Source organism: Demequina silvatica (assembly GCF_000971215.1).
Taxonomy (GTDB): Bacteria; Actinomycetota; Actinomycetes; order Actinomycetales; family Demequinaceae; genus Demequina; species Demequina silvatica.
This window is the reverse complement of sequence record NZ_BBMA01000002.1, coordinates 707,243-761,992: the sequence shown is the minus strand read 5'-3', so window position 1 is coordinate 761,992 and position 54,750 is coordinate 707,243. Positions and strand designations below refer to the sequence as shown.

The following is a 54,750-nucleotide window of genomic DNA, read 5'->3' as shown; positions in this document are numbered from 1 at the left end:
CGCCCACCACCTCGGTGCCGGGGCCGGCCGCGACGGGCACGGGCTCGCCGGTGACCAGGCTCGCGTCGACGGCCGCGGAGCCCTCGACCACGATGCCGTCGGTCGCGATCGCCTCGCCGGGACGGACCAGGAAGCGCATACCCACGCCCAGCTCCTCGCGCGGGATCTCGGTGGCGTCCTCGAGCGTCACCGTGGGACTCTGGCGCGCGCCGAGCGCCCGGATCGCGTCGCCCGCGCGCGCCGTCGAGCGCACCTCGAGCCACTTGCCCAACAGGATCAGGCTGACGATCACGGCGCCGGTCTCGAAGTACACGTGCGCGTGGTCGGGCCCCGCGATCAGCGTCCACATGGACCACAGCCATGCGACGGACGTGCCCAGGCTCACCAGCGTGTCCATGGTGGTGGTGCGGTGCCGGGCGCCCTTCCACGCGGACACGTGGAACGGCCACGCGGACCACCAGATCACGGGCGTCGCGAGCAGCGCCGCCCACCACTCCCAGCCGTCGAACTGCAGGGCGGGGACCATCGAGACGAGCGCCACGGGGATCGCGAGCGCGGCGGCGACGAGGAAGCGGCGGCGGTAGTCGGTGATGCGGCGCTCGTCGTTGGCGGCCTGCGCGGCCGCCTCCTCCTCGCGCGTGGAGGGACGATGCGCGGTCACGGGGCCCTCGGCGTCCCCGCCACGGGTCGCGGGCCGGGTGAGGACCTGGTAGCCCAGGCCCGTGATCGCGGCCCGCATGGCGGCCTCGAGGTCCTCACGGTCGAGGGTGCCGTCAGGCAGCACGGTCGCACGCCGGGTCGCGATATTGACGGCGGCGGAGCCGACCCCGGGCAGGATGGCGAGGCCCTTCTGGATGCCGGTGGCGCAGCCCGCGCAGGTCATGCCGCCCACCGCGAGGTCGATCGCGGGCTCGGCGGGCGTCTCGGGGGCCTCGGAGGCCGTGTCGGTGCTCATGCGGGCAGGCTAGACCTTGCCCTCGGCGGGAAGGTCAAGCGCGAGGACCTGGCAGCGGTGCGGGTCGGTGCATTCGGCCGGGTCGAGCGCCTCGGCGCGGCGCGACAGCGCGGTGAGCTCCGCCTTCGCGGCGAGCAGGCTCGCGATCTGCGCGTCGATGTCCCTGAGGTGGCGCGCGACGGTGGCGCGGGAGTGCTCGCAGGTGCTCTCGCCGCGGTCCTTCATGTCGAGGATGTCGCCCGCCTCCGCGAGCGTGAGGCCCGAGGCCTGCGCGTCGCGGACGAACCTGAGGCGGTCGAGCGCCTCGTCGCCGTACTCCCGGTAACCGTTGGTGCGGCGCTGCGGCTCGGGCAGCAGCCCGATGCTCTCGTAGTAGCGGACGGTCTTGGCGGTGACGCCCCCGAGCGAGGCGAGCTCTCCGATCTTCATCGTTACAGCGTAAAGGAAGGTTCGGACGGCGGCATAGGGGCCAAGGACCCACGCCGTGGCACCGGCGTCCGTGGCTAGGGTCGGACCATGCGCACCTCCCCTCGACGGATCGGCCTGCTCGGCGGCATCACGTGGCACTCGACCCTGGTCTACGAGACGCTGCTCCACGAGGGCGTCGCCGCGGCGCTGCCGGGCCGCACCGCCGACCTGGTGATCCGTCACTACGACTTCGGTGCGATCGCCGCGGCGCAGGAGGCGGGCGACTGGGACGGGCTCGCGGCGACCTTCGGGCGCGACGCCCGCTGGCTGGTCGAGGGCGGCGCGGAGGCGATCCTCATCTGCGCCAACACCATGCACGTGGTCGCGGACCAGGTGGAGCAGGCCGCGGGGGTCCCGGTCATCAACGTCATCGATGAGACGGCGGCGGCGATCCGCGCGGCGGGGCTGGACACGGTCGCGCTGCTGGGCACGGGCTTCACCATGCGGATGCCGTTCTACCGTGAGCGCCTCGCGGCGGGCGGCGTCGAGGCGCTGGTGCCCGACGAGCCCCGCCTCGCCGAGGTCCACTCCCTCATCTACGACAAGCTCGCGCGCGGCGTGGTCGAGGACCAGGGCCGCACGCTCATGCGCGCCGCGACCGAGGAGCTGGTGGCGCGCGGCGCCGGCGGCGTCATCGCCGGCTGCACGGAGATCCCCATGGTGATGACCGCGGAGGACGTGGACGTGCCGTACTTCGACGCGCTCGCGCTGCACGCCGAGGCGGCGGTGCGGTTCGCGCTCGAGGACTGACGGCCCACTACGCCGCGTCCGTCACCCGCGCGCGACCACCTCGCCGCCCAGCACCGTGACCGCGGTGCGGGTGGTCCAGATCTCCTCGGGATCGCCGTCGAACGGGTCGCGCGAGGCGACGCACAGGTCCGCCCGTGCGCCCACCTCGATCACGCCCGAGCCGTCGAGCCCCAGCAGCCCATGCGAGCCCGCGGTGTACGCGCGCAGCGCCTCCGCGAGCGTCAACGCCTCGCCCGGGTTGAGCGGCGGCGCGTCCGAGCCGGGCTCCCTGCGCGTCACCGCCGTGTGGATCGCCTGCCAGGGGTCCGGGGTGGACACGGGCCAGTCGGAGCCCATCGCGAGCGCGGCGCCCGCACGCAGGAAGGAACCGAACGGGTACTGCCAGGCGGCCCGCCGCTCCCCCAGGATCGGCACCGTGAGCTCCGTCATCTGCGCCTCGTTGCGCGCCCACAGGGCCTGCGCGTTGACCGTCACCCCGAGCGCCGCGAACCGCGGCACGTCCGCGGGGTCGACCACCTGGACGTGCGCGATGTGGTGGCGGCGTCGGGTCCTGTCCGCGGCAGGGATGGCCTCGATCGCGTCGAGCGCGTCCGTGACCGCGCGGTCGCCGATCGCGTGGAGGTGCAGCGCGAAGCCCTCCGCCGCGAGCGCGACGACGACGGCGGCCAGCACCTCGCGGCCGAAGTACGCGATGCCGCGCCCGTCCGCGCCGTCCCGCGCGCAGTCGCAGCCGTCCACCAGGTAGGGCTCGTGCATGGCGGCGGTGCGGTTCTCCGCCACGCCGTCGACCATGATCTTCGCCGTCGAGGTGTCGAAACCGCGCGCCGCGTTCGCGTCGCGGCGGCGCACCAGGTCCGCGACCATCGCCGGCACGGTCGCGAGGGTGACGTCGCGCGGCACCCACAGCGCGCCCGACACCCGCGCGGCGAGCCCGCCCGACCCGAGGAGGTCGCCGTACGCGTCGGAGGCGTCGCGGTGGCCGCCGTACTCGCCCACGATCGCCTCCTGCCATGCCGTCACCCCGAACCCCAGGAGGGACGATGCGGCGGCGGCCAGTCCCGCGCGCGCGGCCTCCGCGGTGATGGGAGGGAGGTACGGCTCGACCAGCGCCATGGCGCCCTCGTGGAGGGTGCCGGTGGGGGCGCCGGTCGCGTCGCGCTCGATGCGGCCGTCCTCGGGGTCGGGGGTGGCGGCGTCGATGCCCGCCGCGCGCAGCGCCGCGGTGTTGACCCACGCGCCGTGGTGGTCGGCGTTGACCAGGAACGCCGGAACGTCTCCGGTGACGGCGTCGAGCGCGGCCGCGGTCGGGGTGCCGCCCTCGTAGTCGGACATGTGCCAGCCGCCGCCGACGATCCACGGCCCGTCGTGGGCACCCGCATACGCGGATACGAGCGCGAGGCACGCCTCGGCGCCGTGCGCGCCGCTCACGTCGAGCCCGAGCATCTCGATGCCCGCCATCGCCGCGTGCACGTGCGCGTCGGCGAAGCCCGGGTGCACCAGGCCGCCGCGAGCGTCCACGACCAGGGCGCCCGCCGCATCGTCCGTCCGGGCGAGGACCTCGCCCGCGCCCACCGCCGCGATCCGGCCGTCCACGGCGAGGACAGCGTCTCCCGGAAGGAACGCGCCGTCCGACCAGAGCCGGCCGTTGCGGATCAGCAGCGCGCCCACGCTCACCACCCCGCCGCGTCGAGCACGTCCGCGGCCGACTCCTCGGGCGTGCGACCGCTGTTGTCCACCGCGGCGTCGTCGATGCCGAGCGCCTCGAGCTCGTCGGCCTGCTCGGCGGTGCGGGGCACCGCCCAGTCGAGCCACCGCTCGGAGGTCTCGCGCCGGCGCAGGCGTGCGACGCGCTCCTCGAGCGGCGCCGTCACGCGCACCACGGTGACCTCGGCGGGCCCGCCGGGCCCCGCGAGGGCGTGGGCGATCGCGTCGCGGTCCGCCGCGTCCTCGAGGATGCGCGGCATCACCAGCAGCCCGAACCCGTGCCGCCGGTGCACCGGGGCGAGCGCCGTCAGGCATTCGAGCAGGAGCGCCTGGTTGACCATGTCCCCGGGCGGGGACGGGTACGCCTCGCACAGCACGTCCGCGTCGAGGAACACCGTCCGGGCGCCGCGCAGCGCGAGCGCCGAGTGCGCGGACTCCGCCACGGACGTCTTGCCTGCACCCATCGCGCCCGTGAGGACCAGCACCCGGACGGGCAGGTCGATGCCGTAGCAGATCGAGTCGGGCTCGTCCTTGTACTCGCCGTATCCCGGGATGCGGGTATAGCCCAGGCGGCCGTACAGGGCGAGCGCCTCGGGCTGCTCGGTGCCGGTCTCGAGGACGATGCGCGTGGCGCCCGCGCGCCGGGCGATCGCCTCCGCGGCACCCATCATCACCTTGGAGTGGCCGTTGCCGCGGTGCCCGGGGCGCACGAAGAGCCGCTTGAGCTCGATCGATCCCGCGCCGGTCGGGTACGGCGACCAGCGCAGGACGGCGCTCGCGACGGGCTCGCCGTCGTCGGCGTACCCGACGAGCGAGGCGACCAGCGTGGGGAAGCGCGTCTCGAGGACCAGGTCGGGGCTGTCGTAGCGGCGCGCGAGGTCGGCCTGCTGCTCGGCCCACAGCTCGTGGGCGTCGGGGTGGTCGGCATCCACGCGGCGGACGGTGATCATGGGCTCAGGCTAGCGACCCGCCCTCCCTCCGTTCCGCACGGTCGCCGGCGCGACACGCGGGGGGTCGCGCGCGAGAATGGGCTGGAAGGCGGCGTGTCGCGGGCGCGACCGTGCGGACCGCACAGGGGGCGCCGCGCAGTATGGTTGACACGTCAACATGAGGAGGCGTGGCGTGCGCAAGGTGGGTTTCCTGTCCTTCGGATGGTGGTCGGCGGCGCCCGGCTCCAAGGTCCGCACCGCATCCGACGCGATGCTCGACACCGTGCGCCTCGCGGAGGCCGCCGAGGACGCGGGCATCGACGGCGCCTGGATCCGCGTCCACCACTTCGAGCAGTGCCTCGCGTCCCCGTTCCCGCTGCTGTCCGCGATGGGCGCGCGGACCGAGCGGATCGAGCTCGGCACCGGCGTCATCAACATGCGCTACGAGAACCCGCTGTACATGGCGGAGGCCGCCGCGACCGCGGACCTCATCGCCGGCGGGAGGCTCCAGCTGGGCGTGTCCCGCGGCAGCCCGGAACCGGCCGCTGACGGCCCGGCGACGTTCGGCTACCCGCTCGGATTCGGCGACACCCCCGCGCTCGACGCGGCGCGCCGCATCGCGCGCTTCCGGGAGGCGATCGCGGGCGAAGGGATCGCGGAGCCCGGCCCCCGCGCGCACATCCGCGAGGGCGAGCTGCTGCCCCTGCAGCCGCACTCCCCCGGGTTGTCGGACCGCATCTGGTACGGCGCGGGCGGCATCGACTCGGCACGTCGCACGGGAGAGCTGGGCATGCACCTCATGTCCTCGACGCTGGTGCTCGAGGCCACGGGCGAGCCGCTGGGAGTGGTGCAGGCGCGTCAGATCCAGGAGTTCCGCGACGCGTGGCGCGAGGCCGGCCACGCCGGCGCACCGCGCGTCTCCGTGTCGCGCAGCATCATGCCGATCGTCGACGACACGTCCCACACCTACTTCCACCCGTACCTCGAGCGCGACCGGATGGGCGGCAACCGCGACCAGATCGGCGAGATCGACAACACCGTGTCCACGTTCGGCAAGACGTACGTGGGCGACCTCGACAAGCTCGAGCGGGAGCTGCGCGAGGACCAGGCGGTGATGGAGTCGGACACGCTGCTGGTGACGGTGCCCAACCAGCTCGGCGCGGACTTCAACCACGGGACGTTCCGCGCGCTCGCCGAGCTTCGCGACCGCCTCGCGCGCGTGGCGCTGTAGCCCGCGCCACGGTCGCGCCGGCGGCCATGGACCCAGGGACGATGCGCCGGTACAGTCGCCGCATGACCGCCTCGCTCGCGCGCTCATCGATGGTGCTGGCCGTGCTGAGCACCGTCATGCTCGCGGGCGGCGCAGCGTGGTTCACGGTCGAGGCGTGGCCCGCGGCAGACGCGGGCGCCCATCTGGTCATCGGCGCTTGCCTCGCGATCGGGATGGCCTGCTCCGTGGCCGCCGTCCTGCTGGCGCGGGCCGACCGCTGGGGGTGGGCCGCCGCTGCGGCGCTCGTCGCGGTGGTCACCCCGACGGGCTTCGCCTACCTGGGCAACGCCGCGACGTTCGCGCTCGCGGTCTGCGCCGCAGCGCTCGCGGCGCGGCTGCGCGACCGCCGGAGGGTCGCGCAGCCGCTGTGACCACGGGCCTCGACGTCAATCGACGGGGTGGCCGGCGGTGAACATGCCGGTCGGGTCGTAGACAGCCTTGAGCTCGCGCAGGCGCGTGGCCGCGTCGCCGAACCCTTGCTCGCGGCTCACGTCCCCGTCGATGAACGTGAGAGCGAGCGACGGCGCGTGCCAGTCGACCATCGCCGCGACGAGCGCGTGGACCGCCGCGCGGGCGGCAGGCGCGACGTCCGGGAACGGCACCATGGCGATTCCCGCGAGCAGGTAGTCGCCCGCGAGCGATCCGACGGCTCCGGCGCCGTCGGGGCGGCGCGCGGCGGCGCCTCCCACGTGACGCACCTCCGCGAAGGACAGGCCCGTGGTCGACATCGCCGCGGCGAGCCACGCGTCCACCGCGCTTCCCGCGAACGAGCCGAGCATGGCGCCCGTCGACATCGCCGGGGTCGGCTCCGGCGGGTCCATGTGCATGTGCACCAGCTCCGCGGCGGGGATCCGCGCGAAGGTATCCATCTCGGGTGAAAGCGCGCGCAACGGCGCGATGATCCCGGCCGCGGCATCGTCCCCCTCGAGGACCACGCCGTCGATCACCACCACGCTGCGACCCGACAGGAAGGGCGGCAGCTCGGGCAGCGGCGGGAAGTGCATGATCCGCAGCGATGTCGAGACGCTCTCGGGCGCGGTGCGGGTCCATGCCGACCACGCATGCGCCACCTCGACGGCGCGCGTGGCGTCCCACAGGAGCATGCCGGCGAAGAGATCGGCGTACGGCAGCAGGTCGATCTCGATCGAGACGACGATGCCGAACGCACCCGAGCCCCCACGGACGGCCCAGAAGAGCTCCGAGTTCTCCGCGGCGCTCGCGCGAACGAGCCGTCCATCGGCGGTGACGATCTGCACCGCGCGCACGGAGTTGACGGCGAGCCCGTGGGTCCGCGCGAAGAACGACAGCCCACCGCTGAGCGAGTAGCCGACCACGCCGACGTCTCCCGCGCTGCCGTGCATCGCGGTGAGACCGTGCGGGGCGGCCTGGGCGACCACGTCGTTCCACTGCGAGCCCCCGAGGACCCGAGCGGTGCGAGCGGCGGGGTCGACGGTTGCGCCCCGCAGCCCGGAAAGGCTGAGCAGGATCGCGTCGGAGAGGTCGGAGTCCGCGAGCGCGCCGGCACCGTGACCCGTGGACTGGGGCGCGACGCGGAGGCCCACCGAGGCGGCGGCGCGAACGATGTCGACCACGTCCTCGGCCGACTCGGGCCGCGCGACGGCGAAGGGGCGCTGGTCGATCGCGCGGTTCCAAGGGAGCCTCGCCGACTCGTAGGCGGCGTCTCCCGGGAGCGCGATGCGGTCGCCGAGCAGGTCGGTCAGGCCAGCTGTCGTGGCGAGGGATTGCTGGATGGTCATGAGGGTTCCTTCGGTGTGGGTGAAGCCTGTGGACGGCGACCAGCGTGCGTCGAGGCAGGGCCTCTGCGGTATCCCGGGGTCCAGGGATTTCTCACACCCCCAGAAGTGTGGGATAGCGTGACGAATCGGACAGGCGCACACTCGTCTCATGCCGAGCCCCACGTCCGCCCAGCTCGCGCTGGGACGCGCACGCAGCGACATCGATGTCCTGTCCCGCGCCGGTCTGCCGCTTCACCACTTCCTCGACGAGGCCGTCGACGTCGTGGAACGCGCCCTCCCGATCGTCGGCGGCTGCGTCGCGACCCTCGACCCGGCGACCGCGATGGTGTCCAACAGCTGGAAGTTCTCGGACCTCGCCGGGCGCAACGAGGCCGACGTCCAGTGGGCGCAGATCGAGTATGGCGGCGGTGACCCGACCGCGATCCAGGCGATGGTGCGGCAGGGCACCGCGACGGTCGGCATGCACCACCTCACGCACGGCGCGGTCGAGTCCTCCACCCGCATGGCCGAGGTGATGCTCCCCTACTACGACTTCCATGACGAGGCGCGGACCGTGCTTCGCGACCGCCACGGCGCCTGGGGTGCCGTGGCGGTGTTCCGCGGAAGCGACGACAGGCCCTTCGCCCCTGATGAGCTCGCGTTCCTGGCCGAGATGGCGCCGGCGTTCACCCGCGGCATCCGTGTCGGGATGCTCGCCCAGGTGGGCGCCGTCCGCAGCGACTGCCCGACGGGTCCGGCCGTCATGATCGTGGACGGCCAGGATCGCCTGGTCCAGGCGAGCGCGGGCGCCGCCACTCACCTCGAGCAGCTTGCCACCTCACCCGCGGCCGGCGACCCGCTCTCGATGGTCCACGCGCTGGTCGGCGCGGCGCGGCGCCTCGCGCGAGGCGAGACGGATCAGACGCCCCGGGCGCGCGTGCGCACGAGCGAGGGCATCTGGCTGCTGCTGCACGCGTCGCCGCTGGGAGGCGCAGGCGACCGTGCCGGCGACGTGGTCATCACCATCGAGGAGGCACGCCCTCAGGAGGTGATCGACCTGGTCGCCGACGCCTTCGGCCTCACCGCGCGCGAGCGGGACGTCACGGCCCAGGTGCTCCGCGGCGCGGACACCAAGGAGATCGCCGGCGCGATCCACGTGTCGCCGTACACGGTGCAGGACCACCTCAAGTCGATCTTCGACAAGGCGGGCGTGGCGAGCAGACGCGAGCTGGTGTCGCGCGTCTACTTCGACCAGTACATGCCGGGGCGCCTCGCTGAGGGTGCGGGCTCGGTCGGCTCCGCGGCTTGAGAGGGCGCTAGGGGCGGGGATCCGACTCCGCGCGCACGAGCCTGAACCTCTCGCACACGACGGGCATGTCCGCGCGGAACCCCTGTGGGGAGTACGTGCGCCAGAACTCCTCGTGAACGGCGCGCCAGTACTCGAGCGACCGGTCGCCTTCGCCCTCCAACGCAGCATGCTCAGGGGTGACCTCGGTGAACGGCACCACGTCCACCGCGGTGGTCTCGACGAGCGCGCGTGGCCTGCCCGAGCCGTCGAGGATGATGCTCAGCGTCCCGGCCTCGGGCACCGCCTCGCCCTCGTCCGCGTAGTCGCGGAGCGAGGACGCCGTACCCGTCTTGACCCCCGCGAGCACCAGTTCGAGCAGCCCATCCGCCGTCCCCGCGGTCACGCCGAAGCACCACGCCTCGGGCTCGGGCTCAGGGAGCGCGGGCATGTCCTCGCGGCACCGCGCCCAGAACGCCGTCACCGCCGCCGCGTCCGCATCGCGGGCCTCGTCGAGCCACGCCGCGCTGCCGCTGGCGAGCTCGTCGGCATAGTGAAGGACGGTCGGCACAGGCTCGTAGAACGGGTGCAGGAGCGCGCGCCACTCCTGATAGTCGACCGAGCCACGAAAGCCGACCTCGTGGTCCTCGAGCGTCTCCCACTCGACGGTCAGCAGGTAGGTCGAGGGCTCCTCGACGCCGCGCCTCAGCGAGTGGGACAGGTAGCCGTGCTGGCGAGCGATGATGCGTTCGGCGGAGCGGAAGGCGCGCTCGAAGGCGGGCTCGTACCCCGCCCGCACCGGCAGGACGACGGACTCGGTGATCACGTGTCTCCTCCGGACGTCAGTCAGTTCCCCATGGGAGGCCAAGAACTCATGAAACCGTCGCTGAGCTCCCCATGGCGCGACACTTCGCGAGGAGGGCGACGCGGGGAACCCGCACCCTACGCGGTGGCGAGCAGTCCCTTGACGGCCGAGGTGAAGAACGCGAGCCCGTCGACGCCGTTGCGGCCCGCCTCGCGCGAGTCGGGACCGAAGCCGGCCTCGACCGCGTGCTCGGGGTGCGGCATGAGGCCCACCACGTTGCCGCGCTCGTTGGTGATGCCGGCGATGTCACGACGCGAGCCGTTCGGGTTCCAGCCGACGTACCGGAACGCGACGCGCCCCTCCGCCTCGAGGGCGTCGAGCGTGCGGTCGTCCGCGACGTACTGACCGTCCTGGTTCTTGAGCGGGATGACGATCTCCTCGCCGTCCCGGTACTCCGTGGTCCAGGCGGTGTCCGCGTTCTCGACGCGCAGCGTCTGGTCACGGCAGATGAACGCGCGGTGGTCGTTCTTGATCATCGAGCCGGGCAGCAGGTGCACCTCGGTAAGCACCTGGAAGCCGTTGCAGATGCCGAGCACGGGCATGCCGCCGCGAGCCGCGTCGACCACCTTCTCCATGATGGGAGCGAAGCGCGCGATGGCGCCGGCGCGGAGGTAGTCGCCGTAGCTGAAGCCGCCGGGCAGCACCACGGCATCGACGTCCTTGAGGTCCGCCTCGGAGTGGAACAGCGCCACGGCCTCGCCACCGGCGAGGCGGACGGCGCGAGCGGCGTCGCGGTCGTCGAGCGTGCCGGGGAAGGTGACGACGCCGACCCGCGCGGTCACGCGGACTCCTGCGCGACCGTCACCTCGACGACGTCCTCGATGACCGGGTTGCTCAGCAGCGTCTCCGCGGCCTCGCGGACCTTGGCGAGGACCTCGTCGGTCACCTCGCCGTCCACGGTGAGCTCGAAGCGCTTGCCCTGGCGGACCTGCGCGATGCCGTCGAATCCCAGGCGGGGCAGGGCGGCGCCGACGGCCTTGCCCTGGGGGTCGAGGATCTCGGGCTTGGGCATGACGTGGACGAGGATCGTGGCCATGGTGTGGATTCTACCGGCGCGCGGAGGCCCGAGTACCCTTGAGCGCCGCTCGAACGGAGACCGCCATGTCCAGCCTCATCACCGCCGTCGATCCCGACGCGATCCTGGTGCACGCGCTCAGCACGCTGCGCGTGGTCCTCGAGTACCTGGGGACGGTCGCGTTCGCGATCTCGGGCGCCGTCGCGGCGAGCCGCCGACGCATGGACCTGGTGGGCGCCGTGGTCCTGGCGAGCCTGGTCGCCGTGGGCGGGGGGACGATGCGCGACCTCCTTCTCCGCCAGCCCGTCTTCTGGATCGAGAACCCCACGCTGGTGGTGGTCGCGATCGCGACGGCGCTCGCGATCGCGCCGTTCGCACGCAACCGGGACCTGGGCGCGCTCGCCCGCCACCGGATCGTGGAGTACTCGGACGCCGCTGGCCTCGCGATCTTCGTGGTGGTCGGCACGGGCATCGCCCTCGACGCCGGCGCGAGCCCGGTCGCGGCGATGATCGTGGGCGTCGCCAACGGCGTCGGCGGCGGCATCCTGCGCGACCTGTTCTCCGCGCAGGTTCCGGAGGTGTTCTGGAACGGGCAGCTCTACGCGACCGCCGCGCTCGGCGGCGCGTTCACCCTGTGGGCCCTCTGGGCGCTCGGCGTGGCGCCGCTGGTGGTGTTCTGGGTGCCGCTGCTGGTGATCCTGGCGCTGCGCGCGCTGTCGCTCACCCGCGGCTGGGGCGTGCCCACCGTCGCCGTGGTCCAGAAGCGCGAGCTCCAGACCGAGAGCCACGCCTAGCTAGCGGTTCAGCACACCCACGAGTAGCGGATCTCCGTGGTGGTGAGCCACGTGTCGAGGTCGCCGCTGTCGGACACCCAGAATGCGAAGCCGCCCTCGAAGACGGTGAGCGTGCCCACGTCGTCCCCCGGCCCCGGTGCCGCCACCGCGGGAAGGAACATGCGCATCGTCCCGCCGCCCATCCCGCCGGACGATGCGGCGGCCGGGACATCCGGGAAGTCGCCTTCGTTGGTCGGATGGAAGGGAAACCAGGTGGTCCCCTCGTGCTCGATGGGCTCGGTGCCGCACGCCGGGTAGCCGGCGACGTTCGGGTATGTGGCCGTGGCCGGACCCGGGATGCCGAGGTCGAGCCCCTCGCCGTGGTCCTCGATCACCACCACCTCGCTGGGCGTCGCACTCGGTGATGCACCCACCGACCCCGGCGCCGCGCAACCCGCCAGCGCCAGAAGCGCGGCCGCGACCACCGTCGCGCGCGTCACGCGCAGCCCTCGATGATCCATGCCGCGTCCGCCTCGGTCGTGGTCAGCTCGATGGTCCAGCGCCCGCCGTACACGTGGAAGACGGCGGAGTCGTCATCCACCTGATCGAAGGTGCCGCGGGTCACCAGCATGTGCTCGTTGGTGAAGGTCGGTCCCGGCTGCGGTAGCCCCCACTGGGCCTCGTCCAGAACCCACGGGGTCGGGCCCGCGTAGTCGTCGCCTGCGAGCTCGGTGCCACCCTCGTACACCCCGGTCGGGTACCAGACGACCCCGTCGAACTCCTGCTGACCGACGCCGCAGTGGGTGGAGTAGAGATCCTCGCCCTCGGTCCAGGTCAGCGACTCGGACTCCGATGGCGAGGCCGCCGGCGACGCTTCGCCCGACCCCGACCCCGATCCCGGCGCCGCGCACGCGCTGAGCAGCGTGCCGAGCACCAGCGCACCCACCACGGCCACGGCCGCGACCACAGGCATCCGTCCCATGCTGGTAGGACGCATGCCGTCGGGATTTCGTTGGGTCGGCTCCTGGTGCCGCGCCGTCAGTGCTTCGCCAACCGGTCGAACGCCTCGACGTAGCGGGCGCGCGTGCGCTCCACCACGTCGGCGGGCAGCGCGGGCGGCGCCACGTCGGACCTCTTGTCCCAGCCCGACTCGGGCGAGGTCAGCCAATCCCGCACGAACTGCTTGTCGTAGCTGGGCTGCGCGTGACCGGGCTCCCACTCGTCGGCGGGCCAGAAGCGGCTCGAGTCCGGCGTGAGGACCTCGTCGCCGAGGATGATCGCGCCCGAGCCGTCGCGGCCGAACTCGAACTTGGTGTCCGCGAGGATGATGCCCTTCGCGGCGGCGATCTCGTGAGCCCGCGTGTAGAGCGCGAGGGTGAGGTCGCGCAGCGCCTCCGCGTCCTCGCGGCCGATCAGCGCGACCACCGCGTCGAAGTCGACGTTCTCGTCGTGCTCGCCCACCTCGGCCTTGGTGGCCGGGGTGAAGATCGGCTCGGGCAGGCGCGAGCCGTCGACCAGGCCGGGGGGCAGCGGGATGCCGCAGACCGTGCCGCTCTCGCGGTACTCCGCCAGGCCCGAACCCGTGAGGTAGCCGCGCGCCACGCACTCGACGGGGAACATGTCGAGCCGCTTGCAGACCATCGCACGACCCTCGACCTCGGCCGGCACGGGCGCCTCGACCGTGTGGTTCGCGACTATGTCGAGCACCTGATCGAACCACCACAGGCTCAGCCCGGTGAGGATGCCGCCCTTGCCGGGGATCTCGGTGGGGAGCACCCAGTCGTAGGCGCTGATGCGGTCGGACGCGACCACGAGCACCACGTCGCCGCGCGGGTGCGGCGTTGCGGGCTCGTACAGGTCGCGGACCTTGCCGGAGTAGACGTGGCGCCAGCCCTCGAGCTCGAGGTGCGCGGGCGGGGTCGCGTGTCCGGGCATCAGGCGCTCGCCTCCTCGGCGGCCTTGGCCGCGATGTCGCGTCGGTGATGGCTTCCCGGGAGGACGATGCGGTCGACCCCCGCGTACGCACGCTCGCGCGCCTCGGTGAGGGTCGCGCCGAGCGCCGTCACGGACAGGACGCGGCCGCCGTTGCTCAGCAGGGTGCCGTCCGCGTCGAGCGCGGTGCCCGCGTGGAGCACGTGGACCGTCTCGACCTGCTCGGCCTCGTCGATGCCGGTGATGGGGTCGCCCTTGCGGGGGTCCGCCGGGTAGTTCTCCGCCGCGACGACCACGGTGACCGCCGCATCGTCCCTCCACTCGAGGGGGTCGATCTCCGCGAGGCGGCCCTGGGCCGCCGCCATGAGGACGCCGGCGAGCGGGGTCGCGAGGCGGGCGAGGACCACCTGAGTCTCGGGATCGCCGAAGCGGGCGTTGAACTCGACGACGCGCGTGCCCTTGGAGGTGAGCGCGAGACCGCAGTACAGGACGCCGATGAAGGGGGTGCCGCGGCGGGCCATCTCGTCGACGGTGGGCTGGGCGACGTCGCGGACGACCTCGTCGACCAGGCCCTCGGGGGCCCACGGGAGCGGGCTGTAGGCGCCCATGCCGCCGGTGTTGGGGCCGGCGTCGGCGTCGTAGGCGCGCTTGAAGTCCTGGGCGGGCTGCAGCGGGACCACCGTGGTGCCGTCGCACAGGCAGAACAGGCTGACCTCGGGGCCGTCGAGGAAGTCCTCGACCACCACGACGCCGCCGCCGCCGAGGATGGCCTCGCCGTGAGCGAGGGCCTCGGCGCGGTCGCTCGTGACCACCACGCCCTTGCCGGCGGCGAGGCCGTCGTCCTTGACCACGTGCGGGGCGCCGAACGCGTCGAAGGCGTCCTCGAGCTGCGCGGTGGTGGTGCAGACGCGGGGCTCGGCGGTCGGGACGTTCGCGGCGGCCATGACCTCCTTGGCGAACGCCTTCGAACCCTCGAGCATCGCGGCCTGGCCGCTGGGGCCGAAGACGGGGATGCCCGCGGTGCGGACCGCGTCGGCGACGCCGGCGACCAGGGGCGCCTCGGGGCCGACCACCACGAGGTCCGCCTTGAGCTGGGTCGCGAGCGAGGCGACGGCGACCGGGTTGGTCGCGTCGACGCCGTGCAGCGTCGCGACATCCGCGATGCCCGGGTTGCCCGGGGCGGCGTGCAGCTGCGTGACGGCGGGGTCGAGGGAGAGGGCGCGGGCGAGGGCGTGCTCGCGCGCGCCGGTGCCGACGAGAAGGATGATCACGCGAGCGAGTCTAGGCGGTGCGCGTGCGGGGGCGAGGTCGGGGGCCGCGCATCGCGGCGGTTCCGGGCAAGGTTGAGGGCCGCGTCCGGGGATGGACGCGGCCCTCGTTGGGGGAACACCTACTCCAGGATCATCAGGTCCAGGTGGATGGCGTAGTAGTTCGCACCCGACGGGTTGTACGGCACGTAGACCTCGGCGAAGCGGTCGGCGGGGTCGAACTTGTGCTTGAACTTGCCGGGCGCCGGGTTGCTGATGCCGCTCGGGTCGGTCGTGTAGTGCGCGATCTTGAGCGCGTTGCCGCCCTGGAAGTAGGCACCGTCCCCGTAGGGCCCGTTCAGGTACACCCGGAGGAGCACCGTGTCACCGGGGCCGTCGTAGACGTAGACGTTGCCCACGTGGAAGTGCTGTCCCGCATAGATCGGGAAGGACTCCGACGGCGGCACCGTCACCGGCGTCCTGGTCAGCTGGATGAACTTCGCCCAGTTGGCGCCAGCGAAGTCGTGGGTGCCGACCCATGCGGTCTCGCCGGTCCAGACGCATTCGTAGCTGCAGGTGGAGGCCGTCGGCCCCTCGTCAGCGGATGCCGCCGTCGCGGGGACCCCGATCGCCAACGCAGCGGCGAAAAGGGTCGCGAAAATCTTCCTCATCGAAGTACCCCCCAGAGATGTCGCGTGGCCCCCCTCTGAAGCCCGCGGGGATCCTGTCCCGATTCGGACGCTATATCCCTTTTGTCATATAAGCAATCGCAACGTTGCGACTTTGTTTCGCGAAGCCGCTCGCGGGCGGGCGATTCCGTCGCCCACCGCGACCAGGTTCCACACCCGAGGCGGGGTGTGAACGGTCACGCGATGCACCTGGCGGCGCGTTCCTCGAGGAACGCGCCGCCAGGTGCAGAACTCGTGTGAGAACGGTCGGCGGACTTCCGTCCGGGACCTCAGCGCGCGTGGAGCAGGTCGTTGATCTGGATGATCTCGTCGCGGCCGGGGCCCACGCCGATGGTCGAGATCCGGCAACCCGAGAGCTCCTCGACCGCCTTGACGTAGTCCTGCGCCGCACCCGGGAGGTCGGAGAACTCCCGGGCGCCCGAGATGTCCTCGTCCCAGCCGGGGAACGTCTCGTAGACCGGCTCGGCGGCCGCGAAGGCGGCCTGGTCGAGCGGGAGGTCCTGGTGGCGGACGCCGTCGACGTCGTAGCTCACGCACACCGGGATCTCCTCGATGCCGGTGAGCACATCGAGCTTGGTGAGCACGATGTCGGTGAGGCCGTTGATGCGCGACGCGTAGCGCGTGATGACCGAGTCGTACCAGCCGCAACGGCGCGGACGCCCGGTGGTGGTGCCGAACTCGTGGCCCACGTCGCGCAGGCGATCGCCCCACTGGTCGAGCAGCTCGGTGGGCATCGGGCCCTCGCCCACGCGGGTGGTGTAGGCCTTCGCGATGCCGATGACGGAGTCGATGCGGGTGGGGCCCACGCCGGACCCGGTGCACGCGCCGCCGGCGGTCGCCGAGGACGAGGTGACGAACGGGTAGGTGCCGTGGTCCACGTCGAGCATGGTCGCCTGGCCGCCCTCGAAGAGGACGTTCTGGCCCTCGTCAAGCGCGCCGTTGAGCACCAGCGAGGTGTCGGTGACGTGCGGCGCGAGGCGGTCGCGGTACGCGAGCAGCTCGTCGGCGACCTCGTCGACGGTGATCGCGCGTCGGTTGTAGACCTTGACCAGCATGTGGTTCTTGGCGACCAGCGATCCCTCGATCTTGTCGCGCAGCACCGTCTCGTCGAACAGGTCGCCCACGCGGATGCCGAGGCGGTTGATCTTGTCGGCGTACGCCGGACCGATGCCGCGGCCGGTGGTGCCGATCTTGCGCTTGCCGAGGAAGCGCTCGGTGACGTTGTCGAGCGTGCGCGCGTACGGCGCGATGATGTGCGCCGCGTTGGACACGAGCAGGTCGGAGGTGTCGACGCCGCGCTCGTTCAGCGCATCGAGCTCCTGGAACAGCACGCGCAGGTCGATGACCACGCCGTTGCCGATCACAGGCGTGCAGCCCGGGGTGAGGATGCCCGACGGCAGCAGGTGCAGGGCGAACTTCTGGTCGCCGATCACCACCGTGTGGCCGGCGTTGTTACCGCCGTTGAACTTCACCACGTAGTCGACTCGCGACCCGAGAAGATCGGTCGCCTTCCCCTTGCCCTCGTCGCCCCACTGGGCGCCGACGATCACTGCTCCGGGCATCGTTCCCTCTCCCTCACCCCGGTGCATGCCGGGGGCTTGGATCCGCGCCCCTAGGGCCCGGACGTACGCGAGCCCCGATCAGTCGGTCCGACCGATCGGGGCTCGCGCCTGCCGAATCTCGGACTTAGATCTTGCGGCCTGCCGAACCGAGCTGCTGGCACGCCTCGACCACGCGGGCGGCCATGCCGGCCTCGGCGAGCTTGCCCCAGGCGCGCGGGTCGTAGGCCTTCTTGTTGCCCCACTCGCCGTCGACCTTGAGGACGCCGTCGTAGTTCTTCATCATGTGGTCGACCACGGGACGCGTGTACGCGTACTGCGTGTCGGTGTCGATGTTCATCTTGATGACGCCGTGCGAGACCGCGGTCGCGATCTCCTCGGCCGTCGAGCCGGAGCCACCGTGGAAGACCAGGTCGAACGGCTTCTCCTTGCCGAACTTCGCGGCCGCGGCGGCCTGGATGTCACCGAGGATCTCGGGACGCAGCTTGACGGCGCCGGGCTTGTAGGCACCGTGCACGTTGCCGAAGGTCATGGCGGTCAGGTAGCGGCCGCGCTCGCCGAGGCCGAGGCGCTCGATGGTGGCGATGCCGTCCTCGGGGGTCGAGTAGAGCTTGTCGTTGACCTCGGCCGAGTGGCCGTCCTCCTCGCCGCCGACGACGCCGATCTCGATCTCGAGGATCGTGTCCGCGGCCTGGGACAGCTCGAGCAGCTCCTCGGCGATGGCGAGGTTCTCCTCCATCGGCACGGACGAGCCGTCCCACATGTGCGAGTTGAAGATCGGGCCCTTGCCGGCCGCGATGGACTCGGCCTCGAGCTTGAGCAGCGGCTTGAGCCACTCCTCGAGGTAGACCTTGTGGCAGTGGTCGGTGTGGAGCGCGATGGTGACGCCGTACTTCTCCGCGACCACGCGGGCGTAGGCGGCGAGCGCGAGCGAACCGACGACCGCGTCCTTGATGGTCGAGCCGGAGGCGTACTGGCCACCGCCCACCGACACCTGGATGATGCCGTCGGACTCGGCCTCCGCGAAGCCCTGGATGGCGGCGGTGACGGACGACGACGACGTGATGTTGATCGCGGGGAACGCGTAGCCGCCGGCCTTGGCGGCGTCCAGCATCGCGGCGTAGGACTCGGTGGTGGCGATAGCCATGGGTAACTCCTGAGCTTGTGCGGATGGAACCGCGGTCCATTCTGTCAGATAACGCAGGCACCCGTGCGGCTAAGGTCCCGGCCGCGAGAGACCGTCCGGGCAGGTAGGGACGATGCGGCGGCCGGGTTCGCGCGGACGCCGCGGATGGCGCGGCTCACCCGCCGTGCCCGGCCGCGACGTCGCCGTGCCGCGCGATCCATGCGTGCATGGCGATCGCGGCCGCCGCACCCGCGTTGATGGAGCGTGTGGACCCGTACTGCGCGATCGCGAGCGTGTCCGTCGCGACCTCGCGCACCGCGTCGGACAGCCCGACGGACTCCTGGCCGAACACCAGCACGCACGCCCGCGGCAGCGCATAGGTCTCCAGCGGCACCGAGCCCGGCAGGTTGTCGATGCCGATGACTGGCAGGCCCTCGGCCACCGCCCAGCCGGCGAGGTCCTCGACCGTCGGGTGGTGGCGGACGTGCTGGTACCTGTCCGTCACCATCGCTCCGCGACGGTTCCAGCGGCGGTTGCCCACGATGTGCACCTCGCGCGCGAGGAACGCGTTCGCGGTCCGCACCACGGAGCCGATGTTGAGGTCGTGCTGCCAGTTCTCGATCGCCACGTGGAACGGGTGCCGGCGCGCGTCGAGGTCCGCGACGATCGCCTCGTGGCGCCAGTAGCGGTAGCGGTCGACCACGTTGCGGCGGTCGCCGTGCTCGAGCAGCTCGGGGTCGAGCCGCTCGTCGGACGGCCACGCGCCCTCCCACGGTCCGACGCCGTGCGCCGGCGCCTGGTCCGCCGCGGGCACCTCGTCGCCGAGCGCAGCGTCGTCAGGCACGCGAGGCGCCCGCCTGCCACGCAGCGAGCACCTTGATGCGCGCGGAGGTGTGCAGCACCGAGCCCGCGTACAGCCGCGCACCGATCCGCACCAGGACGGCGGCGGTGAGGAGCACCAGGATCAGCGCGACCCAGGGCTCCCACGCCGCGGCATCGCCCGTGACCAGGCGCGACGGCATGAGCAGCGGCGCGGTGAGCGGGAAGTAGGACAGGAACACCCGCGCCGGCCCCTCGTCGGTGACGAACAGCGCCGCGAAGAACGGCACCATGACCGCGAGCTGCATGTACAGCGTGGTGGACTGCAGGTCCTCGATGCGGGACGCGAGCGACCCGGCGACGGCCCACAGGCACGCGAGCATGAGGAAGCCGACCACGAAGAAGGCGAGGAACCAGCCGCTCGCGCCGAGCGCCTGCTCGACTATGTCGCCCGAGCCGGTGAGCGACGCCCCGATGAGGCCCGCCGCGAGCATGAGCGCGACCTGTCCGATCGCCATGATCGAGTTGCCCAGCACCTTGCCGGCGAGCAGCCAGCGCACGGGCACCGCGGCGACCAGGAGCTCGACCACGCGGGACTGCTTCTCCTCGACCACCGACTGCGAGATCGAGATCCCGAAGGTGAGCACCACGAAGTAGAAGAGGAAGCCGAACACCATGATGAGGACCTGCGGCGGCACCGCGTAGTCCGGCTCGGGCTCGAGCAGCGTCACCGCCGGCGCCGGCGGCGCGACCAAGGCCGCCACCTCGGCGTCCGTGAGGTCGGCCGCCGCTGCGGCCTCCTCCACCGCGAGCGTGGACGATGCGGCGGTCACCAGGGTCTCGAGGTCGCCGTCCACGCCGTCGCGGGCGGTGATGACCACGGTGCCGTCCTCGATCGACAGGGAGGCATCCACCTCAGGATCGTCGAGAGCCGCGACGGGATCGGACGCGTCGACCACGGTGATGTCGGCCTCGGGCACGCCCGGCGGGCGCTCCTCGGCGGCTCCGAGGGAGGCCGCGAGCTCCGCCACGGGGCGCGCCTCGGCGGTGGTGGCGACCCGCAGCTGCGGCGGGTCGGAGAAGAACAGCGCCGGCACGGCGATCGAGCCGATGATCACCAGCAGGAACACCGCGGTCGAGATGAGGAAGCCGCGGTCGTGCAGCTTCACGCTGATCTCTCGCCCCGCGACCAGGCGGGTCATGCCGCTCGCGGACATGCTCATCGGGCCACCTCCGCGAACAGCTCGGACAGGGACGGCATCACGCGACCGAAGTGCTCCACCGCGCCCGCACCCTGGGCGGCGCGGAGCACATCCTGCGGATCCGCGGCGCGGTCGAGCTCGACCACGGTGCCGCGATCGTCGACGGCGAGCACCTCGACGCCCGCGAGCGCGGGCGACCACCCGGGCGAGCCTCCCACCGCGACGCGGTAGCGCCGGCCCGCGCGTTGCTCGCGCAGCTCCTCGGCGGAGCCCGCGGCGACCACCTCGCCCGCGTGGATGAGCACCAGGTCGTCGCACAGCCGCTCCACCAGGTCCAGCTGGTGGCTCGAGAACAGCACGGGCACGCCGCGATCGGCGCGCTCGCGCAGCCGCGCTGCCATGGTGTCCATCGCGAGGGGGTCGAGCCCGGAAAAGGGCTCGTCGAGGATCAGCACGTCGGGGTCATGCACCAGCGCCGCAGCCACCTGGGCGCGCTGCTGGTTGCCCAGCGAGAGGGTGTGCAGCACGTCCTGGGCGCGCTCCGCGAGCCCGAGGTCCTCGAGCAGCGCGTCGACGCGCCGGACGGCGTCCTCCCGAGACAGCCCGAGCACCCGGCCCAGGTACACCAGCTGGTCGGCCACCTTCATCTGCGGGTACAGGCCGCGCTCCTCGGGCATGTACCCGATCCGGCGGCGCAGCGCGAGGTCGAGCGGCCGCCCGCCGAACGTGACCGCGCCGGTGTCGGGCCGGAGCACGCCTACGATCGCGCGCATCGTGGTGGTCTTGCCCGCGCCGTTGGCGCCGATGAAGCCGGTGAGCCGGCCCGGCCTCACCTCGAACGAGACGCGATCGAGCACGCGCCGATCGCCGAAGGAGTGAGAGAGGCCGTCGATTCTGAGGGTCGCGTCGGTCACCCGAGCGACGCTACCAAGGTCACGTCGCGGCCACGCGCATCACCTCCCGAGCTCCCGCCTGCCCGCCTGGTCGACCTTGCGGCCCAGGGAGATGTCAGCGCGGTGACCCGCCTCCGCGCCCTCGCCCCACCCCTCCCAAGAGTTGAGCACGCGCCGCCGGGCCGCGCGGAGGTTCGGGAACATCTCCTGATAGGCAAGGTCGACCTGCTGCGCGCGATCGAGCAGCACCAGCTCGGAGCCGGTCCCCTCCTCCTCGGCCTCCCGCAGCGCGCCGGCGTAGAACTCCGTGAGGCGTGTCCTCACGGTGCTCGTGAACGACCACGCGAACGCCTTCTTGCGCGACTGGGAGCCGCCGTAGGCGTCCATCTCGAGACGCATCGTCGGCAGCAGCGTCTCGACCAGCGCGGCGACCATCGTGAGGTCGGACGCGAAGCCGACCGTGGTGACGCGCCGGCCCCCGTGCACCACGGAGCGGCAGGAGAACACCCGCGCGATCGCGCACACCAGGATGATCTGGTCCTTGATGTACGGCGCGGTGAAGTCGAACAGACGCGAGGTCGGGGTCTGCGCCTCCTCGCGGGTCATGCGCACGCCGGCCTCGTCGATCGCGAGGCGCACCATGAGCTTCTCGGCACGCTCCCTCGCGAGCGCCTGCTCCTCGGGGTACGGCGAGCCGCCGTCCGCGATCGCGAGCAGCGTCCGGATGCGGTCGATGAGATGGTCGGGAGCGGTCACCCGACCAGGGTCGCACCGTCCTCAGACAGCGGAGGGGTTCTCCACAAGGTCGATCCGCAGCGCCGCGGCGGCGGCCCGGGCCGCCGCGCGTGCCTCGTCCACGGAGGAACCGCGCGCGACGGTGACCGCGACGCGACGGCTGCCCTCGACGCGGGGCTTGCCGAACAGGCGCACGTCCACGCCCGACCCGGCCAGCGCATCATCCACCCCCGAGAACACCGGGACGCCGGAGCCCGACGCGAGGACCGCGCACGAGGCGGCGGGGCCCAGCGACAGCACGCCCGGCACGGGCAGGCCGAGCACGGCGCGCGCGTGGAGCGCGAACTCGGAGAGGTCCTGCGAGGCGAGCGTGACCAGCCCGGTGTCGTGGGGACGGGGCGAGACCTCGGAGAACAGCACCTGGTCGCCGCGCACGAACAGCTCCACGCCGAACACGCCTCGCCCGCCCAGCGCCTCGGTGACGGCGCCCGCGATGCGCCGCGACTCGGCGAGCGCCGCCTCGGACATGGGCTGCGGCTGCCAGGACTCCCGGTAGTCGCCGTCGACCTGGGTGTGCCCCACCGGGTCGAGGAACGTGACGCCGCCCGCGTGGCGGACGGTGAGCTGCGTGATCTCGTAGTCGAAGTCGACGAAGCCCTCCACGATGATCCGCGAGCCCCCGGCGCGCCCGCCCTCGACGGCGTACGTCCACGCCGCGTCCACGTCAGCCGCAGACCGCACCACCGACTGGCCCTTGCCCGAGGAGGACATCACCGGCTTCACCACGCACGGCGCCCCCAGCTCCTCGACGGCGGCGGCGAGCCCGTCGCGCGTGTCGACGAACCGGTACGGCGACGTGGGCAGGCCCAGCTCCTCCGCGGCGAGGCGACGGATGCCCTCGCGGTCCATGGTGAGGATGGTGGCGCGCGCGGTGGGGATCACGGTGGCGAGCCCGGCCTCCTCGACCTCCGCGAGCACGCCCGTCGCGATCGCCTCGATCTCCGGGATCACCAGGTGCGGGCGCTCGGCGGCCAGCAGCGTCCGCAGCGCCTCTGGGTCGAGCATGTCGATCACGTGCGCGCGGTGCGCGACCTGCATCGCGGGCGCGTCGGGATAGCGGTCGACCGCGATCACCTCGACGCCGAGCCGCGTGAGCTCGATCGCGACCTCCTTGCCGAGCTCGCCGGCGCCCAGCAGGAGCGCGCGGGTGGCGGTGGGCGTGAGCGGGGTGCCGAGCGTGACGGTCATGCCGCCATCCTCGCAGCAGGCTCCCAGGACCGTGCGCCTACAGTGTCCCCGTGACCCTGACCGCGCTCGCCACCACGCTCCCGACCGCCGTGCCGATGCTCGGCCCCGACTGGCTCGACCCCGAGACCATGATCGAGGGCTTCATCACCCGATGGGGCGTGTGGGCCGTCGCGGCCGTCTGCGTGGTGGTGATCATCGAGACGGGCCTCCTGTTCCCCCTGCTCCCCGGCGACTCGCTGCTGTTCACCGTGGGCCTGTTCGTGGGCACCGGCGCGATCGACCTGCCCCTGTGGCTCACCTGCCTGGTCCTGTTCCTCGCCGCGTTCGCGGGCGACCAGCTCGGCTACGCGATCGGGCGCAAGGCCGGCCCCGCGATCTTCCGGCGCCCCGACTCGCGGTGGTTCAAGCAGGAGCACATCACCAGGACGCACGCGTTCTTCGACCGCTACGGCGGCCGCGCGCTGGTGCTCGGGCGGTTCGTGCCGTTCGTGCGCACGTACATCCCGGTCGCCGCCGGGATCGGCCGCATGCCGTACCGGCACTTCGTCACCTACAACGCGATCGGCGCGTTCGCGTGGGGCGTGTGCATCACCGTGCTCGGCTACTTCCTGGGCAACATCGCGATCATCCGCGACAACCTCGAGGCGGCCGCCATCGTGATCGTCGGCTTCTCGGTGCTGCCGATCGTGATCGAGTGGTGGAAGCACCGCCGGGAGGCGCGCGCCACGGTAGCGCAGGGGGACGATGCGGTGGTCGCCGAGGACGGCGCGGTCGCCCCGGAGACGCGTCAGGCGCCGTAGTCGGCGAGCACGAACGGCGGGATCGCGGAGGTGAACGCCTCGAGACGGTCCAGCGTCGCGTCGAGGTGGGCGAGGTCGGGACGGCCGTGCCGCACCACCGCGGCCAGGTTGCCCTCGATGACGAGCGTCGCGCCCGACCACGCGGGGCGCAGCAGCTCCTCGATCACGTGAGGCGCGAGCACGGCGTGCGCGTACGCGTCGTCACGGGTGCTCACGCGCCACCGGCGGTTGAACTCGTGCGACTCGGTGTCGACGTCGCCCCACCCGAGGCCGGTGAGCGCACGCTGGAGCACGTCGTCCGGCGCGAAGCGCAGCGGCGGCAGCGCCGCACCCAGGGGCACCCAGACCACCTGGAAGTCCTCGCGCGAGGTGTGGCGGTTGCCCTTGGAGTCGCGCGTGTGCTCGACCACCACGTAGCGGAACGCCTGGAACGGGCGCCCGTCGCGCGCACCGGTGATGATCTCGCGGGCCTGCCGCTCGTCCCCCGCGCCGAAGGGGCGCGTCGAGAGCCGCTCGGCCAGCGCATCGTCCCTGTCGGTCCAGGTCCAGCCCCGCGACGTGACCCACGCCACGGTCTGCGCGCGCCAGCGCTGCACGGCCTGCTGGTAGCGGATGGCGCCCCACGCGATCGCCGCGATGAACGCCGCGCCGAGCAGGAACGAGAGCACCGTTGAGACGGGCCCGCCGTCGCCGAAGAAGAACACGGCGTCAGAACTGGACGTTCGGGGCCTGGCGGGCCGCGTCCTCCGTCTCGAAGTACTCCTCGCGGTGGAACCCGAACATGTTCGCGATGATCACGGTCGGGAACGTCTCGATGCGCGTGTTGAGGCTGCGCACGTTCGCGTTGTAGAACCGGCGGCCGGCGGCGATGCGGTCCTCGGTGTTGGTGAGCTCCTGCTGGAGCTGCATGAAGTTCTGGTTGGCCTTGAGGTCGGGGTATGCCTCGGCCACGGCGAACAGGCGGCCGAGCGCCTGGGTGAGCATGTTCTCCTGCGCGGCCTGCTCGGCGGGCGAGGAGCCGGGAGCGGCGGCGATGGTGCGCGCCTGCGTCACGGCCTCGAGGGTGCTCGCCTCGTGCTTGGCGTAGCCCTTGACGGTCTCCACCAGGTTGGGGATGAGGTCATGGCGGCGCTGCAGCTCGACGTCGATCTGGCGCCACGCCTCCTGCACCAGGTTGCGCAGCCGTACCAGGCCGTTGTACGCCGCGACGGCCCAGAGGGCGATGATCACGACGATCACCGCGAGCGCGATGAGGAACCATTCCATGTGTCTCTCCTGACGTCTGTGGCGACTCTAGCGAGGTTCCGCGCGGCCCGACAGGCTCACGCGCGGGGTGCCTCCGGGTCGGCGTCCGGCTCCCGCGGCGTCCACTGCTGGGCCTCGTCCGCGCCGATCCCGGTGTAGCGGCGCGAGTTGAGCACGCCGGGGGTGGTCGCCCACGCGGGTCCCACGAGCGGGGCGTCCGGGTCCGCCATCGCGGCACCCTGGTCCTCGAAGCGGCGGATCACGTGCGCGGGGATGCGGCGCGCGATGCCCGTCACCACGTCGAGCCGCCTGCTGAGCGTCTCCACGCCCTCGCGGCCGGGCGACCAGGTGAGCACGGCGCCGCCGTCGATCCGGAGGGACCTGCCCTGGACGTCGTGCGCGAGGAGCCGCTCGATCATCCGGGGGTCGATCACGTCGTGGCCGTACTTGAGGTCGCGGGCGATCACGCGCCAGCGCGCGTTGAACGCGTGCGACTCGACCTCGATGTCGGTGCCGCCGAGCGCCTGAGCGACGTGATGGCCCAGGTGCTCGGGGACGATGTCGAGGCGCGGCAGCCGCACCGGCAGCTCCGCGAGCGTCACCTGGAACACCTGCGCGGAGGAGCGCTGACCGTCGGTCTGCTGCTCGACCACGTGGGTGAACGTCGCGCAGCGCACGCCGCCGTAGGTGCCGCGCAGCACGTCCTCCTGGCGGACGCTGCTCCCGCCGAGGTCGAACGGCTGTCCCGAGAACCGCATCGAGTAGGCCGCGGTGCGCGGCAGGTGCTCCCAGCCGTGCTCGAGCGCGAAGCGCGCCGCGCGGTCGCCGTGGTGGAGCTTCTCGTACGCCTCCCACGCGACCAGCCCGAGCGCGGCGACGCCCGCGACGGCGAGCACCACGAAGGCGGCGCCGCCGCCGATCACGTACGCGATGACGCCCAGGCCCGCGAGGGCGCCGGTGCCGACGCGCATCGCGGTGATCCCTCGCATGGCGGTCACCCTAGCGACGGACGCCGCCCGCGTGAAGGGTGCGGGCTCAGCCGAGCCCGAGGTCCTCGAGCCCGTAGAGGTAGAGGTAGGGCAGGCCCTCCTCCTCGATGACCTCGCGGGCGCCGGTGTTGCGGTCGACGATCACGGCGACCGCGACCACGTCCGCGCCCGCCTCGCGCAGCGCGCTCACCGCGGTGAGCACGGAGCCGCCCGTGGTGGACGTGTCCTCGACCGCGACCACCTTGCGACCCGCGACGTCGGGGCCCTCGATGCGGCGCTGCAGGCCGTGCGCCTTGTTCTCCTTGCGCACCACGAACGAGTCGAGGTCGAGCCCGCGCGAGGCCGCCGCGTGCATGAGCGCCGTCGCGACCGGGTCCGCGCCGAGCGTGAGGCCGCCCACCGCGTCGACGTCCGCCGGACCGAAGCCCGCCTCCTCGAGCGCGTCGAGCAGCACGTGGCCCACGAGCGGCGCGGCGCGGTGGTGCAGGGTGATGCGGCGCAGGTCGACGTAGTAGTCCGCCTCCTTGCCCGAGGCGAGGGTGATGCGGCCGTGCACGACGGCGAGGTCCTTGATGAGGTCGCGCAGCTGCTCGCGCGGGGTGCCGGTGGTCATGGCGCCCAGCCTATCGGGGGACGATGCGCGGGCTCAGTCGGCCTGCTGGCTGCGGCGGCCGCGCGTGAGGCGCTTGGGGACGGCGCGGAGCACGGCGCCGGCGACGGCGTAGCCGGGCGACGGGGTGACCACCGTCTGGCCGCGGCGCACCGCGGCGAGCGCGGAACGGACCACCGGCTCCGGGTCGAGCCACACGGCGTCGGGGAAATCGTGGCGCATGTGGGACAGGGCGTCCGAGTCGTGGAACCGGGTCCGTACCAGGCCGGGCAGCACCGCGGTGGCGGTCACGCCGGTGCCGCCCAGCTGGCCCGCGAGCGCCTGGGTGAACTCCACGGCCCAGCGCTTGTGCGCGGCGTAGGTGGTGTTGCCCAGGTGCGCGGCGACCGAGGCGACGTTGAGGATCGCGCCGTGACCGCGCTCCACCATCCCGGGGACGGCGGCGTGTGCGAGCCGTAGGGGCGCGGTGACGTGGATGTCGAGCAGCGCCTTCTCGTGGCGCCAGCTCGAGTCCGCGAAGCGCTCGCCTATCCCGAAGCCGGCGTTGTTCACGAGCAGGCTGACCGGGCGCTCGTCCGCCTGGAGGCGCGCCGCGACCGCGGTGCGGCCCTTCTCCGTGGTGAGGTCCGCGGGGAGGATCTCCGCGTGGCGACCGGTCGCGCCCTCGAGCAGGTGCGCGACCTCGGACAGGCGGTCGCGCGAGCGCGCCACCAGCACCACGTCGTGGCCCGCGGTGGCGAGCTGCCACGCGAACTCCTCGCCGAGCCCTGCGGAGGCTCCCGTCACCAAAGCGATGGCCATGCGACGAGGCTACCCGTGCATCGTCCCCCGGTAGTTTGGTGACCATGCGCCTCGCCACCTGGAACGTGAACTCCATCCGCGCCCGCGTCGACCGCGTGGTCGACTGGCTCGAGCGGTCCCAGACGGACGTGCTCGCGATGCAGGAGATCAAGTGCAAGCCCGAGCAGTTCCCGCGCGAGGCGTTCGAGGCCGCCGGGTACGAGCTCGCGATCCACGGCCTCAACCAGTGGAACGGCGTGGCGATCGCGTCGCGTGTGGGGCTCGCGGACGTCGAGGCGTCCTTCCCCGCTCAGCCCGGCTTCGCGAAGACGGGCGACCCGGTGGTGGAGGCGAGGGCGATCGGCGCGACCGCCGGGGGCGTGCGCGTGTGGAGCCTGTACGTGCCCAACGGACGCGGCCTCGCGGACCCGCACTACGCGTACAAGCTGGACTTCCTCGCGCGCCTGCGCGACGCCGCCGCGACGTGGGCGGACGCGCCCACCGCGCTCGTGGGCGACTTCAACGTCGCGCCGCTGCCCACCGACATCTGGTCGGAGGAGGACTCCGAGGCGGTCACCCACGTGACGCCCGAGGCACGCGCGGCCTTCCACGCGTTCGAGGACGCCGGCTACACGGAGCTGTCGCGCCGGTTCCTGCCCGAGGAGCGCACCTACACGTTCTGGGACTACAAGGCGCTGCGCTTCCCCAAGGGCGAGGGCATGCGAATCGACTTCGTCTACGCGTCGCAGCCGCTGGCGGAGCGGGTCACCGCGGCGAGCATCGTGCGCGACGAGCGCAAGGGCAAGGGCGCCTCCGACCACGTGCCCGTGGTGGTCGAGATCGCCGACTGACCCGTCCTATCCGGCCAGGGTCCCCTCGAACACCACGGGGACGCCGGACTCCGGGTCCGGCGCGAACGCCGCGCAGACCGCGCCGCGGCCACCGTCCGCCCACACGTCCTCGAGCGGGTACGTGTAGAAGATGTCGAGGGACGAGGTGCGGTAGGGCTCGCCCACGTAGTCGTCGAAGCGGTCGACGCACTCAGCCTCGACGTCCGCGACGATCGCGTCCTCGTCGAACGTCTCCGCGGTGACGTCGAACGTCGCGTACACCTCCGCCTCGTGGGGGCCGTCGCAGGCGACCACGGGGACGTCGCGCACGGAGTCGCCCACGCCCGAGATGGTGAGGCAATCGCCCACAGCGAGCGGGCGGGCGTCGCCGGCGGCGCAGGCCGTGAGCACCAGGGCGGAGGCGAGCAGCGGGATGAGGCGGAGCATGGCTGCGACCGTACCGTGCCTCGCGCGTGCGGAGCGCCCGTGGTCGGGGCTGCTCCGTGCTGCTCGGGGCCGCTCAGCCGAGCAGGCGGCCGCGGGCGGAGATCGCCGCGAGCACGGCGGGCTCGCCCTGCTCGATGAGCCACTGCAGCAGGCTCGACGGCGCGGACGGGTTCGCGGCGATCGCGGGACGGAGCTCGGGGTGCGAGTAGGCGAGCTCGGAGAGCTCGTTGGCGGTCGCGTAGGGGCTCGCGGCGAGCAGCCGCTCGGCGCCCTCCCCCGCGACGGTGAACGGAGCCGCGAACCGGGTGGGCGACGCGGCGGCGAAGGTCTGCGTCTCGACGGCGGGTGCGTGCGACTCCCGGATGATCCGGCGGACGATCACGACGATGATCGCGATCGGGACCAGCGGCAGGATCATCACCACCGGCGGGACGCGCATGTCGAGCGCGTACTCGGCCAGGAAGGCGAAGGAGATGAAGGTGACGGCGCCGACGAGGAAGATGATCCTCGAGCCGGCGCTCAGGGCCACGCGAGAGTGGAGAGAGGCGATGACGACGAGTGCGAGCATTCCCCCCGTGACGACGAGAGCCAAGGACTCGGTCGACCAGCTCACTACTCGAACCCCTCTCCACCTCCCGCGTGAACCTCGAGATGAGCCTCCCGTGATCCCCAAGCACCAGCAAGCCCCCATTTATGGGGGCACTCGCCCCGATCGCCACCGCTTCCAGGCCATTCACCCTCCGGTCGACTACGATTCGGTCTCATGGAAGGGGGGACCGCCATGACCGCCGCGAAGGAGCACCGCGTCATCGCCCTCGTCGAGGACCACGCACTCATCTCGCTCGGATTCCGCGACCTCATCGAGGGCGCGCAGGATCTCGAGCTCGCCGGGCTCGTCGAGAGCGTCGACGCGCTGCCCGGCCTGGGCCGCACGCTGGACCTGGTGGTCCTCGACCTGCGGCTCGCCGACGGATCGACGCCCGAGGCGAACATCGCCGCGGTGCACGCGATGGGCGCCCACGTGCTCATCTACACGGGCGGCGAGGACCGTCGCCTCATCCAGTCGGCCGCGCGGGCCGGTGCTCTGGGGCTCATCCGCAAGTCCTCCGAGCCGGACGTGCTGCTCGACGCGATCCGCACCGCGGCCGCGGGCCAGGAGGTCTTCGGGACCGACTGGGCGGCCGCCATCGACTCCGACGACGCGCTGGCGGACGCGAAGCTGAGCGCCCGCGAGCGCGAGATCCTGTCGCTGTACGCCTCGGGGCTCACCGCGTACTCGGTCGCGCGTCACCTGGGGGTCTCGCGCGAGACGGTGGCGGACTACGTGAGCCGGATCCGCCGCAAGTACGCGGACGCGGGCCGGCCGGCGCAGTCCCGCGTCGACCTGTACAAGCGCGCGCTCGAGGACGGGCTGCTCGAGGGACCTCAGTAGCGGTGGGCGCTCGGTGAACGGTGCGACGCGGCCCGCCCGCGAACGCATCCAGCGCACGCTGCTGCTCGCCGTCGGCATCGGCGCGATCGTGTTCGGCGCGCTGCTCGCGGGCGGCGCGAGCGGCTTCCTCGCCCAGATCGACCAGCTCTACGCGCCCCTCGGGATCCTCACCGTCGTGGTCGGCGTGGTGATCCCGGCGCTCTACACGGTGCTGTCGCGGCTGCTGCCCATCCGGCCGCTGCTGCTCATCGCGGGCGTGACGTCGCTGGTGTTCATGGCGATCCAGATCGCGTGGCCGCTGATGATGAAGGAGCCGCTGCTCGCGGACGACGGCACGCCGTGGACGCAGGGCATCAACGCGATCCACGCGACCGCCGCCGCGATCGCGTGGCCCCGGATCATGGGGTGGGTCTACCCGCTGGTGCAGGGCCCGGTGGTGGCCGTCACGCAGATGCAGGTCCGCGACGACGCGGCCCTCGAGGCCACGCTCGACGGCATGGGCGCGATCATCTACTGCCTCATCCTGTGCGGCGTCTCTATCGCGATGATCGCGGCGGGCGACCGGCAGGACACCGCCGCGGCCCATGCCCGCGAGCAGGCGGCCCTCGAGGCGAGCCGGCGCACCCGCGAGGCCGAGCAGTCCCGCATCAACGCGATCGTGCACGACGACGTGATGTCGGTGCTGCTGGCCGCCTCGCGCCCGTCGCCGCCCGACTCGCTCGCGGACCAGGCGCGTCACGCGATCACCAGCGTCGAGTCGCTGGTGAGCGGCCGCACCGAGACCCGCGACTACGACCCCGAGGAGTTCGTCGCGGTGGTCCGCTCGACCGCCGCGACCGTGGACTCCGCTATCCCGGTCCGCTACGCGGTCGACGGCGCCGCGCCCATGCCCGCCGGCGTGGTCGCCGCCTTCGCGGAGGCGACGGCGGAGGCGCTGCGCAACGCGCTCGGGCACGGCGGGCCCGACAGCGACCCGCGCGTCGAGTGCGACGTCGACGACGCGGCGGCGCGCGTGGTCATCGCGGACCAGGGCCAGGGCTTCTCCGCCACCCGCGTGTCGCAGCGCAGGCTCGGCATCCGGGTGTCGATCCTCGAACGCATGCGCACCGTCACCGGTGGCGATGCCGAGGTGTCCTCGACGCCGGGAGTCGGCACCACCGTCATCCTGTCCTGGAGCCGCGCATGAGCCTCGGTCACCCCGCCCCGCCGCAGGCGTCCCGCACGGTGGACGTGAGCCGCCTCCTCGCGCTCAGCTCCGAGGGCGCGAGCCTCATCCTCGGCGTCTTCATCGTCACCAACGTGGTCTTCACCATCTCCACCATCCACACGCTGGAGACGCGCTGGCCCGCGTACGTCGCCGCGGTGATCGTCAGCGCCGCCGGCGTGCTGCTCGCCCGCCCGCACCCGGACCCGTTCCCGCTCCGCGACTCGCTGCTGGTGGTCGCCGCGGTGGTGGTGTCGACCCTCCTCATCTCCTGGACGCTCCCGACGGAGGGCTCCCCCGGCCGCGCGTCCTGGCACCTCGGCTCCAACACGTGGCTGCTGTGGTTCCTCATCCTGCGCGGCCGCACGGGGCTCGCGTGGGCGGCCGCCGGCGCGATGGCGGCGATCACCATGGTCTGGACCGCGACCACCGGACGTTCGGCGCTCACCGGGCTCACCATGGTCGACACGCAGCTCGGGCTGCTCGTGGTCGCGACGCTCTTCGTCACCAGCCTGCGACGCACCGCCCACCGCATCAACGAGCTCACCGAGCGGTCCGTCGATGCGGCCGCGGCGGCCGCGACCGCGGAGGCCGGCCGTCAGGTGCGCCTGCAGCGCGCCGCCGAGGTCGCGACGGCCACCATGCCGTTCCTGCGGCGCATCGCCGACGGGGCGCCGCTCGACACGCAGGAGCGCGCGAGCATCCGCGAGGCGGAGGCACGGCTGCGCGACAGCGTCCGTGGGCGCGCGCTCGCGACGCCGGCGGTGCTGGATGCGGCTACGGCCGCGCGTGCGCGCGGCGTCGACGTCACGCTGCTCGACGACCGCGGCGCGGGCCTCGACTCGGGCGACGCGATGGCGCGGGTGGACGATGCGGTGGCGTCGGCCCTCGCGGCCGCGTCCGGCACGGTCACGGTGCGGCTCCTGCCGCCCGACCGCGAGGAGGCCGTCACCATCGTCGCGATCGACGGCGACCACGTCACCCGCACCGTGCTCGATCAGGCGGGGAACACGACGGCGGCCTGACCCCGAAGGGCCAGGCCGCCGTGATGAGGTGGGTTCAGGCGAGGGCCTTGGCCTTGATGGCCTCGTACTCCTCGGCCGTGATGGCGCCCGAGTCGAGCAGCTCCTTCGCGGCCTTGATCTCGCCGGCGGGGCCGGCCTCGCTCATGAGGCCCTTGGTGTACTCGACCTGCGCCGCACGCATCGCCTCGGCGTCCGCCATGTCGCGCTCGGCCATGCCCTTGCCGCGGGCGAAGATGTAGATCAGGGCGCCGAGCACGGGCAGGAGCACGAGCAGCAGCGTCCACAGGATCTTGGCGAAGACGCCGATGCTCTTGTCACGGAACACGTCGATGACGAACCGGATGACGAGGAAGATGAACGAGATCCAGATGAAGAACCACAGGGACCACAGCAGGATGTTGAAGAAGTTGGCGAAGAAGTCCATCGCGGGGCCTTTCTGCAGCCGGACCCCATGTCCGGGCTGACACCTCAGACGCTAGCGCAATTTGCGGCGTTAGCGGGGGTGATGGAGCCTCCGCCACGCGCGCTCAGCCCCGGCGCCGTGCGCGCCAACGACGCACCTCCGCCTCGACGTCCCGCGTGGGGGTGACGAGCGGCGGCCCGTCGACCGGTCGGGCGCGGGCGGTGATGACGCGCGCGTTGAACTCGGCGAGGGCGTCGCGGACCTCCGCCTCGTCCCACATGGCGTCGAGGCGCGCGTCCAGGGCCCCGTCCTCGCGGCGCAGCAGCACGGACTCGGGCGCGAGCCCGGACAGCTGCTCGCGCTCCACCAGCGCCTTGGTCCACCAGTCGGGATCGTTGCTGGTCAGGCCCGGGATGGGCTTGCCCGCGAGGGGCAGGTCGTCGAAGTCGCCGCGCCGCTGGGCGTCGAGGATCTGGCGCTCGACCCAGAGGTGCTGAGTCTCGGCCTTGTCCCGTCTCCGCCGCTCGGCGAGGCGTTCCTCGCGTGCGCGACGCTCGTGGTCCGCGGCACGGCTCGCGATGTCGACGGGCTCGGCGGGATCCGCGTCGCCGTCATGCTCGGCGGCGTAGCGCGCCGCCGCCAGCTGCGGGTCGGAAGGCTGCGGGTCGCGCATCCGACCATGGTGGCACGCGCACTCCGGATACGACGAAGGCCGGACCATGCGGTCCGGCCTCGATGTCTGGCGCGCCCGGAGGGATTCGAACCCCCAACCTTCTGATCCGTAGTCAGATGCTCTATCCGTTGAGCTACGGGCGCGTGACCCTCGCGGGCCGAGACACAACTATACAGGCTTCGCGGAGCACCGCTGACCATGCCCCCTGGCAGGCCCGTGGCGCCACGCGAATTCCCTGTTCAACGGCACAAATACCCTCAAACCACTTCACAAGGTACACCCCCGCGCGGCATGATCGGGGGGTCGGGGAGGGCCGCATGGCAGGTTCCCGATGTCTGGTCGCGGGGGATCTCGAGGGGGGCTGGAGATGACCGACATGTGGCAGGGGCGTACGTGCCTGGTGACGGGCGGCGCAGGTTTCGGAGGCAGCCATCTGGTCGCCGAGCTGGTCGAACGCGGCGCACGGGTGACCGTGATCGATCGCGAACCGATCGAGGGCAAGCCCCTCGAGGACATGGGCGTCGAGGACGCCATCACCTTCGTGCTGGGCGACCTGCGCGACGGCGCGCTCACCAAGGAGCTGGTGGGCGCCGGCGGCTTCGACGTGGTGTTCCACCTCGCCGCCGACCCGATCGTGATCAACAGCATCCGCGATCCCGAGGCGGTGGTGGACACCAACGTGCGCGGCACCGCGACCCTGCTCGAGGCGGTGCGGATCGCGCCCAACACGCCGCTGTTCGTGAACGCCTCGAGCGGCGCGTACTACGGCGACAACTTCGATCCGGCGCCCATCCCGGAGACTCAGGAGCCCGGTCCCGCGTCGAACCTCTACGGCCCGTCGAAGGTGGCCGCCGAGATGATCCTGCGGGGCTACGGCAAGGCCTTCGGGATCCCGCACGCCTCGTGTCGCTTCATGAACACCTACGGCCCCGGGGACCGTCACGAGTCGCGGCTGGTGCCCCGGGCGCTGTCGCAGCTCGCCTCGGGCGCGGAGTACGACTTCGGCGACCGCGACGACGGCTCGACCCGCCTGGACTTCCTCTACGTGGGCGACATGGCGCGCGCCTACATGAGCGCCGCCGAGCACCTCGCCCGCGGCGGAGAGTCGACCGCCTTCAACTTCGGCACCGCGACGCTCACCTCGGTGCGCGACGTCGCCGAGCGCCTGAGCCTCGCCTTCGACGGCACCGCGCGCGAGCCGCAGTTCCGCGGCGTCCGCACCGGCCCGGTGCGCCAGAAGCGCCTCGAGGTGTCGCGCGCGGAGTCCGTGCTCGGGTGGACCGCATCGACGTCGCTCGACGAGGGCCTGGCCGCCACCGTCGCCTGGCACCGCGCCGCCGTCCCCGCGACCTGACGCCCGCAGCCTGACGCACCCAGCGTGCCGCCGCGCGGCGCGCGCCTTGACGCGGGTCTACAGTCGAAGGACCGGGACGACGACGTTCGGGAGGCGGCGATGACGCACGAGACCGGCATCCAGGGACCCGCCGGGGGACGCCTCCGGCTCGAGCTCGACGAGCGCGCGCTCGCGGCCGCGGCGCTCGACGAGATCCGCGTCAGCGGCTGGCGCGACGGCTCCGCCGAGCGGGTCGCCGCCGCGGCCGGCCTCACGCTCGACGACCTGCGGCGCACCTACCCTGACGAACGCGAGCTCCTGGTCGACGCCCTGCGCCTGCGCGACGACCTGGGCATCGACCTGCTCCCCGATACGCCGCGAGACGGCCGCGGGCTGCTCCAGGCCTTCATCGACATCGCCCGCTTCGGCACCGAGACGCCCGGCACGCTGGAGCTCTTCTCCACCCTCGCGACCGCCTCGACCGCTCCGGACCACCCGGGCCACGAGTACTTCCGCGCCCGCTACGCCTGGCTGCGCGGACTCCTGGTCGACGCGCTGCGCGAGCTCGAGGAGGAGGGCGAGCTCAAGCGCCGCTGCGACCCCATGGACGTCGCCGCGCAGGCGATCGCGCTGCTCGACGGTCTCCAGATCCAGTGGCTCCTGGAGCGCGACGCGATCGACGTCGAGGGCCTGCTGCGCGGCTTCCTCGACCGCTACCTCCACGAGCCGCTCGAACCCGCCCGGCCCATCCGGGTCCCGCAGGCCGCGGCGCCCGCGTGACCCGCGCATCGTCCCCAGCAGAAAGGCCCCGACGCGTGAGCGCCGGGGCCTTCCCGAGAGCGGAGACGGTGGGATTTGAACCCACGGAGGGGGTATAAGCCCCTCACGGTCTTAGCAGGACCGCGCACTAGACCTGACTATGCGACGTCTCCAAGGGTGCCCAGGATAGCGGGCGCACGGCGACGGGAGCAAAATCCGCCACGCGGCGGAGAGTGTGGGATTCGAACCCACGGAGACGGGTTACGCCTCAACGGTTTTCAAGACCGTCACCTTCGGCCGCTCGGTCAACTCTCCTCGACGCGTGCGAGCCGGGAACGGTCACGCGCCGGTTGTATTGTGCCAGCCCGGAGCGAGGCCCGGGCTCAGCACCTGGAGCTCGTAGAGCTCGGCGGCGCGGGCGAGCTCGACGTCGTAGGTGAGGATCGCGTGGATCTGCGGGTGCGCGACCGCCGCGCCCAGGTGCAGCGCCGCGAAGGGCTTGAGCACCGCGACCGCGTGGGTCGACACGGACATGTTGTGCTCGGAGAAGCGGATCACCGGGATGGAGCCGCGCACCATCTCCACCACGTCGAAGGCCTTGGCCTTCTGCTCGCGCGGGTACAGCTCCGCGGCCTGGCGCAGCTCGGTGAACCCGAGCTGGGTGGTCGCGAGCTCGTGGATCCGTGGCACCGCGAAGTCGTTGAACTCGTCGAAGAACCGCACGCCGGGCAGGAACCGGCACAGACCGGTGCCGTCGACGTAGATCACGGTAGAAGGGTAGCCCGCGCGCGGACGGCCGCCCCGCACCGGCTCGGCAGGGGACGATGCGCGGGTCGCCCCGGACATGGCAGAGCCCCCGCGAACGGGGGCTCCGCCTGCCTCAGCTGGGTTCAGCGGCTGCGGATGCGGCGCATCGCAAGCTGGACGACCGAGATCAGGGCCTGCTTGGTGGCGGCCTTCTCGCGGGCGTCGGTGTACATGATCGGGGTGTCCTCGGACAGGCCGAGGGCCTCGCGGACGTCCTCGAGGGTGTGGCGGGCCACGCCGTCGAAGCAGTTGACGCACACGACGAACGGGATGCCCCGGCCCTCGAAGTAGTCGACCGCGGGGAAGCACTGGTCGAGACGCTCGGTGTCGACCAGGACCACGGCGCCGATCGCGCCGCGCACCAGGTCGTCCCACATGAACAGGAAGCGGTCCTGGCCAGGGGTGCCGAACAGGTAGAGCCACAGGGAGCCCGGCAGCGCGATGCGGCCGAAGTCCATGGCGACGGTGGTGGTGGTCTTGCGGTCCGTGACGCCGCCCGCGTCGTCGACGCCGACCGAGTGCTCGGTCATGGCGGCCTCGGTGTTGAGCGGGTCGATGTCGGAGATGGAGCCGATGAAGGTGGTCTTGCCGACGGCGAAGCCGCCCGCGATGACGATCTTCACGACGGTGGGCGCGGTGGTGGCCGCCGGCGCGGCGACGGCCGCGTTAGAGGGCTGCGATGCCATCGAGGACACTCTCCAGGAGACTGAGGGACAGGCCGCCGGACGCATCGTGCGTGGTCGCGTCGTCGGCCGTGCCGCCTACGTGGATCTTCAGATAGTTGACTTCGGCAAGGTCCGTCACCAGCACCCGGACCACACCCAGCGGAAGCCGGGTGTGGGCCGAGAGCTCGGCCACGGACTGGAACTGACCCTGAGCAAGCTGCAGGATCTTCTTCTTCTCGGGCGTGAGGCCCGAGGAAGCCTGGGGGTCGACCGTCGACTCGACCAGTGCCTCCATGGGCAGGTCGGAGCTCGCGGCGCTCACGCGTCCACCGGTCAGCGCATAGGGCCTGACGGTGTACGCCTCCTCCTCGCCGTCGTGCGGCATCGTGTCGTCGGACATGTCAGACCCGCGTCTGGCCGTCCGTCGGGAGGTTCTGACGCATCTCGGTGATGAGCTGCGGCGTCAGGGCGTTCTCGAAGCGCGAGACGAGCAGCGTCATCTCGTAGCCCACGAGGCCGACGTCGCAGGTCGAGTCCGCGGCGACCGCGAGCACCGAGCCGTTCGAGACGCTCATGAGGAACAGGAACAGCTCGTCCATCTCGACGATCGACTGGCGCACCTCGCCCGCCTGCAGCTGGCGCGCGGCGCCACGCGTGAGGCTCGACATGCCCGCGACGATCGCGGCCAGGGTGTCGCCCTCCGTGCGGTCGAGGTTCTTCGACATGGCCATGAGCAGGCCGTCCGCGCTCACCACGAGGGTGTGGCGCGTGCCGGGCACAGACTCGACGAAGTTGTCCAGGAGCCACCCGAAATTGGTGGCCTCGGTGCTGAGGGCGGTCACTTGTGCTCCTTGAGGGTGGTGCGGGGCCGGAAGGCCTGGGGGTTGCGGGGGGCGGTCATGGGGTCACTCGTTCGCCGGCTGGGGCGAGTGGAGGTCGAGCTCGGCAGCGTCGCTGCGGGCGCGCTGGGTGCCCGAGTAGAAGCTGCTGAAGCGGCTGCGGACCGCCTCCGCGTCGCGCTCCTTGGGGGCGAGGGTGACCTCGTCCTCGAGGGGCGTCGTCTCGACCGGCGCCGCCTCGGGGCGGCGACGCTTCTGGAGCCCGGCCTTGGTCTTCTCGACGCGGGGGCGGGACTCCGACAGCGAGCTGAGCTCCGAGAACGCGGCGCGGGTCAGGTCGACCTCGTCCTCCCAGCCCCGACCCGAGGAGTGCTCGGTGTCGATCACGGGCTGGTACGACTGCGCGACGGACTCCTCGCCGGCGGCGGCGAGCGCCGAGGCTCCGGCGCTCTCCCACCCGTGCGCCTCCGCCAGCTGCTCGGGCGTGAGGGCGGCGGCGGGCTCAGGAGCCGGCGCTGCGGCCGGCCACTCGGGCTGGAACGATGCGGCGGTCCAGGGCGTGTACGGCTCCGCCGGGGCGTCCTGGGTCGCGTCCGCGGCGGGCGCCTCGGGCTCGAAGGACGTGGCCCACGCGCGTTCGGGCTCGGCCGCGACCGGCTCGGGCGTCGCGACGGTCTCGGCGACCGGCGCCACGGGCTCGGGCAGCGCCGCGGGCTCGAAGGCGCCGGGCTGGAACGCCTCGGGCTGGGTCGCGGGCTCGACGGACGCGGGAGCGAACGCCGGGGAGGGCTCCTGGGCGAACGGCTTGCCTGCCGGCTCGGCGTCGCGGCGACCGCGGCCGAACAGGCGGCCGAAGAAGCCCTCGCGGCCCGCCTCGTGTCCGGAGGCCTCCGCGATGATGTCGTCGATGCTCGGACCGCCGTGGGTCGCGTCCTCGACCGCGGGTGCCTCGGGGATGGTCTCCTCGTGGACACGGGCGGCCTCGCGGGCGTGCTCGTGCTCGGCGGCGGCCGCGGCGAACGCGGCGGCGTCGAGCCACGGCGCGGCAGGCGCCTCGGGCACGGTCTCCGCAGCGGGCTCGGGCTCCGGCGCCGCAACGGCGTCGGCGACCTCGGGCGCGGGGTCCTCGACCAGGGCGATGGGCGCGAACGCGGGCGCCGCGGGCTCGTCGGTCTCGGCCAGCGAGACGTTCTCGACGGGCTCGATCGGCTGCGCGCCGGGCACGGGCCAGGCGGCGGGCGCCTCGATGCGGGGCTCGGCCACGCTCGCCCACGGCATCACCGGGGCGGGCGCCTCGGCAGCCTCGGGCGCGTCGGTCACGATCGCCTCGTCAGCGGGCGTCTCGTCCTCGGGCTCGAGCAGCGGGATCGACAGCGCGTCGAACTCCGCCGGGGTCTCCAGCTGCCGCTCGGGCTGCGGCGCGGGCTCCGGCTCGGGCTGCGGCTCGGGCTGCGGCTCGATCGCCTGGGCCGCACGCTCGCGGCGTGTCAGCGGGGCGGGCGTGATCGCGGGCTGCTCGGCACCCGCGAAGGCCGCGCCGTACGGCGACCGCGCGAACGGCGAGGCCGGGGCGATCTGCTCGGCGGTGACAGCGGGGATCTCGGCGGTCGCCAGCTTCGGCATGGAGAACGTGGGGACCGCCGGGGCGGGCTCCTCGACGGGCTCCGCAACCTCGGGCTCCACGACCTCGGGCTCCTCGGCAACGGGCTCGAAGGCCGGCGCGAAGGCGGGCTCCGGCTCGAACACCGGTGCGTCCTCGGCCAGCGGCTCGAGCACGGGCTCGACCATCGGCGCCGGCTCGGGCGCGGCCGCGGGCTGCTCGGCGGCCGCCTCGCTGGCGCGACGGAACGCGTCGTACGCGGCGAACGCACCGCCGGCCGCACGGGTGGGCAGCACCGGAGCCGCGGGCTCGGTCGGCGCCTCGTCCGCGATGGCCTCGGCCATCACCGGGGGCTCGACCGCGGGCAGCGGCTCGGCCGCGCCGGGCTGCTCGGCGTCGCGGCGGGCACGGAACCCGCGGAACACGGACGCGCGCTCCTCCGGCGTCTGCGGCGCCACCTCGGCGGGCGAGACGGCGGGCGTGAACGCGGAGGCCTCCGCGTCGAGCGCGTCGAGCTGGTCGGCGGTCGCACGCACGGGCAGTCCGACGCCGGTCTGCTCGGGCTCGGCCGGCGCCTCGACGGGTGCCTCGGCGTCGCGGCGGCGGCGCGTGGGCAGGCCCGCCGTGGTGGTGCCGGACGTCAGCTCGGGACCGGACACCTCCTCGACCACCGGGGCGGCCGCGGCGTCGGCGGCGATGAGCGCCTCGAGCCCCACAGGCATGGGGATCGAGTCGTCGTCCTCCACCGCAGGGGCCGCGACCTCGGGCTCCGCCACCGCCACGGGCGCGGGGGTGACGGCAGGCTCCTCGGCGCCGCGGCCGGACAGGCTCGCGCCCTCGACCACGGCCGTGGGGGCGTACGCCCCGGCGGCCGGGGCCGTCGCGGCGGGCGCGGTCGCCTCGGGCGCCTCGAACAGCGCGGACGGCAGGAACACGGTCGCGACGGTGCCGCGGCCCTCGAGCGAGGACAGCGCGACCTGCGCGCCCAGGCGGCGGGCGATGCGGCCGACCACGAACAGGCCCAGGCGCTGCGCACCCAGGATCTCGGAGGCGGCGCTGGACTGCACGCGACTGTTGGCCTCGACCAGCTCGGCCTCGGTCATGCCGATGCCGGTGTCGATCACCTCGACGGTGAAGCCCTCCTCGGTGCGGCCGGTGCGGACCACCACGCGAGAGCCGGGGTCCGAGAACACGGTGGCGTTCTCGAGCAGCTCCGCGAACAGGTGCGCGGCGGTGAGGGCCTGGTGGCCGAGCATCGCGGGGTCGACCACGAGGTCGAGGTCGACGCGCTCGTACAGCTCGATCTCGGACGATGCGGTGCGCACCACGTCCGACAGCGGCATAGGGCGGCGCAGGCGACGTCCGGTGTCGATGCCGGCGAGCACGAGCAGCGACTCCGAGTTGCGGCGCATCCGGGTCGCGAGGTGGTCGAGCGCGAACAGACGCGTGAGGCGGTCCGGGTCGTCCTCGCTGCGCTCCATCTCGTCGATGCTGGAGAGCTGGCGGTTGAGGAGCACCTGGTCGCGACGGGCGACGTTGACGAACATCTCGGAGATCGAGCCACGCAGGGCGGCCTGCTCACGCGCGATCTCGATGGTGGCCGCGTTGACGCCGTTGAACGCCTCCGCGAGGCGTCCCACCTCGTCCTGCGACTCGACGGTGATCTGGACCTCCGAGACGTCGACGTCCTCACCGGGCTGCGCGACGCGCTCCACCAGGCGGGGCAGCTCCTCACGGACCGCGGAGGCGGTCGTGGTGAGGCGGCGGAGCGGGTTGACGATCCGGCGGGAGATGGCGAACGCGATGAGCAGCGAGCCGACGACGGCGCCGACACCGATGGCAAGGGTGAGGTACGTCGCGGAGAGCGCGTTGCGCGAGTTCGCCGAGATGGCGCTCGTGGTGCGGTCCCACGCCTCCTCGCGGAGCGGGATGTACTGGTCGAGCTCGAGCTGGACCTTCGCGGGCCAGTCGGCGTTGCTCGACGTCGCGAGCGCGGAGTCGAGGCCGGTGAGCACGGAACCCTGGATGGTGGTGAACGACGATCCGGTCGAGCTGGCCGAGGCGCCGAAGTCCGGCACCTCGATCGCGGGGCTCAGGCCGATGCCGCGCGCCTGCGCGTCCTCGAGCGCGAGGCGGGTCCGCTCGACGATGGTCCGGGTGTTCGCGATCTCGGCGGTCACGAACGCGCCCTGACGGATGAGGCGGTCGAACGCGTCGCCCTCGTACTTGACGCGCTCGATCAGGCGGTCGAGCGAGCCGTACGCCTGCAGCGTCGCGACGACGTTGCGGTCGGGCACCGCGAGCGCGACGGCGTCGGTGGCGTCGACGAACGTGTCGACGACCTCGGTGTAGTACTTGAGGATCGCGGACGGCGAGAGGGTCGCGGAGCGGACGCCGGCGCGGACCCCGGGAAGCGAGTCGCGCAGCGCGCTGCCGGCGGCGACCGAGGCGAGCGCCGCGGCGTTGTCCTCGTTGGCCTCGACCGTCGCGGCCTCGGCGGCGATGTCGTCCAGGCCGCTGTCGACCTTGGGGAAAGTGGCCTCGAGGGTCGCGCGGAGATCGGCGGTGTCGGAGAAGAGCGTGTGGGCGTACGCGGCCTCCTGCTCGATGGCGAAGGAGAGCGCGGCGAACTCGAGGGCGAGGTCGAGCTCCTCGGGCGCCTGGTTCGACATGGTGTCCAGCGAGCGGGACGCGTCGCTGTACTCCTTGTCCATGGCGGCGACCTCCTCGGCGGTCGGCATGACCACCCAGTCGCCCTCGGTCTCGGGCGCGGACATCTTCACGGCGCGCGCCTCGGGAAGCATGTCGGCCCCGGCGCCGCCGAGCTGGTCGGCGGCGAAGGCGAGCAGCGAGTCCGCGGCGGGCGAGTCGAGCTTGTCGACCTCGCTTGCGAGCGTGTCCCACCGCCGGGTGACCTCGTCCTGGGCGTCCACGAGCTTCGAGTTCGTGTCCTGGATCACGTGGACGTAGGTGAGGGCGGCCGTGCGCTCGGTCTGGAGGTCGCCCTCCGTCTCGCGCGCCTGCCCCAGCGTGTCCACCAGCCGCTCGGCGTTGGAGCTGCTGCTGTAGGACCGCGACGCGGTGACGGAGATGTACGCCACCGCCGCGACCAGCACGAGAACGGGCACCATGACGACGGCGAGGAGCTTTCCTCGAATGCCGAGCCTCTGAAGCATGGACCTTCCCCTCCCGAGCCGCCGCACAGGCGTGACGCCTCTATGCGTGGATTCAAGCGGCTGCTCCCCTGGGTTATCGGCTGCACCTGGGGGAACATGAGCCATCATCCGTGCGCGATGTGTGTTGAGAGGATAGGGGCGGCGCACTATGACGGAGAAAATCGGAGAAAGTGATGAAAGCCACTCTTGTCACCTCCCCCGGTGATCCGGGGGCATTGTCCCTGGCAGATGTCGAAATGCCTGCTCCTGGGCCGCATGACGCTGTGATGCGGATCACAGCGGCGGGGGTGAACAGGGCGGACATCCTGCAGCGTCAGGGGCGTTATCCGGCCCCTCCGGGGGCGCCGTCCTGGCCGGGGCTCGAGGCGGCGGGCACGCTCGACTCGGCCCCCGCATCGTCCCCCTGGCGCGCGGGCGACCGCGCCTGCGCGCTGCTTCCCGGCGGCGGCTACGCCGAGCGCGCGGTGGTCGACGCGTCGCTGCTGCTGCCCGTGCCCGACGGCGTGAGCGACGTCGAGGCCGCCTCGCTGGTCGAGGCGTGCTGCACGGTGGTGTCGAACCTGGACGCCGCGGACGCGCGCGCGGGCGAGACCCTCCTGGTACACGGCGGATCGGGCGGCGTGGGAACCGCGGCGATCCAGATCGCGAAGGCGCGCGGGATGCGCGTGATCGCCACCGCGGGCGGGGCCGAGCGGGCGCGCCGCTGCCTCGAGCTCGGCGCGGACGTCGCGCTGGACCACCGCGAGGACTGGGCCGCGGGTGTCGCGGAGCAGGGCGGCGCGGACGTCATCCTCGACGTGGTGGGCGCCGCCTACCTGGGCGCGAACGTGCGCGCGCTGCGCACGGGCGGACGCCTGGTGGTGATCGGCCTGCAGAAGGGTGCCCGCGCGGAGCTGGACCTGGGGGCGCTGCTCGCCAGGCGCGCCACCGTCATGGGCACCACGCTGCGGGCGCGGCCGCTCGCCGAGCGCGCGGCCATCGTGGCGCGGGTGCGCGAGGAGGTGTGGCCGCTGGTGCCCGCGCGCGTGCGACCCGTGGTCCACGCGACGTTCCCGCTCGAGCGCGCCGCCGACGCGCACCGCGCCCTCGAGTCGGGCGAGGTGTTCGGGAAGGTGGTCCTGACCGTCTAGAGGACGGCGAGCCGGTCGGGGTCGATCAGCCGGTCGAGCACGGTGAGGATGCCGTCCTCCTCGACGGAGCCGACCACCTCGTCCGCCGCCTCCTTGACGCGGGCGGGCGCGGTGCCCATCGCGGCGGAGTGCCCGGCCCACTCGAGCATGTCGATGTCGTTGTTGCCGTCGCCCACCGCGACCGTGTGGTCGGGGTAGACGCCCAGCTGGCGGCGCAGCGTCTCGAGCGCGGAGGCCTTGGACACGCCGGGCGGGGTCAGGTCGAGCCACGCCGACCAGCCCACGGCGTACGTGACGTCGTTGAGGCCGATGCGGTGGACCAGGCCGTCGAAGTGGCTCACGTCGACGCCGGGGGCGCGGATGACCACGCGGGTCGCCTCGTCGTGGCAGAGCTCGTCGAAGTCGGTGACCACGCGCTGGCGGCCCACCAGCTCCCCCTCGGGGAACTCGCGGTTGACCAGGAAGCCGACCCCGAGGTCCTCGACCGCGTAGAAGGCGTCGGGGAGCTCGTCGCGCACCAGCTCGAGGGCGGCGCGCGGGTTGAAGGTGACCTTCTCGACGATGTCGTAGCCGCCGGGCGAGGCCGGGTTGAGCCGGACGGTGACGGCACCGTTGGAGCACACGGCCCAGCCGCGGCGGATGCCCAGGCGCTGCGCGACGGGCATCATCCCGAGGATGTTGCGGCCGGTCGCGAGGATGACGTGGTTGCGGCACATGCGCGCGCGCTCGACCGCGTCCGCGACGGCGGGCGAGATCTCCCCGCCCCAGTGCATGAGCGTGCCGTCGATGTCGAGGCCCACGAGCCGCCACAGGTCCGGGGACAGCGGCGGGCGGAGCTCGCGATCGTTCATGGCTCGACCCTACGACGGTGCGACGGCACGGCCGGCCACGCACGGGTGACGGTCGGGTGAACGGGCACGGCGGGTCTCAGCGCACCGGCTCGAGGACCTCGAGGCCGCCGAGGTACGGGCGCAGCACCTCCGGCACGCGCACCGAACCGTCCGCCTGCTGGTGGTTCTCCAGCAGGGCGACCAGCCAGCGCGTGGTGCCGATGGTGCCGTTGATGGTGGCGACCGGCGCGGTGCCGTTCTCGACGCGCTCCCGCGTGTTGAGGCGACGAGCCTGGTAGGTGGTGCAGTTCGAGGTGGAGGTGACCTCCATCCAGCGCTGCTGGGACGGCAGCCAGGCCTCGCAGTCGAACTTGCGGGCGGCGCTCGAGCCGAGGTCGCCCGCCGCGGTGTCGATCACGCGGTAGGGAAGCTCGAGGGCCTGGAGCATCTCCTCCTCGATCGAGAGGAACCGCTCGTGCTCGGCGGCGGCGTCCTCGGCGTGCGCGTACGCGAACATCTCGACCTTGTGGAACTGGTGGACGCGGATGATGCCGCGGGTGTCGCGGCCGGCGGACCCGGCCTCGCGTCGGTAGCAGGCGCTCCAGCCCGCGTAGCGGAGCGGGCCGGCGTCGAGGTCGAGGATCTCGTCCGCGTGGTAGCCCGCGAGCGCGACCTCCGAGGTGCCGACCAGGTAGAGGTCGTCGCGCTCGAGGAAGTAGATCTCCTCGGCGTGCTTGCCCAGGAAGCCGGTGCCCGCCATGGTCTCGGGCCGCACGAGCGTCGGGGTGATCATCGGGCTGAAGCCGCGACGGTACGCGAGGTCCATCGCGGCGTTGAGGACGGCGAGCTCCAGGCGAGCGCCGATGCCGGTGAGGAAGTAGAAGCGCGCGCCGGAGACCTTCGCGCCGCGCTCCATGTCGATGGCCTTGAGCCCCTCGCCGAGCGCGAGGTGGTCCTGCACCTCGATGCCCTCCGCCGCGAAGTCGCGCGGCGATCCGACGTGGCGCAGCACGGTGAAGTCGTCCTCGCCGCCCGCCGGGACGCCCGGCTCGGGGATGTTCCCCAGGGACCGGGCGAGCTCGACCGCGCGGGCGGACGCCGCATCGGCCGTCGCCTGCAGCTCCTTGACGCGCGCCGCGAGGTCCTTGGTGCGGGCCAGCAGGGCCTGCTTCTCCTCGCCCTGGGCGCGGGCCACGTCCTTGCCGATCGCCTTCTGCTCGGCGCGGGCGACCTCGAACTCCTTGAGGGCGGCGCGGTTCGCGGCGTCCGCCTCGAGGACCTGGTCCACCACGGCCGGGTCGTCGCCGCGGGATCGCTGGCTCTCCCTCACGACGTCGGGTTCGGCACGCAGGAGCTTGAGGTCGATCATGCGGGTCAGTCTATCGACGGCGGACGTACGCTCTCCTCATGACCCCCGCGCTCGTGATCTCCCTGATAGCCCTGCTGGTCGCGGTCGCGGGTCTCGCGCTGGTGGTGAGCGTCACGCGCCACATCGGCAAGCGCGATCCGGTCGCGGTGCCGCGACGGTGGCGCCGCCTGCTGCTCATCAAGCCCATGCCCACCATGGAGCTCGGCGCGGCGACGGCGCGCTCGGACGCCCGCGAGCGCGTCGCGTTCATCGCGAATCCCACCAAGGACGGCGTCGCGGAGCTGCGCGAGCAGGCCCTGCGCGCGTGCGCGATCCGCTACCTGCCCCAGCCGATGTGGCTGTACACCACGCCGGACGATCCGGGCCGGGACATCGCCAAGGAGGCGATCGACGCGGGCGCGGACCTGGTGGTCGCCGTGGGCGGCGACGGCACCGTACGCGCGGTCGCGGAGGCGGTGGCCGGCACCGGCGTGCCCATGGCGATCATGCCCATGGGCACCGGCAACCTGTTCGCGCGCAACCTCGACCTGCCGCTGGGCGACACGGCGGCGCTGCTGCGGACTGCGCTCGACGGCGCCGAGCGCACGGCGGACGTCGGTTGGCTCCAGCTGGTGCGCACTCCCGACGGCGACGGGGAGGGCGAGCGCCACATCTTCCTGGTGATCGCGGGCGCGGGCCTCGACGCGGAGATGGTGGCCGGCGCGGACGACAACCTCAAGCGCAGGCTCGGGTGGGTCGCCTACTTCTTCGCCGCCGTGCGCCACCTGGGCAAGCGCATGGAGGCGCGGATCACCGTGGACGACGGCGAGCCGCAGACCAGCCGCATGCGCACCGTGCTCATCGCGAACGTGGGGCGCCTGCCGGCGGGTATCCAGCTGATCCCGGACGCGAGCTTCGACGACGGCCGCATCGACATCGCGACCCTCGACGCGCGCGGCGGGATCGTAGGCTGGACGGAGCTGTTCGGCACCGTGGTCGCGCAGGGCGCGGGGATCCGCGAGCCGTGGCATCAGCGGGTGTGGCGCACGTCGCGGATCGACCACGTGCGCGGCAGCACCGTGGAGATCAAGGTGGCCGAGCCGCAGAAGGTGCAGGTCGACGGCGAGGCGCTCGGGCGTGCGACCCGGATCCTCGCGGAGGTCCAGCCCGGCGCGCTCGTGCTGCGCGTTCCTGCCACGGGGACGTCCGGCAAGGAGGCCGTCGCCGACGCGGAGGCGACGCAGGCGGGCTGACCCGGCCCGCGCATCGTCCCGCGGTGCCCTCCGCTGACACACGGGGGTACACGTGCGAGCGTGACACATCGAGGTGCGCACACGCTGGTGTGCGAGCTCCAGGGTGTCACCGGAACGCGGCATGTCGCGCCCGCGCTCCGTTGATACGCGGCACCAGAGGTCAGGCCCGCGGTCTGCACTCCCCTATCAGTGCGACGGCGGACGGCCCGCGCGGCGGCCCGGGCGGCGGCCCGAGCGGCGGCCCGGGCGACGGCACACGCCACCCCGCAACCGTCCCCGCAGGCACCCCGTCTAGTGCCGCCCGGAGCGCAGGGCCTGGACCCACGCGCGCGCCTCGGCGAAGTCCTCCTCGGAGGTGCCGGGCGTGACGGGCGTCGGGTAGCCCGAGGCCGCGGGGTAGGAGCCGAGGAACACCACCACGGGGTTGGTGCGCTTGAGGCCCAGCAGGGCCTCGGACACGCGCGGCTCCGCGATGTGGCCGAGCGCGTCGATGGAGAAGGAGTACTCGCCCGGGCGGTCCGCCAGGGGACGGCTCTCGATGCGCGACAGGTTGACCCCGCGCGCCGCGAACTGCTCGAGCATCGCGAGGAGCGCGCCGGCGCGGTCGTCGGGCAGGTGCACCACGAGCGTGGTCTTGTCCGCGCCCGTGGGCGGCGGGACCGCGGCGGGGCGGCCCACCTTGACAAAGCGCGTGGCCGCGTGGACGTTGTCCGCGACGCCGGCCGCGAGCACCTCGAGCCCCAGGCGGGCGCCCAGTCCCGGAGGGGCGAGAGCGGCCTCGAAGGCGGCGTCGCCGGCGGCGAGCTCCCCGGCGGCGGCGGCGTTGGAGGACGCGGCGATCTGCGCGGCGCCCGGCAGGTTCGCGGCGAGCCAGCGGCGGCACTGGTTGAGGCCGTGCGAGTGGGCGGACACCGCGCGGACGTCCTCGATCGCGGTGCCGGGGCGGGCGACCAGCTCGAAGGACACGGGGAGCACCACCTCGCCCAGGATCACCAGCGGGTCGCCGGTCGCGAGGGTGTCGAGCGTGGCGGTGACGCCGCCCTCGACCGTGTTCTCGATGGCCACCACGGCGAAGTCCACGTCGCCGGCGCGCACCGCCGCGAGCGCGGAGAGGACGTCCACGGCGGGGACGGCCTCGACCTCGGCAGGGTCGACCATCGCGAGCAGGGCGGCCTCGGTGAAGGTGCCGGAGGGTCCCAGGTAGGCGTACCGCGGCAGCGTCACGCGTCCTCCCCGATCTCCGGGGCCTCGTCGCGCTCCGGCCGCAGGCGGTTGCCCATGGCGGTGCGGGCGGTGGCGACCCGGCCCTTGATGCGCCTCGCGCTGGTCGCGAGCAGCACCTCACGGTACCGGTTCGCCCGTCCCACGGGCGTGCGGTCCTCGATCGACGGACCCTTGTGCCGGATGTCGCACTCGACCTCGGTGATGGTGAGCCCGGCGTGGAGCACGTCGAGCGTCATCGCCGGCTCCAGGCCGTTGCCGCGCGCGAGCGGCATGGACGCCTCGAGCGCCTCGCGGGTGAGGCAGCGGATGCGGCCGAGCGGCTGCCGGGGCGACCAGCCGGTGGCGTGCTCGACGGCGGTGCGGGCGATGCGCGAGGGCACGCCGGGGGCGATGGCCTGCGCGTCGGTGAGCGCGACCGCGAGGTCGCACACGCCCTCGAGCACGGCGGGCACCAGCGGCGCCGCCCCGATCGCGTAGTGGCCCAGGTTCGGGTCGAGCAGGAGGATCGCGCGGGGGACGCGGTCGGGCTCGTCGCGCATCGCGATGACGGAGGCGCCGGTCTCCACCGCGGCGGAGCGGCCGCGCACGTGGGAGTGGCGGACCACCACGGCGCCGGCGCGGCGCGCGAGCTCCTGGGTGTTGTCGGTCGAGCCGTCGTCGACCACCAGCACCAGGTCCACGCCGGGGATCGCGAGCGCGGCGCGGACGGTGGCCGCGATCCGCCGCGCCTGATCGTGGGCGACGATCAGCGCCGCGACCGACGGCCCTGGCACGGGGGCGTTCCCGCGTCCGCGGGCGCGGCGGGCCCGGGCGCGCGCGAGCGCGTCAGCAGGCACCTTCCTCGGCTCGCCGCCCTCAGCTCGTGACACGCTCACCAGCCTAGCGACACGTGACCCGCCCTGGTACCACCCCTTGCCAAGCCTTTACCCGATCCTGACCGGGACGGGAGGCCTGGCGACCGTCGGAGGGGCATGGAAGAGTAGGCCCCATGCATGAGCGCGCGGGCACACGTGCCCTTCCCGAGGACCTCATCGACGTCGACGCCCTGCTGGGGGCGTACTACGACCTGGTGCCGGACCCCACGGTCCCCGCGCAACGGGTCGCGTTCGGCACGTCGGGCCACCGCGGCAGCGCGTTCGACACCGCGTTCAACGAGGCGCACATCGTCGCGATCACCGCCGCGATCGTGGAGTACCGCCGCGACCAGGGCGTCGACGGCCCGCTGTTCATGGGCAAGGACACGCACGCGCTGTCCGGCCCGGCCCAGGAGACTGCGCTTGAGGTGCTCGCGGCCGCCGGTGTCGAGGTGCGCATCGACGCGCGCGACGGCTTCACCCCCACCCCCGCGATCTCCCTCGCGATCCTGGTCGCCAACGGCGCGGTGTCCGAGACCGGCCTGCGGACCTCCGGCCGGGGCCTCGCTGACGGCATCGTCATCACGCCCTCCCACAACCCGCCGCGCGACGGCGGCTTCAAGTACAACCCGCCCCACGGCGGCCCCGCGGACACGGACGCGACCTCCTGGATCGCGGACCGCGCCAACGAGCTCCTCGCGGGCGGCTGGCGCCAGGTGCCGCGCTTCCAGCTGAAGAAGGCGCAGTCCACGGACACCACGCAGGGCTTCGACTTCCTCGACCTCTACCTCGACCACCTCCCCAGCGTCATCGACCTCGACGCGATCGCGCGGGCCGGCGTGCGGATCGGCGCGGACCCGCTGGGCGGCGCCGCGGTGGACTACTGGGGCGCGATCGGCGAGGAGTTCAAGCTCGACCTCACGGTGGTCAACCCCAAGGTCGACCCCGCGTGGGCCTTCATGACCCTCGACTGGGACGGCAAGATCCGCATGGACTGCTCGTCCCCGTCCGCGATGGCGAGCCTGCGCCACGTCATGGAGGGCGCGGACGCCCCGTACGACGTCGCGACGGGCAACGACGCGGACTCGGACCGCCACGGCATCGTCACCCGCGACGGCGGCCTGATGAACCCGAACCACTACCTCGCCGCCGCGATCGCCTACCTCTACGGCGGGGCGCGCCCCCAGTGGCCCGCGAACGCGCGCATCGGCAAGACCCTGGTGTCGTCGAGCCTCATCGACCGCGTGGGACGCGACCTGGGACGCCCCGTGGTGGAGGTGCCCGTGGGCTTCAAGTGGTTCGTGCCCGGCCTGCTCAGCGGCGACATCGCGTTCGGCGGCGAGGAGTCCGCCGGCGCCTCGTTCCTGCGCCGCGACGGCCGCGTGTGGTCGACCGACAAGGACGGCCTCATCCTGTCCCTGCTCGCGTCCGAGATCATCGCGACCACCGGCGAGTCGCCGTCCGCGCTGCACGCGGGCCTGGTCGACCGCCTGGGAGAGAGCTGGTACGCCCGGGTCGACGCGGCCGCCAGCAAGGAGGAGAAGGCGCGGCTGGGCGCCCTGTCCCCCGAGAAGGTGCCCGCGACCACGCTCGCCGGCTCGCCCATCACCGCGAAGCTCACCGCGGCGCCGGGCAACGGCGCGAAGATCGGCGGCCTCAAGGTCACCACCGCGGACGCCTGGTTCGCCGCGCGCCCGTCCGGCACCGAGGACGTCTACAAGATCTACGCGGAGTCCTTCGTGTCGCAGGCCCACCTGGGCGAGGTCCAGGACGCCGCGCGCGAGGTGGTCGCGGAGGCCCTCGAGGGATAGGGACGATGCGCGGGCTGGGGGCCGTTCTCGCGGTCGGGGCGGTCGCCCTCACCGGATGCGTGAGGGTCACGACCGAGACGACCCTCGGCGAGCACGACACCGTGACCCAGCACGCCGTCATCGCGATGACGGACCAGGCGCGCACCGCGCTCGAGCAGCAGCTGGCGGGCCTGGGCGAGGACCTCCCCGAGGGCGTGGACCCCGACGCCCTCGACGTCGAGGCGCTGCTCGACCCCGACGCGGTGCGCGAGCGGCTCCAGCCGCTCGAGGAGGAGTTCCCGGGCGCGGTCGAGGTCGCCGCCTACGCCGACGAGGACGGCCGCGAAGGCGTGGAGATCACGGTCACCGACGTCCCGCTCGAGGGAGTGGACGATGCGGCGGGCGCCTCGCCGCTCACCGGCGGCACCGCGGTGACCCGGGAGGGCGACGCGTACGTGGTCGAGATCGCGACCGGCGCGGCGAGCGGGCTCGCCGACGCCGGAGTGCCGGTGGACCAGCTCGCGCTGGTCGAGGGCACCGTCGACGTGGGCGTCTCCTTCACCTTCCCCGGCCTGGTGCGCGAGGCGACCGCGGGCGAGGTCGCCGGCAACACGGTGACCTTGGGGCTGACGGATCTGCTCGCGTCCGACTCCATCCGGATCGTCGGCGGCGCGACGGTCGAGCGCGACTGGGGTCCGCTGCTGCGCTGGGGCCTGGTCGCGCTCGCCGCGGTCGTGCTCATCGGCGGCGCGACGGCGCTGGTGCTCCAGGATCGCCGACGCCGCCACCGCAGCACGCTCCCGCCGCCCCGCGCCGCCGGCGAGGGCGGCCCGGGAACGCTCGACGGCTCAGCCCCGGCGACGGATCAGCAGCAGGACGCCGCCGAGGGCGATGAGGAGCCCGGCGCGCGTTAGGACGGCCGCTCGTCGGATCGCAACCGGCCCGCCGTGGTGAGAGCATTCCCTGGTGCTCGACAACTACCGCGTGATCCTGGCCCACCCCGGCGCGAAGGCCTTCGCCGCCGCGGGCCTGCTGGCGCGCCTGCCCATCTCGATGTTCAACATCTCGGTCATCCTCATGGTCCAGCTGCAGTACGACAGCTACGCCATGGCCGGCCGTGTCGCTGCGGTCGGCACCCTCGTGTGGGCCGCGCAGACCGTCCCGACGGCACGGCTCGTCGACCGGATCGGGCAGCGCAGGGCGATGATCCCCCTCACGCTCATCTTCGTGCTCGGCGCCACCGCGGCGATCCTCATCGCGATGAACCAGGGCCCCGAGTGGGCGCTGTGGCTCGCGGTCGCGATCGCGTCGATCCAGGGCCCGCTGGGCTCGCTCACGCGCGCCCGCTGGTCCCACCTGCTCCACTCCGACCGCGACATCCACACCGCGTTCGCGCTCGAGGGCGCCCTCGACGAGGTGCTGTTCGTGTCCGGCCCGGCGCTCGCCACCATCCTCGCCACGCTGGTGTGGCCGCCGCTCGGCGTGGTGGTGTGCCTCGCGGGCCTCGTGATCGGCATGACCATCCTGCTCGCGCAGACGGGCACCGAGCCCGCCCCCCGCGAGGGCGGCTCCGCGGGCTCGCTGGGCCTGCGCCTGCCCGGCGCGGTCATCGCGGTCGCGTTCGTGTCGCTCGGCATCGGCGCGATGTTCGGCGCGTTCGACATCTCCGTGGTCGCGTTCGCGGACGAGGCCGGGCGCCAGACCCTGTCCGGGATCATCATCGCGATCGTGTCCGCCGGCTCGCTCATCGGCGGCCTCCTCTACGGCGCCCGCCACTGGCGCGCGCCCCTGTGGAAGCGCACCGTGGTGATGGCGATGCTCATGACCGTGAGCTTCGGCGCGCTGGCCCTCGCGCCCAACGTGTGGTGGCTCGCCGGCCTGGGCCTCATCGCGGGCCTCACCATCGCGCCCACGCTCACCAACGCGGACACCGTGGTGCAGCGCGTGGTGCGTCGCGACCAGATCACCGAGGGCATGGCGTGGCTGCGCATCGGCATGGGCGTCGGGGTCGCGTTCGGCGCGTGGTTCGCGGGCGGCCTGATCGAGTCGAACGGCTCGCGCGCCGGCCTGGGGATGTCCGCCGCGGGCGCCGGCCTCGCGCTGGTGCTGGTGCTCGCGAGCGCCGGGATCCTCAAGCGCAGCACCGAGCGCGGCGACGCCGCCCGGCTCGCGGACGCACCGCCGCCGTCGGAGCGCGAGGAGGCCGTCGAGCAGCCCCCGACGCCTCCCCACATGTAGCCGCGCGCGACCCTTCGGAAACGACGGGACCTAGGTCCCCTGGAACCGGCCCCGACCGCCACTACCGTCGTAGACACAGGGTTTACGGCACGGCATCGCAGCCGGCCGGCAGATCGTGGCTCGGGCGACCATCCGGGGACTTGGCCGCCCGAGCCGCACCCCCTTCCGAGCGTCGGCGTCCCGCTCCCTCCCCCTGGGACGCCGACGCCGGATATCCCGCCCGGCCCGCGCATCGTCCCCCTACGCTGGCCGTATGGGCCCCGACCTCCACGTCGACACGCTCATCACGGCCGTCCTCATGGTCGCGCTCCTGCCCCTCGCGATGCTGCCCGCGCTCGGCGTGGTGGTGCGCAGATACGGCCGTCTCCCCGCGTGGCCGCTGCTGAGCGCGGTCGGGCTGCTCGGCGCCGGCTGCGCGCTCGCCGCGTTCACCGTGTTCCCGCTGCCGCAGCCGGGACAGGTCGCCTGCACCGGCGAGCCGTTCACGTCCACGTGGCAGCTGACGCCGCTGGGCTCGATCCTGCCCATCGGGGACGCCGTGGAGTCCGGAGGGTTCCTGGGCGCGCTGGCGGGCTTCGCGTTCCTGCAGGTGGCGCTCAACGTGCTGCTGTTCGTGCCGTACGGCTTCTTCCTCCACCAGGTGACGCGATGGCGCGGGGCGGCGGTGATCCTGGTGAGCGGCGCGACGTCGCTGCTCATCGAGCTGACGCAGGGCACCGCGCTGTTCGGGATCTACCCGTGCCCGTACCGGCTGTTCGACGTCGACGACCTCCTCCTCAACACCGCCGGCGGCGCCGTGGGCCTCGCGCTGTCGCGGGTGGTCGCACGCGCGGCGTTCGCGAACCCGGTCGCGACGCCCGACCTGGCGCCTCCGGGCGTGACGCGCCGCGCGGCCGCGCTCATGGTCGACCTCCTGCTGGTGGGCACCGCGACCTTCGTGGCGTCCGCGGCGCTGCTCGAGGTGCTCGCTGCGCGGACCACGCTCGCGCACGCCGAGCGGGTGCTCGCGGAGCCCGTGGTGACCGTCCTGCTGGGCCTCGCCGCGGGCGCCGCCGTGGTGCTCATGCCCTCGCTGCTCACCCGCGACCGCACCACCCCGGGCCAGCTGCTGCTCGACGTCGCCCCGGCGGTCGCGGACGGGGCCGCGCGACCGCCGCTCGCGCGGGTGGTGCTGCGTTGGGCGGTGCGGTGGGCGACCTGGGGGATCGTGCCGTCGCTGCTGCCGGTGGTGCTCGTCGCGGAGCTGCTCACGGTGATCGCGCGGCG

General features: G+C 72.9%; 56 protein-coding genes and 3 tRNA genes (2 of these 59 only partly in view). 18 read left to right on the top strand and 41 right to left on the bottom strand.

Features of this window, described 5'->3' with window-relative positions:
* Both AOM05_RS03610 and AOM05_RS03605 read right to left on the bottom strand, forming a co-directional pair.
* Positions 1 to 955, bottom strand: the beginning of a protein-coding gene (locus tag AOM05_RS03610) for a heavy metal translocating P-type ATPase (RefSeq protein ID WP_062519496.1). Its footprint begins 1,391 nt before the window's first position; the window shows 955 of its 2,346 coding nt (coding positions 1-955); it begins with the start codon at positions 953 to 955; its stop codon lies off the left edge, out of view.
* A gap of 9 nt (positions 956 to 964) precedes the next feature.
* On the bottom strand, positions 965 to 1,384 hold the full coding sequence (locus AOM05_RS03605) for a heavy metal-responsive transcriptional regulator (RefSeq protein ID WP_062519494.1): 420 nt from the start codon (positions 1,382 to 1,384) through the stop codon (positions 965 to 967).
* A gap of 87 nt (positions 1,385 to 1,471) precedes the next feature.
* Between AOM05_RS03605 and AOM05_RS03600 the strand changes: the two genes are divergently transcribed.
* Positions 1,472 to 2,173, top strand: a complete 702-nt coding sequence (locus AOM05_RS03600; RefSeq protein ID WP_062519492.1) for an aspartate/glutamate racemase family protein — start codon at positions 1,472 to 1,474, stop codon at positions 2,171 to 2,173.
* Positions 2,174 to 2,194: 21 nt separating this feature from the next.
* Here the strand turns inward: AOM05_RS03600 and AOM05_RS03595 are convergent, their stop codons facing one another.
* Positions 2,195 to 3,841 (bottom strand): amidohydrolase, encoded by a 1,647-nt coding sequence (locus AOM05_RS03595; protein WP_062519644.1) that lies wholly within the window; start codon positions 3,839 to 3,841, stop codon positions 2,195 to 2,197.
* 2 nt (positions 3,842 to 3,843) lie between these two features.
* Positions 3,844 to 4,827, bottom strand: a complete 984-nt coding sequence (locus AOM05_RS14485) for a GNAT family N-acetyltransferase (RefSeq protein ID WP_062519490.1) — start codon at positions 4,825 to 4,827, stop codon at positions 3,844 to 3,846.
* Between the two features lie 172 nt (positions 4,828 to 4,999).
* Here AOM05_RS14485 and AOM05_RS03585 point away from each other — a divergent pair, with 172 nt between their 5' ends.
* The gene (locus AOM05_RS03585) at positions 5,000 to 6,037 is read left to right on the top strand and encodes an LLM class flavin-dependent oxidoreductase (RefSeq protein WP_062519488.1); all 1,038 of its coding nucleotides are present in this window, start codon (positions 5,000 to 5,002) and stop codon (positions 6,035 to 6,037) included.
* Positions 6,038 to 6,099: 62 nt separating this feature from the next.
* On the top strand, positions 6,100 to 6,447 hold the full coding sequence (locus AOM05_RS03580; protein ID WP_062519486.1) for a hypothetical protein: 348 nt from the start codon (positions 6,100 to 6,102) through the stop codon (positions 6,445 to 6,447).
* Between the two features lie 15 nt (positions 6,448 to 6,462).
* On the opposite strand, the gene AOM05_RS03575 is transcribed toward AOM05_RS03580, so the two are convergent.
* Positions 6,463 to 7,833 carry an FAD-binding oxidoreductase gene (locus tag AOM05_RS03575; RefSeq protein WP_062519485.1) on the bottom strand — a complete coding sequence of 457 codons (1,371 nt, stop codon included), beginning with the start codon at positions 7,831 to 7,833 and terminating at the stop codon, positions 6,463 to 6,465.
* A 148-nt stretch (positions 7,834 to 7,981) separates the two neighbouring features.
* Here AOM05_RS03575 and AOM05_RS03570 point away from each other — a divergent pair, with 148 nt between their 5' ends.
* On the top strand, positions 7,982 to 9,121 hold the full coding sequence (locus AOM05_RS03570) for a helix-turn-helix transcriptional regulator (protein ID WP_062519484.1): 1,140 nt from the start codon (positions 7,982 to 7,984) through the stop codon (positions 9,119 to 9,121).
* A gap of 7 nt (positions 9,122 to 9,128) precedes the next feature.
* On the opposite strand, the gene AOM05_RS14715 is transcribed toward AOM05_RS03570, so the two are convergent.
* From AOM05_RS14715 to purS, 3 genes are all read right to left on the bottom strand, one after another.
* A complete protein-coding gene (locus AOM05_RS14715; protein WP_369401111.1) occupies positions 9,129 to 9,923 on the bottom strand; it encodes an antibiotic biosynthesis monooxygenase in 795 nt (264 codons plus the stop codon).
* A 116-nt stretch (positions 9,924 to 10,039) separates the two neighbouring features.
* On the bottom strand, positions 10,040 to 10,744 hold the full coding sequence (gene purQ / locus AOM05_RS03560) for a phosphoribosylformylglycinamidine synthase subunit PurQ (RefSeq protein ID WP_062519482.1): 705 nt from the start codon (positions 10,742 to 10,744) through the stop codon (positions 10,040 to 10,042).
* Positions 10,741 to 10,998, bottom strand: coding sequence for a phosphoribosylformylglycinamidine synthase subunit PurS (gene purS, locus AOM05_RS03555; protein WP_062290797.1), 258 nt, complete (start codon positions 10,996 to 10,998; stop codon positions 10,741 to 10,743). The genes purQ and purS overlap by 4 nt, the downstream gene beginning before the upstream one ends.
* A 65-nt stretch (positions 10,999 to 11,063) precedes the next feature.
* On the opposite strand from purS, the gene AOM05_RS03550 reads away from it, so the two are divergent.
* Positions 11,064 to 11,771, top strand: a complete 708-nt coding sequence (locus tag AOM05_RS03550) for a trimeric intracellular cation channel family protein (protein WP_062519481.1) — start codon at positions 11,064 to 11,066, stop codon at positions 11,769 to 11,771.
* Positions 11,772 to 11,779: 8 nt separating this feature from the next.
* On the opposite strand, the gene AOM05_RS03545 is transcribed toward AOM05_RS03550, so the two are convergent.
* The 12 genes from AOM05_RS03545 to purT form a co-directional block, all read right to left on the bottom strand.
* Positions 11,780 to 12,271 carry a hypothetical protein gene (locus AOM05_RS03545; RefSeq protein WP_156165013.1) on the bottom strand — a complete coding sequence of 164 codons (492 nt, stop codon included), beginning with the start codon at positions 12,269 to 12,271 and terminating at the stop codon, positions 11,780 to 11,782.
* Positions 12,247 to 12,723 (bottom strand): hypothetical protein, encoded by a 477-nt coding sequence (locus AOM05_RS03540; protein WP_062519478.1) that lies wholly within the window; start codon positions 12,721 to 12,723, stop codon positions 12,247 to 12,249. Before AOM05_RS03540 ends, AOM05_RS03545 begins: the two co-directional genes overlap by 25 nt.
* Positions 12,724 to 12,788: 65 nt before the next feature.
* Positions 12,789 to 13,685 carry a phosphoribosylaminoimidazolesuccinocarboxamide synthase gene (locus tag AOM05_RS03535; protein ID WP_062519477.1) on the bottom strand — a complete coding sequence of 299 codons (897 nt, stop codon included), beginning with the start codon at positions 13,683 to 13,685 and terminating at the stop codon, positions 12,789 to 12,791.
* Positions 13,685 to 14,953, bottom strand: coding sequence for a phosphoribosylamine--glycine ligase (purD, locus tag AOM05_RS03530; protein WP_062519476.1), 1,269 nt, complete (start codon positions 14,951 to 14,953; stop codon positions 13,685 to 13,687). The genes AOM05_RS03535 and purD overlap by 1 nt, the downstream gene beginning before the upstream one ends.
* A 119-nt stretch (positions 14,954 to 15,072) precedes the next feature.
* Positions 15,073 to 15,600 (bottom strand): hypothetical protein, encoded by a 528-nt coding sequence (locus tag AOM05_RS03525; protein ID WP_156165012.1) that lies wholly within the window; start codon positions 15,598 to 15,600, stop codon positions 15,073 to 15,075.
* 287 nt (positions 15,601 to 15,887) lie between these two features.
* Positions 15,888 to 17,180, bottom strand: a complete 1,293-nt coding sequence (locus AOM05_RS03520; protein WP_062519471.1) for an adenylosuccinate synthase — start codon at positions 17,178 to 17,180, stop codon at positions 15,888 to 15,890.
* A gap of 124 nt (positions 17,181 to 17,304) precedes the next feature.
* Positions 17,305 to 18,324 (bottom strand): class II fructose-bisphosphate aldolase, encoded by a 1,020-nt coding sequence (gene fbaA / locus AOM05_RS03515; RefSeq protein ID WP_062519469.1) that lies wholly within the window; start codon positions 18,322 to 18,324, stop codon positions 17,305 to 17,307.
* Between the two features lie 154 nt (positions 18,325 to 18,478).
* Entirely contained in the window at positions 18,479 to 19,147 is a 669-nt protein-coding gene (locus tag AOM05_RS03510; protein WP_174442352.1) for a TrmH family RNA methyltransferase, read from the bottom strand.
* Positions 19,140 to 20,345 (bottom strand): ABC transporter permease, encoded by a 1,206-nt coding sequence (locus AOM05_RS03505; protein WP_228373190.1) that lies wholly within the window; start codon positions 20,343 to 20,345, stop codon positions 19,140 to 19,142. Before AOM05_RS03505 ends, AOM05_RS03510 begins: the two co-directional genes overlap by 8 nt.
* Complete coding sequence (locus AOM05_RS03500; RefSeq protein ID WP_062519465.1) at positions 20,342 to 21,238, bottom strand: ABC transporter ATP-binding protein; 897 nt, start codon at positions 21,236 to 21,238, stop codon at positions 20,342 to 20,344. The genes AOM05_RS03505 and AOM05_RS03500 overlap by 4 nt, the downstream gene beginning before the upstream one ends.
* A gap of 39 nt (positions 21,239 to 21,277) precedes the next feature.
* Positions 21,278 to 21,973, bottom strand: coding sequence for a DUF2786 domain-containing protein (locus AOM05_RS03495; protein WP_062519464.1), 696 nt, complete (start codon positions 21,971 to 21,973; stop codon positions 21,278 to 21,280).
* 21 nt (positions 21,974 to 21,994) lie between these two features.
* Positions 21,995 to 23,200, bottom strand: coding sequence for a formate-dependent phosphoribosylglycinamide formyltransferase (purT, locus tag AOM05_RS03490; RefSeq protein ID WP_062519463.1), 1,206 nt, complete (start codon positions 23,198 to 23,200; stop codon positions 21,995 to 21,997).
* Positions 23,201 to 23,250: 50 nt separating this feature from the next.
* Between purT and AOM05_RS03485 the strand changes: the two genes are divergently transcribed.
* On the top strand, positions 23,251 to 24,000 hold the full coding sequence (locus tag AOM05_RS03485) for a DedA family protein (RefSeq protein ID WP_228373189.1): 750 nt from the start codon (positions 23,251 to 23,253) through the stop codon (positions 23,998 to 24,000).
* Here AOM05_RS03485 and AOM05_RS03480 read toward each other — a convergent pair.
* Genes AOM05_RS03480 through AOM05_RS03460 form a run of 5 tightly spaced genes read right to left on the bottom strand, consistent with a single transcriptional unit; the run spans position 23,988 to position 27,645 of the window.
* Complete coding sequence (locus AOM05_RS03480) at positions 23,988 to 24,704, bottom strand: type III secretion system chaperone family protein (protein WP_062519461.1); 717 nt, start codon at positions 24,702 to 24,704, stop codon at positions 23,988 to 23,990. The two genes, AOM05_RS03485 and AOM05_RS03480, sit on opposite strands and share 13 nt — an antisense overlap.
* Before the next feature lie 4 nt (positions 24,705 to 24,708).
* Positions 24,709 to 25,266 carry a LemA family protein gene (locus AOM05_RS03475; RefSeq protein ID WP_062519460.1) on the bottom strand — a complete coding sequence of 186 codons (558 nt, stop codon included), beginning with the start codon at positions 25,264 to 25,266 and terminating at the stop codon, positions 24,709 to 24,711.
* A gap of 56 nt (positions 25,267 to 25,322) precedes the next feature.
* On the bottom strand, positions 25,323 to 26,234 hold the full coding sequence (locus tag AOM05_RS03470; protein ID WP_062519459.1) for a hypothetical protein: 912 nt from the start codon (positions 26,232 to 26,234) through the stop codon (positions 25,323 to 25,325).
* Positions 26,235 to 26,280: 46 nt separating this feature from the next.
* Complete coding sequence (gene pyrE / locus AOM05_RS03465; protein ID WP_062519457.1) at positions 26,281 to 26,847, bottom strand: orotate phosphoribosyltransferase; 567 nt, start codon at positions 26,845 to 26,847, stop codon at positions 26,281 to 26,283.
* A 33-nt stretch (positions 26,848 to 26,880) separates the two neighbouring features.
* Positions 26,881 to 27,645: an SDR family NAD(P)-dependent oxidoreductase gene (locus AOM05_RS03460; protein ID WP_062519456.1), complete on the bottom strand. Its 765-nt coding sequence runs from the start codon at positions 27,643 to 27,645 to the stop codon at positions 26,881 to 26,883.
* Positions 27,646 to 27,689: 44 nt separating this feature from the next.
* Between AOM05_RS03460 and AOM05_RS03455 the strand changes: the two genes are divergently transcribed.
* A complete protein-coding gene (locus AOM05_RS03455; RefSeq protein ID WP_062519455.1) occupies positions 27,690 to 28,475 on the top strand; it encodes an exodeoxyribonuclease III in 786 nt (261 codons plus the stop codon).
* 6 nt (positions 28,476 to 28,481) lie between these two features.
* Here AOM05_RS03455 and AOM05_RS03450 read toward each other — a convergent pair whose 3' ends face one another.
* Together AOM05_RS03450 and AOM05_RS03445 are read right to left on the bottom strand one after the other, a co-directional pair.
* Positions 28,482 to 28,901, bottom strand: coding sequence for a septum formation family protein (locus AOM05_RS03450; protein WP_062519454.1), 420 nt, complete (start codon positions 28,899 to 28,901; stop codon positions 28,482 to 28,484).
* 73 nt (positions 28,902 to 28,974) lie between these two features.
* Positions 28,975 to 29,514: a variant leucine-rich repeat-containing protein gene (locus tag AOM05_RS03445; RefSeq protein ID WP_228373188.1), complete on the bottom strand. Its 540-nt coding sequence runs from the start codon at positions 29,512 to 29,514 to the stop codon at positions 28,975 to 28,977.
* 168 nt (positions 29,515 to 29,682) lie between these two features.
* Between AOM05_RS03445 and AOM05_RS03440 the strand changes: the two genes are divergently transcribed.
* Genes AOM05_RS03440 through AOM05_RS03430 form a run of 3 tightly spaced genes read left to right on the top strand, consistent with a single transcriptional unit; the run spans position 29,683 to position 32,562 of the window.
* Positions 29,683 to 30,333 (top strand): response regulator transcription factor, encoded by a 651-nt coding sequence (locus AOM05_RS03440; protein WP_062519451.1) that lies wholly within the window; start codon positions 29,683 to 29,685, stop codon positions 30,331 to 30,333.
* Between the two features lie 13 nt (positions 30,334 to 30,346).
* Entirely contained in the window at positions 30,347 to 31,519 is a 1,173-nt protein-coding gene (locus AOM05_RS03435) for an ATP-binding protein (RefSeq protein WP_062519449.1), read from the top strand.
* Complete coding sequence (locus tag AOM05_RS03430; protein WP_062519444.1) at positions 31,516 to 32,562, top strand: DUF8320 family protein; 1,047 nt, start codon at positions 31,516 to 31,518, stop codon at positions 32,560 to 32,562. The genes AOM05_RS03435 and AOM05_RS03430 overlap by 4 nt, the downstream gene beginning before the upstream one ends.
* 34 nt (positions 32,563 to 32,596) lie before the next feature.
* Here AOM05_RS03430 and AOM05_RS03425 read toward each other — a convergent pair whose 3' ends face one another.
* From AOM05_RS03425 to AOM05_RS03415, 3 genes are all read right to left on the bottom strand, one after another.
* Positions 32,597 to 32,986 carry an SHOCT domain-containing protein gene (locus AOM05_RS03425; RefSeq protein WP_062519442.1) on the bottom strand — a complete coding sequence of 130 codons (390 nt, stop codon included), beginning with the start codon at positions 32,984 to 32,986 and terminating at the stop codon, positions 32,597 to 32,599.
* A gap of 103 nt (positions 32,987 to 33,089) precedes the next feature.
* Positions 33,090 to 33,638: a DnaJ family domain-containing protein gene (locus AOM05_RS03420; RefSeq protein ID WP_062519440.1), complete on the bottom strand. Its 549-nt coding sequence runs from the start codon at positions 33,636 to 33,638 to the stop codon at positions 33,090 to 33,092.
* A 67-nt stretch (positions 33,639 to 33,705) separates the two neighbouring features.
* Positions 33,706 to 33,781 (bottom strand) — tRNA-Arg (locus AOM05_RS03415).
* Between the two features lie 224 nt (positions 33,782 to 34,005).
* Here AOM05_RS03415 and AOM05_RS03410 point away from each other — a divergent pair.
* Positions 34,006 to 34,992: an NAD-dependent epimerase/dehydratase family protein gene (locus tag AOM05_RS03410; RefSeq protein WP_062519438.1), complete on the top strand. Its 987-nt coding sequence runs from the start codon at positions 34,006 to 34,008 to the stop codon at positions 34,990 to 34,992.
* A 99-nt stretch (positions 34,993 to 35,091) separates the two neighbouring features.
* On the top strand, positions 35,092 to 35,751 hold the full coding sequence (locus AOM05_RS03405; protein ID WP_062519436.1) for a TetR family transcriptional regulator C-terminal domain-containing protein: 660 nt from the start codon (positions 35,092 to 35,094) through the stop codon (positions 35,749 to 35,751).
* Positions 35,752 to 35,811: 60 nt separating this feature from the next.
* Here AOM05_RS03405 and AOM05_RS03400 read toward each other — a convergent pair.
* From AOM05_RS03400 to AOM05_RS03370, 7 genes are all read right to left on the bottom strand, one after another.
* A tRNA-Ser gene (locus tag AOM05_RS03400) sits at positions 35,812 to 35,903 on the bottom strand.
* A gap of 54 nt (positions 35,904 to 35,957) precedes the next feature.
* Positions 35,958 to 36,045, bottom strand: a tRNA-Ser gene (locus AOM05_RS03395).
* A 24-nt stretch (positions 36,046 to 36,069) separates the two neighbouring features.
* Positions 36,070 to 36,498, bottom strand: coding sequence for a hypothetical protein (locus AOM05_RS03390; protein ID WP_062519434.1), 429 nt, complete (start codon positions 36,496 to 36,498; stop codon positions 36,070 to 36,072).
* Between the two features lie 122 nt (positions 36,499 to 36,620).
* Positions 36,621 to 37,223, bottom strand: a complete 603-nt coding sequence (locus AOM05_RS03385; RefSeq protein WP_062519432.1) for a GTP-binding protein — start codon at positions 37,221 to 37,223, stop codon at positions 36,621 to 36,623.
* Entirely contained in the window at positions 37,204 to 37,602 is a 399-nt protein-coding gene (locus AOM05_RS03380; RefSeq protein ID WP_156165011.1) for a DUF742 domain-containing protein, read from the bottom strand. The genes AOM05_RS03385 and AOM05_RS03380 overlap by 20 nt, the downstream gene beginning before the upstream one ends.
* A gap of 1 nt (position 37,603) precedes the next feature.
* Positions 37,604 to 38,044 (bottom strand): roadblock/LC7 domain-containing protein, encoded by a 441-nt coding sequence (locus AOM05_RS03375; protein WP_062290712.1) that lies wholly within the window; start codon positions 38,042 to 38,044, stop codon positions 37,604 to 37,606.
* Positions 38,045 to 38,107: 63 nt separating this feature from the next.
* Entirely contained in the window at positions 38,108 to 42,817 is a 4,710-nt protein-coding gene (locus AOM05_RS03370; protein ID WP_169746712.1) for a HAMP domain-containing histidine kinase, read from the bottom strand.
* A gap of 173 nt (positions 42,818 to 42,990) precedes the next feature.
* On the opposite strand from AOM05_RS03370, the gene AOM05_RS03365 reads away from it, so the two are divergent.
* Positions 42,991 to 43,947, top strand: coding sequence for an NAD(P)H-quinone oxidoreductase (locus AOM05_RS03365; RefSeq protein WP_062519427.1), 957 nt, complete (start codon positions 42,991 to 42,993; stop codon positions 43,945 to 43,947).
* Here the strand turns inward: AOM05_RS03365 and AOM05_RS03360 are convergent.
* Together AOM05_RS03360 and serS are read right to left on the bottom strand one after the other, a co-directional pair.
* On the bottom strand, positions 43,944 to 44,798 hold the full coding sequence (locus AOM05_RS03360; RefSeq protein ID WP_062519425.1) for an HAD family hydrolase: 855 nt from the start codon (positions 44,796 to 44,798) through the stop codon (positions 43,944 to 43,946). The two genes, AOM05_RS03365 and AOM05_RS03360, sit on opposite strands and share 4 nt — an antisense overlap.
* Before the next feature lie 76 nt (positions 44,799 to 44,874).
* Positions 44,875 to 46,146 carry a serine--tRNA ligase gene (gene serS, locus AOM05_RS03355; protein ID WP_062519423.1) on the bottom strand — a complete coding sequence of 424 codons (1,272 nt, stop codon included), beginning with the start codon at positions 46,144 to 46,146 and terminating at the stop codon, positions 44,875 to 44,877.
* Positions 46,147 to 46,184: 38 nt separating this feature from the next.
* Between serS and AOM05_RS03350 the strand changes: the two genes are divergently transcribed.
* Complete coding sequence (locus AOM05_RS03350) at positions 46,185 to 47,378, top strand: diacylglycerol/lipid kinase family protein (RefSeq protein WP_062519421.1); 1,194 nt, start codon at positions 46,185 to 46,187, stop codon at positions 47,376 to 47,378.
* Between the two features lie 291 nt (positions 47,379 to 47,669).
* Here AOM05_RS03350 and pheA read toward each other — a convergent pair whose 3' ends face one another.
* Together pheA and AOM05_RS03340 are read right to left on the bottom strand one after the other, a co-directional pair.
* On the bottom strand, positions 47,670 to 48,602 hold the full coding sequence (gene pheA, locus AOM05_RS03345; protein ID WP_062519419.1) for a prephenate dehydratase: 933 nt from the start codon (positions 48,600 to 48,602) through the stop codon (positions 47,670 to 47,672).
* The gene (locus AOM05_RS03340; RefSeq protein ID WP_228373187.1) at positions 48,599 to 49,471 is read right to left on the bottom strand and encodes a glycosyltransferase family 2 protein; all 873 of its coding nucleotides are present in this window, start codon (positions 49,469 to 49,471) and stop codon (positions 48,599 to 48,601) included. Before AOM05_RS03340 ends, pheA begins: the two co-directional genes overlap by 4 nt.
* A 119-nt stretch (positions 49,472 to 49,590) precedes the next feature.
* Between AOM05_RS03340 and pgm the strand changes: the two genes are divergently transcribed.
* From pgm to AOM05_RS03320, 4 genes are all read left to right on the top strand, one after another.
* A complete protein-coding gene (gene pgm, locus AOM05_RS03335) occupies positions 49,591 to 51,267 on the top strand; it encodes a phosphoglucomutase (alpha-D-glucose-1,6-bisphosphate-dependent) (RefSeq protein WP_062519417.1) in 1,677 nt (558 codons plus the stop codon).
* A gap of 5 nt (positions 51,268 to 51,272) precedes the next feature.
* On the top strand, positions 51,273 to 52,160 hold the full coding sequence (locus AOM05_RS03330; RefSeq protein ID WP_062519415.1) for an LppM family (lipo)protein: 888 nt from the start codon (positions 51,273 to 51,275) through the stop codon (positions 52,158 to 52,160).
* A 52-nt stretch (positions 52,161 to 52,212) separates the two neighbouring features.
* A complete protein-coding gene (locus tag AOM05_RS03325) occupies positions 52,213 to 53,484 on the top strand; it encodes an MFS transporter (RefSeq protein ID WP_062519413.1) in 1,272 nt (423 codons plus the stop codon).
* 253 nt (positions 53,485 to 53,737) lie between these two features.
* Positions 53,738 to 54,750, top strand: the 5' portion of a protein-coding gene (locus AOM05_RS03320) for a VanZ family protein (protein WP_062519411.1). Its footprint extends 139 nt past the window's final position; only the first 1,013 of its 1,152 coding nucleotides appear in the window; its start codon is at positions 53,738 to 53,740; its stop codon lies off the right edge, out of view.

Excerpts from the sequence above, each read along its gene's own strand:
- AOM05_RS03605 (WP_062519494.1), bottom strand. The coding sequence starts at position 1,384 with ATGAAGATCGGAGAGCTCGCCTCGCTCGGGGGCGTCACCGCCAAGACC.
- AOM05_RS03600 (WP_062519492.1), top strand. The coding sequence starts at position 1,472 with ATGCGCACCTCCCCTCGACGGATCGGCCTGCTCGGCGGCATCACGTGG.
- AOM05_RS14485 (WP_062519490.1), bottom strand. The coding sequence starts at position 4,827 with ATGATCACCGTCCGCCGCGTGGATGCCGACCACCCCGACGCCCACGAG.
- AOM05_RS03580 (WP_062519486.1), top strand. The coding sequence starts at position 6,100 with ATGACCGCCTCGCTCGCGCGCTCATCGATGGTGCTGGCCGTGCTGAGC.
- AOM05_RS03575 (WP_062519485.1), bottom strand. The coding sequence starts at position 7,833 with ATGACCATCCAGCAATCCCTCGCCACGACAGCTGGCCTGACCGACCTG.
- AOM05_RS03570 (WP_062519484.1), top strand. The coding sequence starts at position 7,982 with ATGCCGAGCCCCACGTCCGCCCAGCTCGCGCTGGGACGCGCACGCAGC.
- purS (WP_062290797.1), bottom strand. The coding sequence starts at position 10,998 with ATGGCCACGATCCTCGTCCACGTCATGCCCAAGCCCGAGATCCTCGAC.
- AOM05_RS03550 (WP_062519481.1), top strand. The coding sequence starts at position 11,064 with ATGTCCAGCCTCATCACCGCCGTCGATCCCGACGCGATCCTGGTGCAC.
- AOM05_RS03545 (WP_156165013.1), bottom strand. The coding sequence starts at position 12,271 with ATGGATCATCGAGGGCTGCGCGTGACGCGCGCGACGGTGGTCGCGGCC.
- AOM05_RS03540 (WP_062519478.1), bottom strand. The coding sequence starts at position 12,723 with ATGCCTGTGGTCGCGGCCGTGGCCGTGGTGGGTGCGCTGGTGCTCGGC.
- AOM05_RS03535 (WP_062519477.1), bottom strand. The coding sequence starts at position 13,685 with ATGCCCGGACACGCGACCCCGCCCGCGCACCTCGAGCTCGAGGGCTGG.
- AOM05_RS03525 (WP_156165012.1), bottom strand. The coding sequence starts at position 15,600 with ATGAGGAAGATTTTCGCGACCCTTTTCGCCGCTGCGTTGGCGATCGGG.
- AOM05_RS03520 (WP_062519471.1), bottom strand. The coding sequence starts at position 17,180 with ATGCCCGGAGCAGTGATCGTCGGCGCCCAGTGGGGCGACGAGGGCAAG.
- fbaA (WP_062519469.1), bottom strand. The coding sequence starts at position 18,324 with ATGGCTATCGCCACCACCGAGTCCTACGCCGCGATGCTGGACGCCGCC.
- AOM05_RS03505 (WP_228373190.1), bottom strand. The coding sequence starts at position 20,345 with ATGAGCATGTCCGCGAGCGGCATGACCCGCCTGGTCGCGGGGCGAGAG.
- purT (WP_062519463.1), bottom strand. The coding sequence starts at position 23,200 with ATGACCGTCACGCTCGGCACCCCGCTCACGCCCACCGCCACCCGCGCG.
- AOM05_RS03475 (WP_062519460.1), bottom strand. The coding sequence starts at position 25,266 with ATGGAATGGTTCCTCATCGCGCTCGCGGTGATCGTCGTGATCATCGCC.
- AOM05_RS03470 (WP_062519459.1), bottom strand. The coding sequence starts at position 26,234 with ATGCGAGGGATCACCGCGATGCGCGTCGGCACCGGCGCCCTCGCGGGC.
- pyrE (WP_062519457.1), bottom strand. The coding sequence starts at position 26,847 with ATGACCACCGGCACCCCGCGCGAGCAGCTGCGCGACCTCATCAAGGAC.
- AOM05_RS03460 (WP_062519456.1), bottom strand. The coding sequence starts at position 27,645 with ATGGCCATCGCTTTGGTGACGGGAGCCTCCGCAGGGCTCGGCGAGGAG.
- AOM05_RS03455 (WP_062519455.1), top strand. The coding sequence starts at position 27,690 with ATGCGCCTCGCCACCTGGAACGTGAACTCCATCCGCGCCCGCGTCGAC.
- AOM05_RS03450 (WP_062519454.1), bottom strand. The coding sequence starts at position 28,901 with ATGCTCCGCCTCATCCCGCTGCTCGCCTCCGCCCTGGTGCTCACGGCC.
- AOM05_RS03440 (WP_062519451.1), top strand. The coding sequence starts at position 29,683 with ATGACCGCCGCGAAGGAGCACCGCGTCATCGCCCTCGTCGAGGACCAC.
- AOM05_RS03430 (WP_062519444.1), top strand. The coding sequence starts at position 31,516 with ATGAGCCTCGGTCACCCCGCCCCGCCGCAGGCGTCCCGCACGGTGGAC.
- AOM05_RS03425 (WP_062519442.1), bottom strand. The coding sequence starts at position 32,986 with ATGGACTTCTTCGCCAACTTCTTCAACATCCTGCTGTGGTCCCTGTGG.
- AOM05_RS03420 (WP_062519440.1), bottom strand. The coding sequence starts at position 33,638 with ATGCGCGACCCGCAGCCTTCCGACCCGCAGCTGGCGGCGGCGCGCTAC.
- AOM05_RS03410 (WP_062519438.1), top strand. The coding sequence starts at position 34,006 with ATGACCGACATGTGGCAGGGGCGTACGTGCCTGGTGACGGGCGGCGCA.
- AOM05_RS03405 (WP_062519436.1), top strand. The coding sequence starts at position 35,092 with ATGACGCACGAGACCGGCATCCAGGGACCCGCCGGGGGACGCCTCCGG.
- AOM05_RS03385 (WP_062519432.1), bottom strand. The coding sequence starts at position 37,223 with ATGGCATCGCAGCCCTCTAACGCGGCCGTCGCCGCGCCGGCGGCCACC.
- AOM05_RS03380 (WP_156165011.1), bottom strand. The coding sequence starts at position 37,602 with ATGTCCGACGACACGATGCCGCACGACGGCGAGGAGGAGGCGTACACC.
- AOM05_RS03370 (WP_169746712.1), bottom strand. The coding sequence starts at position 42,817 with ATGCTTCAGAGGCTCGGCATTCGAGGAAAGCTCCTCGCCGTCGTCATG.
- AOM05_RS03365 (WP_062519427.1), top strand. The coding sequence starts at position 42,991 with ATGAAAGCCACTCTTGTCACCTCCCCCGGTGATCCGGGGGCATTGTCC.
- AOM05_RS03360 (WP_062519425.1), bottom strand. The coding sequence starts at position 44,798 with ATGAACGATCGCGAGCTCCGCCCGCCGCTGTCCCCGGACCTGTGGCGG.
- serS (WP_062519423.1), bottom strand. The coding sequence starts at position 46,146 with ATGATCGACCTCAAGCTCCTGCGTGCCGAACCCGACGTCGTGAGGGAG.
- AOM05_RS03350 (WP_062519421.1), top strand. The coding sequence starts at position 46,185 with ATGACCCCCGCGCTCGTGATCTCCCTGATAGCCCTGCTGGTCGCGGTC.
- pgm (WP_062519417.1), top strand. The coding sequence starts at position 49,591 with ATGCATGAGCGCGCGGGCACACGTGCCCTTCCCGAGGACCTCATCGAC.
- AOM05_RS03330 (WP_062519415.1), top strand. The coding sequence starts at position 51,273 with ATGCGCGGGCTGGGGGCCGTTCTCGCGGTCGGGGCGGTCGCCCTCACC.